Source organism: Janthinobacterium sp. UMAB-56 (genome assembly GCF_900095265.1).
Lineage (GTDB): Bacteria > Pseudomonadota > Gammaproteobacteria > Burkholderiales > Burkholderiaceae_D > Janthinobacterium.
In genome coordinates, this window is the sequence record NZ_LT607670.1 from 1 (window position 1) to 57,671 (window position 57,671).

Below are 57,671 nucleotides of genomic sequence, written 5' to 3' on the forward strand. Positions count from 1 at the left end.
GTGGATCGAACACGTGGCCTCTCCCTTACCAAGGGAGTGCTCTACCACTGAGCTACAAGGGCTGTAATTTGTTGCATGCGATGCATCAAGCATCTGAACGGAAACTGGAGCGGGTGAAGGGAATCGAACCCTCGTCGTAAGCTTGGAAGGCTTCTGCTCTACCATTGAGCTACACCCGCGAGGTATCGTTCACTTTATCTTCACTTACTTTTGCTACTACCCAGTTTTCCTTGCAAAAACTTGGTGGAGGGGGCTGGATTCGAACCAGCGTACTCATAGAGAACAGATTTACAGTCTGTCGCCTTTAACCACTCGGCCACCCCTCCGCGGGAACCGCAGAGTATGAAGCATCTACTCACAACTGTCAACCTTATTTACTGATGCCTGACTGCTGCATTTGCGTATAAAGAAGAAGTTGGCTGCTTCGGGGCGTGATTATAAGCTCCCGATTTGAGAATGTGCAAGGGTTGGCGCGAAAAAGTCGTCTTTTTTCGCATTTTTTTTATCCCCCCTGCCCACAAGCCGCATTTTCCCGTCATTCGCCCTGCATTTCCCCTGCTTACCGGGCGTCAGGCGGGTGCATCCAGGAGTTGCCCAAGGGCTTATATTTACGCAATAGTTGCTGATGCAGGCCCGACAGCACGGGCAATTTGGGGTTGCGCGGGTCCAGGCGGCGCACGCCGGCAATAAACGTCAGGGCTTGCTGCCCCATGCGTTCATCCCAGCCTTCGTGTTCCAGGCATTTCAGCACGGCCACGGCCGCATTGAAGACCACTTGCGGATTGTCGGGCAGGCGCGTGACGGCCTCACCCATCAGATCGACGGCGCCGCGGAAATCGCCCTCGCCCGCCCTGGCCGCACCGGCCGCCACCATGTCGGCCACTTCCTGGCGGCTTTGCCGCGCCAGCGCCTTGGCCAGTTCTTCGCGCCCCGCCTGCTCGAAGACGGCCATGGCGCGCGTCATGGCCGCGCTATCGGGCGCATTGCGCATGACTTCACGCATCACCTCGGCAGCACCATCCTCGCGCCCGTGGGCCAGGCAGTGGCGTGCCAGTTCGGTTTTCAGCATGGTCGAGCCGCCCACGCTGTGGCGGTTGGCGGCCAGGGCCGCGTCCAGCGATTGCTGCAGCCGCTCCTCGTTACCCGTATGCGCATGCAGCATGGCGCTGCACAGGGCGCTGCACAGTTCCGTATTCTTTTGCCCACCCATCGACTTGTCGAGGTCGCGGATTACGGCGCCTACCTGCAAGGGATCGTCCTTGCGCACCAGGGTCTGCACCAGGCGCACATGGTCTTCCGGATCGCGGAATTCCGAATACTTGGCCTTGCTGACCACCAGTTTCAAGGCCTTTTCCGCCATCCCGATATCGTCGGCCGCCAGGGCCGCCTCGCCCAGGCGGCGCAAGCGGCGCACGGCGTGCGGCGACAGGGCCACCGCTTCGCTCAAGGCCGATTGCGCCAGCTCAGGCTTGCCTTGCGCCAGGTGCGTGCGCGCCAGCCAGTCATACGCGTCGAGAAAACGCTTGTTATTTTCCAGCAACCCTTCCAGCGTGCCCTGCGCCGCGGCGTACTCGCCCAGCAGGAACTGTGTCTTCGCCTGTCCCAGGCGCGCCCAACCGATGGCCTTGGCGTCATACAGGGCTGCGTAGATCGGCTCGGCGTCGGCCGCCTCGCCCAGCAGCAAATGCAATTCCGCGCGCAGGCGCAGGAAATCCGTGGCGTAACGGGGATACAGGCTGGCGCCCTCGGCACAGGCAGCAATCGCCGCGCGCTCATTACCCACGTCGATCAGTTCGTACACGGGCACGAAGGCATTGCGCTTGTCCAGCGCGCGACCGATGCGCTCGAGCATGTTGTCTGCGGTAAACGGCTTGAGGATGTAATCGGTGGGCAACAGTTCGACGGCGCTGACCACCTTGGCGAAGCTGCCTTCGCCCGTGACCATGAAGAACATGGTCGACGCGTGCATCAATTTGTGGTGACGCAAGTCTTCCAGCATCTGCTGGCCATCCTGGCCGCCATCGAGATCGTATTCGCACAGGATCAAATCATACGCTTTGCTGCCCAGCATGCGGATCGCCTGGCCCGAGCTGGCCGCGTCATCGATCTTCGCCAGGCCGCACAGGTTGAGCATATTGTGCAGGCTGGCGCGCATGCCCGGATGCGGCTCGATGATCAGTGCGCTAAGGCCCTTGAGTTCTTTCATGTCGTGATGTCCGAAACCTCTGCGGCGCGCCACACTGGTGCGTGGCGCCAGCCAGCCTGAGGCTGCCGAGTATATGACGGCGCCGCGCGCAAGGGAATGGCGACGGGCCGAAAAATGCCGACGGCGTTGCTACTCAAGCGACGGCGCGCTCCGGATGCCACAGTTCCGGCTCGTGGTCGATCAAGTCCAGCAGCGCCGCCACCACCTCCGGATCGAACTGGCTGCCGCTGCGCTGCTCGATATATTCGCGCACTTGCGGATACGGCCACGGTTCCTTGTAGGGCCGCTCGTGCAGCAAGGCATCGAAGACGTCGACCACGGCAACGATGCGCGCGGCCACGGGAATGTCGCGCCCCTTCAGGCCATTCGGATAACCGGCGCCATCGAAATGCTCGTGGTGGCCGCCCGCGATCTGCGCGCCATACGTCAGGTAGCTGACGCCGTCGACCATGTTGGCGGCCCGCTCGAGGATGGTTCGCCCGACGCCGGCATGCAGCTGCATCTGTGCCCGCTCCGCGTCCGTATGCTTGCCCGGTTTGAGCAGCACGGCGTCCGGCGTGGCCACCTTGCCCACGTCGTGCAAGATGCTGGCCAGGCCTATCATGTCGAGCAGTTGCGGCGTGAGTTCGTCGGCATACACGCCGCGTTGCTGCATGCGCCGGGCGATGGCGTCGGACAAGAGCTGCACCCGGCGCACGTGGCCGCCCGTGTCGCTGTCGCGGAACTCGGCCAGGTCGGCCAGCGCCACCACGGTCGCTTCCTGCGCCTTGCGCAGCTGGCCGAACATATACAGGTTGTCGAAGGCGGCGGCGATGCGCTGGCAAAACACTTCCAGCAAATCGCGCTGGATCTGCGCCAGCGGCCACGGCGGCGTGACGGAGATGGCCAGCTCGCGGTTGCCTTCCGTATGGATGAACAGCACATTGGCCGGATGCTCGAACTGGCTGCGCTTTTCCGCAAACGCCTTGGCGATGGTAGCCGTCAGGGCATGGTCGGCCGGCAGGGCTTCGGCCTCGGCCAGCATGGCATACGTGCCCGTGGCGGCCACCACTTCGGGGTGGCCGCCACCGCCCTGCATCAGGCACAGCACGCCATCTGCACCCACGTCGAGGATGGCGCTGACCTGGTTGAGCACGCCGGAAGCGAATTCGCGCAGGGAATGGATCTGGTACAGATTGGTGGCGCCGGCCAGGATCTTGCCCAGGCCGATGCGGCTGCGCTCGAGCATCATCAGGCTCTCGTAGGCGCGCAGGGCCGAAATGACGGTGGTAAACAGCTTTTGCGTCGTCAGTTCCGTCTTGGCCTTGTAATCGTTGATGTCGTATTCGATGATGACGCGCTGTTCGGGCGCCTGGCCCGGCTGGCCCGTGCGCAGCACGACGCGCACGATGGAGTTGTTCAGGTCGGCGCGGATGCGCCTGGCGAGGATCAGGCCCGCGTCATCCGTTTCCATCACCACGTCGAGCAGCACCAGGGCGATATCGGGCGTGTCGCGCAAGATGTCATACGCTTCGCGGCCGCTGTAGGCGGAAAACAGTTCCAGCTCGCGCCCCTTGAAGCTGACATTGCGCAGCGCCAGCCGCGTGACCGCATGCACATCGACGTCATCATCGACGATCAGGACACGCCACAGGCGCTGGTCGGGCGCGGCCAGCCCGGCAGGACTGGCCACCGGCTCATCTTCGTCGAGCAGCCAGTTCTCATCTGCATCGGCTTTGAGGTCGGTCATGAATACTCCTAATGGATAAGTTCGATGTGGACGCTGCGTTGACGCATATCAAGCATAATCAGATTAGATGCTGCTTACAACAGGATTCTGCGTATCGCCTTCGCCGGCGGACGATGCCGATGCTGACGCCGATGCCGAGGCAGCGCCGTGCGTGCTACCGCCACAATTGTCCTGGCCTGGCCCGACGGCCTGGTAGCGCACTTCATACTTGCCCGCGCTGAGCTGCTCCACCGTCAGCTTGTCATTGGCCAGGATGTACAGGTAGCGCACGTTCGAGCGCCGCTCCTGGTCGTACAGTTTGACGAACACGGGCGCCGCGTTGCTGCTGTTATCGATGGTCAACGCCAGTTCATCGCCCTTGTTACTGATCGGGAAGCCATCGACATAGCCGGACTGCGCCGGCCACGGTTCGCCATTCGGCGCCACCAGCGCTGCGGACTGGCCCACGCCATCGCAGGCAAGCGGGCTGGCTTTCAGGTTCAGCTGGGAAACGGCCAGCACGCGGATCTCGGGCGTCTTCGCTTGCTGCGGTTCCGGTGCATATGGCTTGCCCACCGCCCAGCTGTCGACGGCCACGACCTCGCCTTTCGATGGCGGTGGCGCGGCCGTCTGCGCTACTGACTTCTCGCCATCGCGGGCCAGGCCGCTCCAGGCCGATGCCAGCGCGGCAGGCACGGGCTGGGACGTGTCGAGCATCAGCAAGGCACCCAGCCAGCCCAGCAGCAGGCAGACAAGTAAACTCAACCACCAGCGCCAGTTGCGCCAGATGGGTTGCAAGCCGCGCCGCGGCTTGCCCTTTGGTGGCGGCACATCCTGCGCCCATGTGTGCTCATGCGACTGGGCATGACCTTTCGCGCGGCCATCGCGGCTCCTGCCTTCTTCCTGGTGGGTGCTTTCCAGCCATTCGATTTCCCACTCCTCGGCAGCGATCCACTCGTCGTGTTCCCTGCGGCGTTGCGGATCGGACAAGGTGCCATAGGCGCTGTTGAGGATCGCCATGATGCGGGCGGCCTTTTCATCGCCGGGATTCTTGTCCGGGTGGTATTTCTGGCTGAGGGCTTTGTACGCGGCACGTATGACTTCCTGCGGCGCCAGGCGCGCCACTTTCAGGTTGTCATAGTGTGTATGTATCTTTCCCATCGTTCTATCTTGAAATCGGTGCGCGGCGACGGGTTCTTGCAGGATGGAACCGTGCTGTGTCGGTCATCATAAACGATATGACAAGACAATAACCACCGGTGGACAGGAAATTGCAGGGCGACACTGCCCTGCCTTGATATTGCACGCGCTTACAAACGGTGACTGCGGTCAGCCGACAACAGGGCTTCCGGCAACACCACGCGGTGCCCTACCGCCAGTACCTTGAACAATTCCCCCATCTCGGCCGGCGAGACCAGCTTTTGCACGGCGCTGGCTTGCGGCAGGTAAGTCTTGACGTGTTCCGGATCGGTGCGCAGCAGCAGGTCGCCGATGCCGGCGCCCAGCAGGAAGGACGCCTGGTTCATGTACGCGAGCACATCGAGACCCGCATCCTGCGCCGCCACCGCCATGGCCGTGAAGTCGACGTGGGCCGTGATGTCTTGCAAGCCGGGCAGATAAAACGGCTCCGCGTGGGCATGATGGCGGTAATGGCACATCAGGGTGCCCGTGGCGCGCAAGTCCAGGTAATACTCATGCGCAGGGAAACCATAATCGAACAGCACGGCCGCGCCGCCCTTGCCATTGGTCAGCATGCGCGCCAGCGAGCGCATGAAGCCGCAGGCCACGCCGTGGATCTCGCTGACATAGCCGACCGGCAAGGCTTCGGCGTCCGGCACCTGGGCGCTGATCTGCGCGGCCACGTCGGCACCGGCCGGGCGTTCGACAAAGACGAACTGGCCGTCGGCAATGCTGACATCGAGCTCGCACCAGCCGGCGGGCGTCTTGCTGATCAGGTTGACGGGCATGGCGTCCAGCACTTCATTGCCGAACACGGCGCCCTCGAAACTGTCGGGGAAGCCGTCGAGCCAGACCACTTGCGGGAAGGCGGCCAGGGCCAGCTCCTGGCGCGCACGCAATTCGCCGGACAATTCGACGATCGCATACTGTTCGACAGGGATGCCGGCGCTGGCCGCTTCCGTCAGGATATCAAATGCCAGCTTGCCCGTGCCGGCGCCGAATTCGAGGATGCGCGGAGCCGTTTGCGCCATAATAGCGGCTGCCACTTGGGCCAGAGTGGCGCCGAACAGGGGTGAAATCTCCGGTGCGGTTGTAAAATCGCCATCCTTGCCCAGCTTGGCGGCGCCGCCGCTGTAATAGCCGAGGTCAGGCGCATACAGCGCCAGCTCCATGAAGCGGACAAAGGGAATGGCGCCATCATTGCGCGCGATTTCGGCGGCAATCTGGTGCTGCAAGGCATGGGACGCGGCCAGCGCGTCGCTATCGGGTGCGGGAAGAGACATACCCGCATTGTAGCGAATCGGCGGGCCACGACGCCAGTGTCGGCCAGGAAGGCCATGGCGGCCAGGCGCACTTCACACACAAGCACAGTAAATAAAGACATGACTCCAGCATCGACATTGCCACACAGCACTCCCCGGGTCGCCCTCGTCACGGGCGCGGCGCGGCGCATCGGCCGCGCCATCGCGCTGGGCCTGGCGCGCGACGGCTGGGATATCGCCGTCCATTACCGCGACTCGCGCGAAGAAGCGCTCAGCCTGGTGGCGGAAATCGCCGCGCTGGGGCGCCGTGCGCAAGCGTTCCATTGCGACCTGGCGCAGGAAGAGGCCGTGCGCCAGCTCTTGCCGCAGGCGCAGGCGGCGCTGGGACCGCTTACTTGTGTGGTCAACAACGCATCGTTGTTTGAATACGACAATGCGGGCGATTTTTCCGTCGCCGCGCTCGACGCCCACATGCACGCCAACCTGGCCGCCCCCATCCTGCTGGCGCAAGCGCTGTACCAGGCCACCCCGGCAGGCGGGCAAGCCGTGGTCATCAACTTGCTGGACCAAAAACTGTACAATCTCAATCCTGATTTTTTGTCGTACACCCTGTCCAAGGCGGCGCTGCTGTCGGCGACCACCATGCTGGCCCAGGCGCTGGCGCCGAAAGTGCGCGTGGTGGGCATCGCCCCCGGCATCACCATGGTCTCCGGCGAGCAGACGGAAGCGAACTTTGCCAAGGCGCATGAAAACACGCCGCTAGGCCGCTCCAGCACACCCGAGGATGTGGCCGACAGCGTCTGTTACGTGGCCGGCGCGCGCGCGCTGACGGGCACGACCCTGCTGGTCGATGGCGGCCAGCATTTGATCGGTTTGCCGCGCGACGTCATGTTTTTGACCAAATAATCAGCAGCCATACCAAACAACCAGCATTCCAGCATCCCCTAAAAGGTAAAACTATGTCGTCCGCCCTGTTCCACCCTCGCCTGGCCGATTGCCGCCGCCTGTTCCTGCGCAATTACGAAGTCCTCATCAACATCGGCGTCTACGACTTCGAGAAAAAGGGCGAGCAGCGCGTCCTCATCAACGTCGACCTGTACATTCCCCTGTCCCTGTCGACGCCGAAGGAGGACCAGCTGGAAGAAGTGGTCGACTACGACTTCATGCGCGAAACCATCGCCAGGCGCATGGCCAAAGGCCACGTGCAGCTACAGGAAAGCCTGGTCGACGACGTGCTCGCCGCCATGCTGGCGCACCCGCGCGTGCGCGCCGCGCGCGTCTCGTCGATGAAGCCGGACGTGTATCCCGACTGCGAAGGCGTGGGCGTGGAAGTATTCAAGATCAAGGATGAAGCATGAGCAACATGAACGATACCGCAGTGATGGAACCGGCGACGACGGCCGTGGAATTCCCGGCCAACGTGGAAGCGCAGAAACTGGCGCGCAAGAAGGCGGAAAAGATTGCCCTGGAAAACAACAAGCTGCACAAGCGCCTGTGCCGCCTGGTGGGCCAGGCCATCGGCGATTTTAATATGATCGAAGACGGCGACAAGGTGATGGTGTGCCTGTCCGGCGGCAAGGATAGCTACGCGCTGCTGGACATCCTGATGACCTTGCGCGAGCGCGCGCCCATCCATTTTGATATCGTTGCCGTCAACCTGGACCAGAAACAGCCGAACTTCCCGCCGGAAATCCTGCCCGCCTACCTGACGGAACTGGGCGTGGCCTTCCACATCGAAAACCAGGATACCTACAGCATCGTCAAGCGCCTGATCCCGGAAGGCAAGACGACTTGCTCGCTGTGCTCGCGCCTGCGCCGCGGCATCCTGTACCGCGTGGCCGACGAGCTGGGCGCCAACAAGATCGCCCTGGGCCACCATCGCGACGACATCCTGGAAACGTTCTTCCTGAATATGTTCTTCGGCGGAAAACTGAAAGGCATGCCGGCCAAGCTGCAATCGGACGACGGCAAGCACATCGTCATCCGTCCGATGGCGTATGTCAAAGAAGAAGACACGCAGCGCTATGCGGAAGTCAAGGGCTTCCCCATCATCCCGTGCGACCTGTGCGGTTCGCAGGAAAACCTGCAGCGCAAGCAGATCAAGGGACTGATGCGCGAATGGGACAAGAAATTCCCCGGTCGCGTGGAAAGCATCTTCTCGGCCCTGTCGAACGTGGCGCCATCGCATTTGATGGACCCGAAACTGTTCGGCTTCAAAGACTTGAAGGCGGACGGCGTGGCCAGCCCCATGGGCGACATCGCCTTCGATGAAGAGCCGTGCTCGACGCCGACCACATTCGGCACGATCCCGCTGCAACCATTGTAAGCTCCTGTTGTTTCGCCGCCACCGCCCAGGTGGCGGCATCCTGCCTCTTTCCCCCCGCATCCATTTGATGTACCGTAGTCAGCTCTGCCGGTACGCGGTGTGCCACGCGCGCATCCCTGCCCGGCGGTCAGCACGCATTCTTCCGACAACCTCACTGGAATGAACCATGACGCCATCCGCGCTCAAGCGCCCCCTGCTGTTCTCCCTGCTGGCCCTCAGCCTCTCCAGCGCCTACGCCGCACCAGCACCTGCACCCACCGACCGCCAGGCCGACCGCTGGGATTTGACGGCGCTGTATCAAAACGATGCCGCGTTCGACGCCGACGCGAAAAAGCTGTCAGCCCAGCTGCTGCAACTGGGTGCCTGCAAGGGGCAGCTGAAAGCCTCGCCAGCCCGCCTGAAAAGCTGCCTGGACCTGGTCGCCGATGCACGCAAGCGCGTCAACACGCTCACCACCTATGCGGCGCAGTATTACGACCAGGATACGGGCGACAGCAAGGGTAACCAGTTGAACCAGCGCGCCGCCCTGCTCGGCAACGATTTCAGCCAGGCAAGCACCTTCCTGCAGCCGGAAATCCTCGCCCTGGGCAGCAAGCGCATCGATGCCATGCTGGCGAAAGACCAGGGCTTACAACTGTATCGCTTTCAATTGAGCAACATGCTGCGCAGCGCGCCGCATACGCTGGACGCGGCCGGCGAACAGCTGGTGGCGCAGTTCGGCCTGGCCACGGGTTCGGCCGCCAGCATCTACCGCACCCTGGCCAATGCGGAAATCCCCTGGCCCAGCGTCACACTGTCGGACGGCACGCAAGTGCGCCTCGACCAGGCGGCGTATACCAAATACCGGGGCGACGACAAGCGCGCCGACCGCAAGCTGGTGTTCGACGCCTTCTTCGGCAAATGGAAAGAGTATGAGCGCACGTTCGGCGAAACCCTGTACGGCCAGCTGAAAACGGATGCCGCGTATGCCAAGGTGCGCCACTATGCCAACTCGCAAAGTGCGGCGCTCGACGCCGACAATTTGCCGCCGGCCGTCTACCAGACCCTGATTGCGCAAACCAATGCCAACCTGCCCACCTTGCACCGCTACTTCAAGCTGCGCGCGCGCATGCTGGGCATCAAGGACCTGGCCTACTACGACATCTATGCGCCGCTGCTGAAAAGCGACCGCAGCTTCCCGCTGGCCGAGGGCAAGCAAATGATGCTCGATTCCGTCGCGCCGCTGGGCCCCGACTACGTCAAGGCGCTCACGTCGGCCGTGGAGGCGCGCTGGATGGATGTGTACCCGCGTCCACGCAAGGTGGCGGGCGCCTACATGAATGGCGAGGCGTACGACGTGCATCCCTTCGTGCTGCTCAACTACACGGACAATTACGAAGCCGTCAGCACCCTGGCGCACGAATGGGGCCACGCCATGCACTCGGTGCTGGCCAACAAGGCGCAGCCATCGATCTACGCGCCCTACAGCATCTTTGTCGCGGAAATCGCCTCGACGACGAACGAGGCGCTGCTGCTCGATGCGCGCCTGAAGCAGGCCAAGGATGACGACGAGCGCCTGCTGTACCTGGGCGCAGCGCTGGAAAACCTGCGCGGCACCTACTTCCGCCAGGCCATGTTCGCCGAATTCGAAGCGGCCATCCACGGCAAGGTGGATAAGGGGGAATCGCTGACGGGCGAAGAGATGACGGCCATCTATGCCGGCATCCTCAAGCGCTACCACGGCGAGGCGCAAGGCGTCATGAGCATCGACCCCGCCTACGCGCTGGAATGGGCTTACGTGCCGCATTTTTATCACGGCTTCTATGTGTTCCAGTACGCCACCTCGATCGCGGCGGCGCAGGATTTCGCGCAACGCATCCTCGACAAGGAACCGGGCGCGCTGGCCGCCTACCTGAAAATGCTCGGCGCGGGCGGCTCGGCCTACCCCTATGATCTCGTGAAGGCGGCAGGCGTCGACCTGGCCTCGCCGAAACCGTACCAGGCGCTGGCGGCGCGCATGAATGGCATCATGGACCAGATCGAGGCGATTGAAAGCCGCCGGGGCAAGTAATGCCGGGATCAGACCCGGGGGTCTGATCCCGGTGTTTCCGCCGCCGCAAACGCCGCCGCATCGCTCTCGAACATGTCTTCCAGCTCCTCGCGCGCCTGGCGCGTGAGGGACATGACTTTTTGCTGGTCCTGGAAGTGTGGCGCCACTTCCAGCAAGGTTTTGAGGTTATGCCGGCCAAAGATACCGGCAGCGCGCTGCGCCCGCTCCGCGCTGAACCCCACCTGCTGCAAGGTCTGTTCGCCCAGCTGCAGCGCTGCGGCAAACGTCTCGCGCTCGATCAAGGTCACGCCGCGCTTCATCAATTCATAGTAATGCGTGACGTTGCGCGCGCGCGCCAGAATCGTCAGTTCGGGCAGGCGCAGTCGCACGGCGTCGACCAGGGCCAGGCTGTCGTCCACGTTGTCGATGGCGATCACCAGCGCCCTGGCCTTTTCGATGCCGGCCGCCACCAGCAGGTCCACGCGCGTGGCGTCGCCATAAAACACCTTGAAACCGAACTTGCGCAGCAACTCGATCTGGTCCGGATCGTGGTCTAGCACCGTCACGCCGATCTTGTTGGCCGCCAGCAGGCGGCCGATGATCTGGCCGAAGCGGCCAAAACCGGCGATGACGATGGGATTGTCCTGCGCCTCGATATGGTCGTCGGGGCGGCGCTTCTTCTCGCCTTGCAGGCGCGGCGCGACAAATTTATCGTGCGCCAGCAGCAGCAAGGGCGTGGCCACCATCGACAGGGTCACCACCACGACCAGCAGCGCGGCCGTCTGCGGCGAAAACACGTGCGCGGCCGCAGCTGCGGCAAACACGACGAAGGCGAATTCGCCCCCTTGCGACAGCAGCAGCGCAAAGAACAGCTGCTGGCCGCGTGGAATATCAAAAAACTTCGACAGCAGGTACAGCAAGGCGATCTTCACCGCCAGCAGGCCCGCCACCAGCGCCAGGATCAACAGGGGCTGGGCGCGCAGCACGCCGAAATCGACAGACATGCCGACGGCGATGAAGAACAGTCCCAGCAGCAGCCCCTTGAACGGCTCCAGGTCGCTGATCAATTCATGCCGGTATTCGGAATCGGCCAGCAGCACGCCCGCCATGAAGGTCCCCAGCGCCATCGACAGGCCCACCGAATCCATCAGCACGCAGATGGCGATCACCAGCAGCAGGGCAAAGGCCGTGAAAATTTCACGCAAGTCTGTTTTGGCGATGAAACGCAGGATGGGGTTGACGAGGAAGCGCCCGCCGATCACCAGCGCCGCCAGCACGGCGGCCAGCTTGGCCACGCGCAGCCAGCCCGGCTCGCCGCTGTGCGTGACCAGCCCGCCCAGGAGCGGAACCAGCGCGATCATGGGAATGGCGGCTATATCCTGGAACAGCAGGATGGAAAAGCCGGCGGAGCCGGCCGGCGTGCTCATCAGCTTGCGTTCGCCCAGGGTGGCCAGCACGATGGCCGTCGACGACAGCGATAGCCCCAGCGCGCCCACCAGCGCCGTGCGCCAGTCCACGCCACAGGCCATGGCCACGGCGCACAGTCCCGCGCTGACGACGCCTACCTGCGCCCCGCCCCAGCCAAAAATGGGGCGGCGCAGCAGCCACAATCGTTTTGGTTCAAGCTCCAGGCCGATCAGGAACAGCAACAGCACCACGCCGAATTCGGAAAAGCTGAGGATCACCTCGACATTCTTGATCAGGCCCAGCCCCCAGGGACCGATGACGACGCCGGCCACCAGGTAACCCAGCACGGCGCCCATGCCCAGGCGCTTGGCCAGCGGCACCATGATGATGGCGGCCACCAGGTAAAACAGTATGTTGATGAGAAAGCTGTGGTGTTCCATGCGGATTCCGGACAAAGGTGTGGATGAAACGACATCATGCCTGAAGTGGCTGCGGGCGACAGAATTTGCAGAATCAGGCAATCTTCGCACAGCATTGGTCTACCGCCTGGCGCACCGCCGGGAGCAAGATGGAGTCCTGAATTGACTGAGCTGACCTTATTCACCTGAAGCGGAGCAACCATGCAGAACATCCATCACATCTATATCAACGGCCAATTCGTCACGCCGCATGGCACGCAAGTGCAGGAATTGATCAATCCCACCACCGGACAGCCACGCGCCAGCGTGGTACTCGGCGATGAAACCGACGTCCATGCCGCCGTCGCCGCCGCCAAGGCGGCCTACCCTGCATATTCGCGCACCAGCAAGCAGGAACGCATGGCCATCCTGCAGCGTATGCACGACGCCGTGGCCGCCCGAAGCGAAGAGCTGGTGCAGGTGATGGTGGAGGAATATGGCGGTACCCTGCCGTTTTGCCGCGCCAGCGTACAGCGCGCGGCGAACAGTTTTCTGCACACCATGCAACTGCTGGAAACCTTCGACTTCGTGCGCACGGCAGGTTCGGCCCGGGTCGTGCTCGAGCCGCTGGGCGTGGTCGGCATCATCACGCCGTGGAACTCCAGCTACGGTTTCATTTGCAGCAAGCTGGCCACCGCGCTGGCCGCCGGCAGCACGGCCGTCATCAAACCCAGTGAACTGAGCGCGGCCCAGACGCAGATCCTCACCGAATGCCTGCACGCGGCGCAAATTGCGCCCGGCCTGTTCAATATCGTCAATGGCAGCGGCGACACGGTCGGTGCCGCCATCACGGCGCATCGCGATATCGCCAAGATTTCGTTTACAGGCTCGACCGCCGTGGGCAAGCAAATCGCGCGCGGCGCCGTCGAGACCATGAAGCGCGTGACCCTCGAGCTGGGCGGCAAATCGCCGAACGTGCTGTTGGAGGATGCGGACCTGGACCTCGCCATTCCCACCGCCGTGGCAGCCTTCACCTTCAACAGCGGCCAGGCCTGCCTGGCGGGCACGCGCCTGATCGTGCCGGCCAGCCGCCTGGACGAAATCCAGCAGCGCATCAAAGTGGCCGTCGACGCCCTGATAGTGGGGGCCCCCGCCGACGCCGGCACGCAGATCGGGCCCCTGGTCAACGCTGCGCAGCATGCGCGGGTACAGCGCTACATCGCCCTGGGCACGCAGGAAGGCGCGACCTTGCTGACGGGCGGCACCGGCCATCCGCCAGGAATGGAGAACGGTTATTTCGTCAAGCCGACCGTTTTCGTCAACGTGCGCAACGACATGGCCATCGCGCAGGAAGAAATCTTCGGCCCCGTGCTGTCCATCATCGCCTACGACAGCGAAGAAGAAGCCATCGCGATCGCCAACGACACCCGCTATGGCTTGCAGGCGTATGTCAGCTCACGCGACCAGGCGCGCGCGAACCGAGTGGCGGCGCAACTGGTGGCCGGCCGCGTGTTCATCAACGGCCTGTACGACGAACCGCTGGCGCCCTTTGGCGGCTTCAAGCAGTCGGGCATCGGGCGCGAATTTGGCACGTATGGGCTCGAAGCATATCTTGAGCCGAAGGCGATGATGGGCTACTCTACCAGCCATGAAAGCCCTTGATCCTGCCGTACCCCACACTTGCGCCACGCTGGCACAGCTGCGCGAGGAAGCGTTCGCGCTGTTCCAGGGCCTGCCCCAGGAGCAGCGTGACCTGCCGACGGCGCTGCCCTATCTATCCCTCATCCGTTTCACGCAGACGACGGAACTCCATCGCGGCATGCTGGAGCCGTCGATGTGCCTGGTGCTGCAGGGTGCAAAGACCATCCTGATTGGCAAGGAGATCACCAGTTACGGCGCTGGCAGCTATGTCGTGTCGGCGATCGACTTGCCGGTCTCCGGCCAGGTGACGCAGGCGTCGCGGCAGACGCCCTACCTCGGCCTGCGCATCGCCCTCGATGCGCGCGAACTGGCGGCGCTGGTGATAGACATGCAACTGGCCGTGCCGGACAGCCGGCGCAAGCAGCCTGCCGCCTATGTCGAGCAAGCCGATACGCATGTGCAGGACGCCTTGTTGCGGCTGCTGCGCATGCTGGACAAGCCGCGCGACCTGGCCGCGCTCGGCCCCTTGCTCAAGCAGGAAATCCTGTACCGGCTGCTGACGGCACGCGGCGGAGCGGCGCTGTACGAAAGCGTCACGGCGCACGCGCAAGAGAAAGGCGTCAGCGAAGCCATGCTATGGATCAAACATCATTACAACCAACCTTTGAACATCGGCCAACTGGCCAAGTCGGTCAGCATGAGCGTATCGAGCCTGCACCACCGCTTCAAGGCGCTCGCCGTAATGAGTCCCCTGCAATATCAAAAACAGATACGTTTGCTCGAAGCGCGCAAGCTGCTCCTGACAGGCAAGCTCGAAGCGGCCAGCGTGGCGTTCCAGGTCGGCTATGAAAGCCCATCGCAGTTCAGCCGCGAATACCGGCGCCTGTTCGGCGCCCCGCCGCTACAGGATATGGAATACCTGAAGCATCACGAACCGTCCTTGTAGGCCGCCGGCGCCACGTCGACGCGCATGACCGGATACAGGTTCAAGCGCTCATCCCACGAGGCGTGGCGGCGGGCGAAGAATTCCAGGCGCGCAGCCGGGCTATTGGCAAACGCGGGATCGCTGGCCAGCTTCTGCCGGAACTGCGCCGCCAGCGCCGGATCGGCCGCCAGCTGCGCGCGCGCCACATCCTCGGCCACATAGGCTTCCATGTATTCCTTGCGCTCGAACGCCGTGTTGAAGCTGCCCCAGGCCAGCAGCGAATCGGGCGCGCGCGGTTCGAGCAGGGCCACCACCAGGCGTGCCTTCGGCTGGTTGACGGGCACGTACAGCACGCCCGCGTCGACCAGGCGCTCTTCCTTCTGCCATGCGCCCTGTACCGCCAGCGTCTGGCGTCCTTCGAACGACTGCGCGCCAAACTTCACTTGCGTGGCGCGGAAGACTTCCACATTCTGCCGGGCGAAAATGCTGCGCATTTCCTGGTAGGCGATGCCGTGCTGGCGCAGCTTGGCGCCCACCATGGCCGCCTGCGCGCGCGGCACCAGGTAGCCGGCCTTCGGCGCAGCCACTAGCAGGTCGGGCACGATCTCGTCGCGTAGCGGCACGTTCCAGATTTGCGGCGTCTTTTCGTCATAGCGCGTCATCAAGGCGCCCGAGACCTCGGACGGCGTGCGCGTATAGGCATAGCCGCGAAACGCGATCATGCGGCTTGCCTCCGTGGTCTTGTAGCTGAGAGGCAGCGCACTGCCGGCCAGCTGCAGCGCGCGCTGGTCTGCTTCCATCGCGCTCTGCCGCCATGCGGCGCCGTGTTGCGCCACTTGCTCCAGCAGCGAGACGATGGTGTTGCGGGTGATGCGCACGCGGGTCGGGTAGTCTTTCCACGAATGGGTTTCCACCAACACGCCGAAACGGTTACGCAGCAAAAAATAACCGTGCGAAAAGCGTGGGTTCGGCGTCGCATCGACAAAACCCGACTGCGGCTTGTCTTCTTCGGCAAATGACATGTAGAACGGCTTCGGATCGGAACCCTGCTTTGCCAGGTCGGCCAGCACGCTATCGCGCAGTGCCGTCCCCGCCACGCGCAAGGCAGCATCGCCCGCATGCACGGGTTCGACCTGGATCGAGATATCGGGTTCGAACTGGGCGCCGTCCGTCACGTGCAAGTCCACGTAAGCCAGCGGATCCCAGGCATTGACCAGCGCCAGCATGTGCTGCATCTCGGGAGAGTCGGCCTTCATGTAGTCGCGGTTCAAATTGAAATTCTGTGCCGTGCTGCGCCAACCCATTTCCACAGGGCCACGCTGGTTCGGACGGTTCCACTGGCCGAAGCGCTCATGGCCATCGACATTAAACACGGGCACGAACAGCACCACCTGCTTGTCCAGCGCGCCGGACGCCGCCCGGTCCTCCAATACTTCGCGCAGCGCCAGGAAGCCCGCATCCTTGCCGTCGATTTCACCCGCATGGATGCCGCCTTGCACCAGCAGTACCGGTATCTTGCGCAGCTTGGCCGCCTCCGGCGTCAGCGCACCCGTATTGGAAACGGCCAGCGCCAGCATGGGGCGGTTTTCCGGCGTGCGGCCAAATTCAAGGCAGCGCACCTGTTTTGGATAGTGGTCCTGGAAGCGCTGGCACAAGGCTTCCACCTCCTCGTAACGGCCCGTCTGCTGGAAACCCGAGTACTCGGCCACCGTCTTCAGGGAAAACTGCCGCATGTCGCGCGCGGCATGCGCGTTGACGGCAAACAGGGAAAACACGGTGGCAAACAGCAGGGTATGGCGACGCATCGGATTAGCTCCATCGTGAGGGACAAGCGGGCAATTATAGAGTGGCGTTCAGATAAAAACGCAGTGGCAAATAAAAAAGCCGGAACAGCGTCAGCTACTCCGGCCTTGCTCTGGCAAGCGTGAATTACGAGCCAAAATGGTAGTTGAACTCGATCCACCCCTGGCGGCCTTGCGGGCTGAAATTGCCGATCGGGTAGTACGGCCAGCCATTGCTGGTATCGCGCTTGATTCTGTCGAACACGTTGTTGACGATCAGTGACAGCGTGGCGCGTTCGCTGATGCGGTACACGGTGCTGATATTGGCCAACACCGTCGGCGTCAGGTAGCCCGTGCCGGCGGCATTCGGCACCTTGCCGTAGCGGCTGACGAGCAAGGTATTCGACCAGTCGCCCGCAGCCCAGTTGACGCTCAGGTTCAGCTTGTCGGGCCAATCCTTGTTGGTCATCGATTTGGTTTCGTCGGTCACCTCATCACCGACAAATTGCTGCGATTTCTTGCTCAGCACCCTGGCGTAGTTGGCCTTGAAGGCGAAGCGGCCATAATCCGTCGTGCGCAGCAAGTACTTCAGGCTGACGTCAATGCCGCTGCTGCTTTGCTTGGCCGCGTTGATCGGGTTGACGGTGATGGTCTTGATCTCGCCCGCCTTGTTCAACGCATTGGCCGCGTAACGCTCGATGCGGCCCACGGTATCGATACAGGTCGGCGAGCTGATGTCGGCCTTGCCCAGGCGGCAGTCGGATTCGTCGCGCAGCAGCTTGTCGGCGCTCAGATTCGTCACCAGGTCATCGATCTTGATACTCCAGTAGTCGACCGAGACGTCGAAATTGGAACTCGGCGACCAGACGGCGCCCACGCCGAAGGACTTGCCCTTTTCCGACTGCAGGTCGCGGCTGCCGTTCTGCACATAGTCGGCGCCAGGCGACTTGTTGGCATATTCGCAGCCTTCGATGGCCTGTCCGGCGGCGTCGCAACGATAGTAATCGGTGGTGCTCGAATAATAGCCTTTGCCGCGGGCCTGGTAGATATAGTTCATGTCTGGCGCGCGGAAGCTGGTGGCGTAGTTGGCGCGGAACAGCAGCTCGGGCGCGGGACGCAATTCCAGACCGCCGTTGTAGGTGAACTTGCCTTCCTTGCGGCCGGCAAAGCTGTAGCGGTCATAACGGCCGGCCAGGGTGCCGGTCAGCTTTTCATGCAAGGGCACATTCAATTCCGCGCCCAGCGCATAGCGCGAACGGGTGCCGGCGGTGACGCCCGAACCGGTGGCGATATTGAAATAGCCCTGGTCGATGCGCGCGTCGGGTTCGTTGCTGAAGCCCTGCTTGCTCGCTTCGGCAATCGTGGCGATTTTCACCGTGCCGGCAGGCAGCTGGAACAGGTCGCCATTCGTGGCCAAGCTCAGCGTATTCGTCCAGGCCTTGTCCTTGCTATCGCTGTAGCCGGCGATGCTGTCAAATTCGGCAGCCGTCAGGCGGCGCGACAGGCGCGCCGCATCCGGTGCGTAGATGGCCACGCCCTTGGCATCCGTGCCCAGCTTGGGTCCCAGGAAGAAGTTGTCGATGTTCGACAACATGCGCGGCGTGTGGCCTTCGCTCTTGTAGATGGACGCGTTGTAGTTGGCTTCATACTGCCAGGCGGTGCCAGGAATGCGGCCCTTGGCGCCCAGCGAGATGGCCGTGGCCACGTCATCCCAGCTGCGCTTGTAGCGCTGCACGCCGCCGATTTCCTCGGGCGACATGAAGCGGGTCCACTCTTCGTAGGTGCCGCTGTTCTGGTTCAGGAAGTAGCCATTGCCCAGCGAGGCCGAGGTCCACGATGGGCCGCGCGTCGTGTTCACGGTCTTGTTCTTGCCAAGCAGGAAGTCGGCAAACAAGGTCGTATCGGCATCGAGCTCGTAATTAGCGCTGCCAAACACGTTCTGGCTGCTATTTTTGGTCTGCGTGGTCCAGTAGGTGGGACGGGCTTTCGGGCTGGCGCAATAGGTGCCGTTCTTGGCCTGGTACTTGACGACGCTGCCGCCGAACAGGTCGCCAAACTGGCTGCAAGTATCGCCCAGGTCCACATAGCGGCCGGACGTGCCTGACGCCATCACGCGGCGCGAAGCGATCGTGGTCGGCACGCCCGAGCGGCTGCTCATGAAGTCGCGGTCCATGCTCCACAGCGGGTCGCGCTCGCTCAATTCCACGCTGAACAAGGTATGCAGCTTGTCGAAATTGCCGCCGCCCGTCAGCTGCACGCGCTGGTTGCCGGCGCCGCCGCGCGAGGTGCCGCCCAGCTTGACGTTGATATCGAAGCCTTCCGCCTGTTTTTTCAGGATCACGTTGACCACGCCGGCGATCGCGTCCGAGCCATAGATGGCCGAGGCGCCGCCGTTGAGTATCTCGATGCGATCGACAATGCTGGCCGGGATATTCGCCAGGTTGGTGAAGTTGACGGCGCCGTCATAGGCGATGGGGAAATCGGCCAGGCGGCGGCCATTCAGCAGGATCAAGGTATGGTTCGGACCCAGGCCGCGCAGGCTGATGGTATTGGCCGATGGCGTGAAGGTATTGCCGTAATCTTCGCCTTGCGTAAAGCCACTGTTCTGCACCTGGCTAGTCAGCGCGTCGAAGACGTTCTTGTAGCCCTGCTTGGTGATTTCATCGCCGGTCAGGATGGTGACGGAAGACGGGCCTTCCAGGCTGGCGCGGGGAATGCGCGAACCGGTGACCACGACGGCTGGCGGGGTGGCCGCTGGCTGCTGAACCGCTGCGGGCGCTTGCGTTTGCGCGTGCGCCTGCCATGCGGTACCGCCCAGGATGGCCAGTACGGCAACGGTGAGCGGTGGTAACTTGAATTGTATAGGCATCTTTGCGCGTCTCAAGGTTAGGGAGAAGGCGAAAGATATCAAGATGCCAGCAATTACAGAACGAATCGATTCGTCTTTCTATATACCATAATTGTTATATAGAAATATTTACGGGAAGAAACTTGCCGCTGCTCCCAACGCGCAGGAAAACAGAAGCACGCTTTATCGTTTCATTACAGCAATTTCCTTGTAGGCCGGCCGCAGCAGTCGCAGGGCCGTGTCGGCCGGACTCTGCATCGAGCTCAAGAGCCTGCTCGCGCCGGTGACCGGGACGCAGCTGCCGCTGCTGCGGTAGCGCAGCGCCGCTGCCAGCATGCCTTCCGCCGCATCGCCCAGCTGATGCTGGTAATCGTCCGCCACGTCGCAGGTCGGCGCCATGCCATCGGCGAAGTCGCCAAAGCCCTTGGCGTTGACACCCTGGAACTGCACGGCAAAATACGTGGTGCCGCAATTGGGCGCAGGATAAAAACCGTAGGGCTTGCCGCACGTCGTGCCGCCGATCAGGTTGACTTGCACGTCCACGCCGCGCAAGCCGTTGATGATGGCTTCGCTGGCCGAGCAGGTATTGCCCGTTGTCAGCAAGGTCACCCGTTTGAGGCCCAGGGAGGGCAAGGGCGTGCCCTTGGGGAGGGGATTCGGGCCGGCGAAGCCCTGGCTTTGCGCATGGAATGGCACGGGCGCTCCCGGCCGCGTCTTGTCATTGAAGAGCGTCTGCTCGAAGGTCTTGCCGGTGGTGACTTGTGGACCGGCAATCATGTAGGCGAGCTCGCTGGCGACATCCAGATAGCCGCCGCCGTTGTAGCGCACATCGAGCACCAGGTCGCTGATGCCGGCCGCCTGGAAGCGGCGCATGGTCTCGACCAGTTGGCGCTCGGCGACATTATTGTGGCTGTTGAAGGTCAGATAGCCCACCTTGCCCGTGGGCGTGTCGATGATGCGCTCGTTCTGCACGGCGCTGGTGCTCACGTCCACCGCCGTCAGGTTCACGCTCATGGCCACCCCGTTGCGGCTCAATCCCAGCGTGTGCGTGCCTTGCGCCTTGGGAAACAGGCCGGCGTTGATAATCTTCGCGCTGGCCGGGTCCGCAGCATAGACGAAGTCGACGCCATCGATGGCTTGCAGCACATCGCCGCGCTGCAAGCCCGCCAGTCCCGCCGGCGAACCCGGCTCGACGATCGTGACAACGGCACTGCGTGGTGGCGTGGTCCGCGTCAAGGCCAGCAGCATGCCATAACCGAGTTCCACGCCGTTGAGCGAAGCTTCCCATTCGGCCGTCGTATACGTGAAATGAAACTGGTCCTTGGGCTTGCCTGACGCTGTCGTGGCCGTTGTTTTCAGCACATCGAAATACGCGATGGGCGTGCTGAAGCTCTGCGGCTGGTACGTGCTCGGCACTTCGCGGTACCACAGATACGTTTCATCGATCCAGCTGCGCACCCACGTCAGTTCATCGAGCAAGGCCCCCTGCTTGTCGATGCTGCTGCCGCTGCGCGGCGCCTCGCAGCGGTTCGCCACCGTGGAGGCTGCGACCAGCGCCGTCGGACCCGTCGGCGTCACGGGAGGAGCAACTGGCGCACCGCCGCCTCCGCCGCCGCAGGCACTCAACAACAATACGAGGGGAATGGCCAGGGAGGAGCGCAGGGAATACATGAGAAACTTTCCGAAAAGAAATTATCGAAAAATTATAATGCGTTTTACAAACAGGCGTTGTTTTCTTTGATACAAAAAATGGCGCCCGCAGGCGCCATTGCTACAACGTTGTGCTCAGCCCATCACGCCACGGTGGCCGCCACGGGTGCTGCCACGATGGGCGGCAGCGGCGTCGGCGCATTGAAGGCGATCAGGAGACTCGCTTCCTTCTCTTTCGCCGCCTTCAGATGACGTTCCTTCACATGGCCATAGCCGCGGATATCTTCCGGAATGCTGGCTATCGCCACGGCTTGCGCCAGCTTGGCCGTCGTCAGTTTCGGCAGCAAGCCACCCACCGTCGCGCGGTATTCGCCGATCAGCGCGCGTTCCATCTTGCGCTCGGCCGTATGGCCGAACACATCGAAGGCCGTGCCGCGCAAGCCCTTGAACCTGGCCAGCACGCCGAAGGCCTTCAGCATCCACGGGCCATATTCCTTCTTGATCAGATGGCCCTGGCCATCCGTTTTCGCCATGATAGGTGGCGCCAGGTGGAACTTGAGCTTGATGTCGCCTTCGAACATGGCGGCGATCTTCGCCTGGAAGGCACCGTCCGTGTACAGGCGCGCCACTTCGTACTCGTCCTTGTAAGCCATCAGCTTGTAGAAGTAACGGGCCACGGCTTCCGTCAGGCGCAAGTGCGGGCCGTTCAAGGCGCTTTCGGCGGCGCGCACCTGCCCGACGAAGTCCAGGTACTGCTGCGCATACGCGCGGTCCTGGTAGGCCGTCAGCAGGGCGACTCTTTTTTCGATGATGTCGTCGAGCGTGTCGATGCGCTTGAATTCCACCACTTTCGCTGGCGTGGTCATGCGCACCAGGCTGGCCGCATCGTGGGCGCCGGCGCGGCCCCAGTTGAAGGCGGCCTTGTTGAACGCCACCGAGACGTTATTCAAGTCGATGGCCTTCATGATCGACGCTTCGGTGAGCGGCACTTTGCCCTTTTGCCAGGCATAACCGAGCATGAACATGTTCGTGGCGATGGAGTCGCCCATCAGTGCCGTGGCGATCTGGCCCGCGTCGATGAAGTCCACGTGGTCGCTGCCGCAAGCCTTTTCGATTTCCATGCGCGCGGAAGCGCCGGGGAATTGCCAGTCCGGGTTTTTCACGAAGGCGGCCGTCGACGAGCTGGTCGAGTTGATCATGGCCCAGCTGCGTCCTTCTCCCATGCGCGACAGGGCGTCGCGGCTGGCCGTGACGATCAAGTCGCAGCCGATCACCAGATCGGCCGCACCGGTGCCGACGCGGGTCGAATGGATGTCTTCCTGGCGGTCGGCCAGGCGCACGTGCGACATCACGGGGCCGCCTTTTTGCGCCAGGCCGCTCATGTCGAGCACGGAACAGCCCTTGCCTTCCACGTGGGCCGCCATGGCCAGGATCTGGCCGACGGTGACCACGCCCGTGCCACCGATGCCGGTCACTAAAATGCCGAATGGTTCCGCCGTCGAGGGAATGACTGGTGTCGGCAAGGCCGGTACGGCTGGCGCAGCCTTGTCGGCGGCAGCTGCCTTCTTCGGTTTTTTCAAGCCGCCGCCTTCCACCGTGACAAAACTGGGGCAGAAGCCCGTCGTGCACGAGAAATCCTTGTTGCAGGACGACTGGTTGATCTGGCGCTTGCGCCCCAGTTCCGTTTCCAGCGGTTCCACCGACAGGCAGTTCGATTGCACGGAACAGTCGCCGCAGCCTTCGCAGACGGCTTCGTTGATGACGGCGCGCTTGGCCGGATCCGGGTATTCATTGCGTTTCCGGCGGCGGCGTTTTTCCGAGGCGCAGGTCTGGTCGTAAATCATGGCCGATACGCCAGGCATGTCACGTAGTTCGCGCTGCACGTCCATCAGTTCCGAACGGTGGCGCACGGTGACGCCTTCCGCCCAGGCGTAATCGTCCGGGTATTTTTCCGGTTCATCGGTGACGACGATGATGGGACCGACGCCTTCGGCGGCGATCTGGCGCGAAATGATGGCCGGAGACAAAGGCCCGTCGAATTCCTGGCCGCCCGTCATGGCCACCGCATCGTTGAACAGGATTTTATAGGTGATGTTCACCTTGGCCGAGACGGCCGCGCGGATGGCCAGGATGCCCGAGTGGAAATACGTGCCGTCACCAAGATTGGTAAACACGTGCTTTTCATTCGTGAACGGCGCCTGCCCAACCCAGGTGACGCCTTCGGCGCCCATGTGGGTAAACGTCGACGTTTCGCGGTCCATCCACAGCACCATGTAGTGGCAGCCGATGCCGGCCAGCGCGCGCGAGCCTTCCGGCACTTTGGTCGAGGTATTGTGCGGGCAGCCGGAGCAGAAGAACGGCGTGCGGTCCTTTTGCGGATCGGGTTTCGCGCTGATCGCCTTGAGGACGTTTTCCTTCGCTTCCAGATAGGCGATGCGCTCCTTCACGCGCTGCTCGACGGGATGACCGGCGTAATAGCGCGAAATGCGGCTGGCGATGGCACGGGCGATCATGGCCGGGTTCAGTTCATACGTGGCCGGCAGCAGCCAGTCGCCGTGGCCCGTGCCCTTCTGGTTGCTCCATTCGCCCGTGTCGTCGAATTTGCCGACCACGCGCGGACGCTCGCCATCCTTCAGGTTGTAGAGTTCTTCCTTCAAGGCATATTCGAGAATCTGGCGCTTTTCTTCCACCACGAGGATTTCATCGAGACCCTTGGCAAATTCGTGCACGCCGTCCGCTTCCAGCGGCCAGGTCATGCCGATCTTGTACAAGCGGATGCCGATATCGGACGCCGTCTGTTCGTCAATGCCCAGGTCGGCCAGCGCCTGGCGCGTGTCCAGGTAGGATTTGCCGGCCGTGATGATGCCGATGCGCGCCTTCGGGCTGTCCCAGATGATTTTATTGAGCTTGTTGGCACGCGCATAGGCCAGCGCCGCATACCATTTGTAGCTGTTCATGCGTACTTCTTGTTCCAGCACCGTATCGGGCCAGCGGATGTTCAAGCCACCGGCCGGCATCTCGAAGTCAAGCGGCAAGGTGATCTGCACGCGGTCCGGGTCGAAATCGACGGCGGCGCCCGACTCGATGATGTCGGTCACGCATTTCATCGATACCCACAGTCCCGTGTAGCGGCTCATGGCCCAAGCGTGCAAGCCATAGTCGATATATTCCTGTACCGAAGAAGGGTACAGCACGGGGATGCCGCAGGCGTTCAGGATATGGTCGGACTGGTGCGCCGTGGAAGACGACTTGGCCGCATGGTCGTCGCCGGCCAGTACCAGCACGCCGCCGTGCTTGGCGGAACCGGCGTTATTGGCGTGCTTGAACACGTCGCCGCAGCGGTCGACGCCGGGGCCCTTGCCGTACCACATGCCGAACACGCCATCGTATTTCGCGTCTTCGAACAGATTCGTTTGCTGCGTGCCCCAGACGGCCGTGGCGGCCAGGTCTTCGTTCAGGCCCGGGTGGAATTTGACGTGGTGTTCATCGAGGTATTTCTTGGCCTTGATCGCCGTCATGTCGACGGACGTCACAGGCGAACCGCGGTAACCGGTGATGTAGCCGGCCGTATTCAGGCCAGCCTTCAGATCGCGCTCGCGCTGCAGCATGGGCAGGCGGATCAGCGCTTGCGTGCCCGTCATGAAGGCGCGGCCCCGCTCTAGCGTGTATTTATCGTTCAGGGAAATTTCGGACGCGTGCGCGCCCGGCTCAAGACTCGAGCCCTTGATTGGTGCATTCATTACTTGTCTCCATTATTCTCTGTGCTACGCGTGCAGGTCGGTTGAACTCACACGTACCGGCTGCGCTTTGTGAGCATGCCGGTGCGGAAAAATGACTTGTTTGTCGTAGACTACCACAGGAAGGCGCGCAGTTCTTTGCTGCGCTGCACTCCCGCGTTTTTACCTTTTTGCTGCTGTTTTTTCTACTATTTTCTACAAAGCAACATTACGCCGCGTTCGTATCTTTCAGCACGCCGCGCTTGATCTGGTCCAGTTCGATCGATTCGAACAGGGCGCGGAAATTGCCTTCGCCGAAGCCCTGATCACCCTTGCGCTGGATGATCTCGAAGAAGATCGGACCGATCACCGTCTGCGTGAAGATTTGCAGCAGCAGTTCGCGTTCCGTTTCCGTGCTGTGGCCATCGATCAGGATACGCAGGCGGCGCAATTCTTCCAGCTGCTCGCCGTGGTTCGGCAGGCGGCGGTTGACCAGCTCATAGTACGTTTCTATCGTGTCCTGGAAATCGATACTCGTGTCGCGCATACCTTGCACGGAGGCATAGATATTGTCCGTGCCCAGGGCGATATGCTGGATGCCTTCGCCATGGTACTGGTCCAGGTATTCGGCGATCTGCGACTTGTCGTCCGACGATTCATTGATGGGAATGCGAATCTTGCCGCACGGCGAAGTCATGGCCTTCGATTTGAGACCCGTCAGCTTGCCTTCGATGTCGAAATAGCGCACTTCGCGGAAGTTGAACAGGCTTTCATAGAAGCTCGCCCACTCCTTCATGCGGCCACGATGCACATTGTGCGTCAGGTGGTCGATATACGTCAGGCCATGGCCGACGGGATTGGCGACGGCGCCGGGAATGGCGACGAAATCGACGTCATAGATGCTGATGTCGCCGATGCCGCCCGGTGCAGCCGCGTTTGGCTTGTCGGCGCCCTTGCCGCGCCAGCGGTCGACGAAGTACAGCAGGGAATCGCCCACGCCCTTGATGGCGGGGATATTGAGCTCCATCGGCCCCGTTTTATTGTCGAAACCCCAGGCGCCCAGTTCCAGCGCGCGGCGGTACACAAAGGCCGCGTCGTCGACGCGGATGGCGATGGCGCACACGGACGGGCCATGATGGCGAGCAAAACGCTGCGCGAACGAATCCTGTTCGGCATTGATGATGAAATTGATGTCGCCCTGACGATACAGGGTCACATCCTTGTGGCGGTGGCGCGCGATGGCCGTGAAGCCCATGTTCTCGAACAGCTTGCCCAATGCTTTTGGGTCTGGTGCTGCATACTCGACGAACTCGAAACCATCGGTACCCATCGGGTTATCCCAAGGCTGAAATTGCATGATGTCTCCTCCAAGAAGTAGCGCACAGTATAGGCGTGGGTCGCGGGCATTAAATGCCAAAGATCTCCCGAACAAGCATGATTTGCGCAATAATATTGCGTGAAACGAGAACCACCGGAGGAAGCATGAGCAAAATTACGCTGGATAAAACGGACCGCAAGATCCTTGCCGTCCTGCAGGCCGACGGGCGCCTGTCGAACCAGGACGTGGCTGAACAGGTCAGTCTGTCGCCATCGCCATGCTTGCGCCGCGTCAAACGGCTGGAAGAAGCGGGCGTCATCCGCCAGTACGTGGCCTTGCTGGACCCGGAAAAGATCGGCCTGGGCTTGCTGGCTTACGTGAATGTGCGGCTGGAAAAGCACAGCGACGCCACGGCGCACAGCACGGCACGCGTGCTGGCGCCCAACCTTGTGACGAATACCTCGCCGCGCGCCGACTTTGCCGTCGCCGTGGCGCAATGGCCGGAAGTGGTGGCCTGCTATGCGATGACGGGCGAAATGGATTATTTATTGCGCGTGCACGTGGAAGACATGGAGCACTTTTCGCGCTTCATGATGGCGACCCTGCTGCGCCATCCGGCCGTGCTAGACGTCAAATCGAGCTTTGCCCTGCAGCGTATCAAGGATACGACGGCGCTGCCCTTACTGTGACGGTGGCTCGGGCTTCTTCTTGCGCCCCGGCAAGCGATCCCACAGTTTGAATGCGGCGCGCGCGTTCGCCTTGAACGTGTAGTCGAACATGGCAAACTGCTCCTGCACGGCTTCCTGCAGCATGCTCGACGGGTTTGGCGGCAACAGTTTCAGGTATGCATCGGCTTCGCCATAGTCGCGCTGAATTTCCATGCCCGCCTTCTTGGCGATATGCATCATCGTCTTGTTCGACGACAAACAATGCATGTACAGGGTATCGACATCGTTGTTACGGCAATGTATCGCCGCCCGCTCGAACAGTTTCGAACCGACGCCCATGCCGCGCATGGATTTCGACACGGATACGCCAAACTCGGCCACCTGCTCCTTCTCCGTCACGACACTTTTCGCCGGCGACTTATCCTTCGGCGCGAACGCCAGATGCCCCACGCCCACCAGCTTGAACAGGCTGTTGTAGACGCCGTAAATCATATCGCGCGAGAAATCCATCTTCTGCACGTACTGGGCCACCAGTTCATCGGGCAAGGCGCTGCCGAAGCGCAGCAGGCGGTCGCTTTTCTCGAGCGACAGGAAATGCTTCATCATGCGACGCCGGTCGCGCTCATGCAACTGCTTGACGAGCACGCTCGGACGCCCGCCGCCGCTACGACTGAGCCAGCGGCGAAACGGGTTTTGAAACAGCTTGGGTAAGGTCACGACGACTCCTGGAAGCGGTGCTGCGGCACGTCAGGCCGATATTGTGCAGTGCAACATCATGCCGCCATTGTAGCCTATTCCCGTCCTTCAAGCCTGGGCCAGGAATGCCTGCACGGCCGCCACCCGCGCCGCGTGGATGACTTCAGGGATGCGTTTCGGCTCCACGCAGCCTTGCGCCAGCGCCCCCGCATTCACGCCGCGGGCCGCATCGAGGCCGCCCTGCAGCCGCGCCGCCGGCGCAAAGTCAGCCGCCACCAGCCCATCGCACGCCACCGCTTGCAGCAGTTGCGTAAAGCGCTGCGGCTTGCGCAAGCCATCGCAGCGTTCGCACAGGGCGACGATGGCTTCGGCGCCCAAGTCCAGCGCGCCGTTGATATGCTCCCGTTCACGCGCCGCCATGACGGCCAGCTCGCGGCACTCGTTGGGCACGCGCAAGCGCTCGCTCAGCTGCTCGATGGCAGCCTTGCTCAGTTGCAGCATCAAGGCGGCAAAGCGCACGGGCAAATCTACACCTTGCACGGCGGCATGGTCGACAGCCTGCAGCAAATGTGCGCCGAGCATGATTTCTGGCATGATGCGCGCCAGCGCGCCACACTCGTGCAATACCGTCAGCATGCGTGAAGGATGGCTTTCCATCAGCCCCTTGGCCACTTCCTGCCACACGCGCTCGGCCACCAGGGCATCGACTTCGCCGTCGTGCACCATGCGGCGCATCAGGGCCAGTGTAGCGGGCGCAACAGTGAAAGTATTAAAGCGGGCGGCAAAACGGGCCAGGCGCAAGATGCGCACGGGGTCTTCGCCAAACGCGTCGGAGACGTGACGGAAGATTTTGTTGCGGATATCCGCGATGCCGCCGAACGGGTCGGTCAAGGTACCGTCCTCGGCTTGCGCGATGGCGTTGATGGTGAGATCGCGCCGCACCAGGTCGTCTTCCAGCGTGACGTCGGGCGCCGTGTGGAAGACAAAGCCCCGGTAGCCGGGCGCCGTCTTGCGCTCGGTGCGGGCCAAGGCATATTCTTCCTGCGTCTTCGGGTGCAAAAACACGGGGAAATCCTTGCCGACAGGGCGAAAACCCTGGCGCAGCATGTCTTCCGGCGTGGCGCCCACGACGACGTGATCGTGGTCTTTCACGGGCAAACCCAGCAGTTGGTCGCGCACCGCGCCACCGACCGTGTATATCTTCATCATCAACGTCTCTTTAATCGGGTAATTCCGCGTCGTGCCTGGCAGCGACTTCCGTTTCTGCCAGCGCTTCCGTGATCCAGCGGGCCACGGCCGGGTGCGCCTGCACGCGCTCGCAGTACGCGTTCAAGGCCGGCGCCAGGCGCACGCCATACGTGCGGAAACGCATGACGACGGGGGCGAAATACGCATCGGCAATGGAAAAGTCGCCAAACAGGAACTGGTGGTGGCCAAAGCGCGACAGACACTCTTCCCATATTTCGCTGATGCGGCCGATATCGGCCTGGGCGGCGGCCGTGCGGCCCCGGCCCGGCAACTTGGCCTTGATATTCATCGACATATCCGTGCGCAAGCCGGCGAAACCGGAATGCATTTCCGCGCAGACACAACGCGCCATGGCGCGCGCGGCCACGTCTTGCGGCCACAGATGCTTGTCAGGAAACTGCTCGGCCAGGTATTCGCAGATGGCCAGGCTGTCCCAGATCGTTATTTCTCCCGCCAGCAGCACGGGTACCCTGCCGCAGGCCGAATACTCGGCGATTTTGGTGGCCGTGTCACTCTGGTCGAGCAGCACGCGTACTTCCTGGAACGGGATGCCGAACGCCGTCATGGCCACCCATGGGCGCATCGACCACGATGAGTAATTCTTGTTGCCGATGATGAGGGTCAGGCCCGGCTCGCGGGCAGCGGCCAGGGTTTGCGTCAGGCTGGGGTCAAGGATGGTCGTTTGCATGGTCAGTGATCAACAATATGGGTCAAGGCAAATCGGCCGCGATAGCGCTGTTTTTCGGCCCCACGGTGCCCAGGCGCGCTTTCAGCGATTGCGGGCTCTTCTCGAACAGGGCCGCGTAATATGTGGCGTTGGCCATCACGTTTTTCACGTAGCCGCGCGTTTCCGTATACGGAATTGATTCGGCGAAGACGGCGCCTTCCAGCGGCCGCGTCATGGTGGCGCGCCAGATGCGCAGGCGTCCCGGCCCCGCGTTGTAGGCGGCGCTGGCCAGCACTTGCGAACGGTCAAGGCCACCGAGCACCATGTTCAGGTAATTCGTGCCCAGCAAGACGTTGGTGCGCACGTCGCTCAAGGCTTCCGTGACGAAATCGGTGAGGCCGATCTTCTTGGCGACATAACGGGCCGTCGACGGCATGACCTGCATCAGGCCGGATGCGCCCACGTGCGACTGCGCATCCATGATGAAGCGCGATTCCTGGCGGATCAAGCCATACACCCAGGCTTTATCGAGGCCCAGGGTTTGCGTGGCCGGATGCATGACGTCGTCGTGCGGCGTCGGATAGCGCTGCGTGTAATCGACTTCCAGGCGCGTGCGGTCCGAGGTGTTGACCATGCGGTCGAGCACATTGTTCTGGCGCGCAAATTCGGCGGCTGCCAGATGTTGCCTATCCGTCATCGAACGCAATTCCCAGTTCCACTCGCGCGTGCCTTCGAAGCGCAGGCGCATGTTGAAAAATTTCAGCGCCCGCTGCAAGCCCGGATTGGCAGCCATGGCGGCAATTTCCGTCGGCATGATGGGCTGGCCAGGCGGCGGCAAGACCAGGTGGTTGCCCAGCTCTTCATTGGCCAGCAAGCCATAGAAATTCGACTGGTCCGCAATCGTGCGGTACAGGGTATCGGCTTGCACATTCGGGCGGCCCGGCGTTTCCGCCTGCTGCGCGCGTGCCAGCCAGTACACCCAGGTGGGGTCGGCGCGCAGCGAGGCGGGCATGGCCTGGATAGACGCCTTCACCACGGGCCAGTTGCCTTCACGCAAGGCAATGCGCGTTTTCCACTGCATCTGCTCCTGGGTCAATGGCGCGCCATTCGATTTTTGCCAATAGTCGAACGCTTCCGGCGCCAGCGAGTACGACGCTTGCAGGGCCAGGTTGGCCCAGCCGATGGCTTGCTCTTGCGCCGTCAGTTGCGAACTCGCCTTTTGCAGCGCCACCACGCCCAGCTTCAGGGTGCTTTTCGCCATGCGGCCGATGGCCACCAGGTACATCTCGTGGTCGGCGCGACTTGGCCCCGGCCCCTTGGCCAGCATCAGCGCCGGCAAGTCGATGGCTTGCGCCATCTTCGCGTCGGACGCGCCCAGCAGCAGCGCGATGCGGCGCGCCGGGCCCGTCGCATTCGTCTGGCCCGCCAGGCGGATCTGCGCCCACAGGTCATTCGCGTCGAACTGGCCATTTTGCGCCAATGCCGCGATCAGGCTGCCGCACGCTTCGCCATAACCGGGCGGCGAGACGAGCAGGTTGCGCGCCTCGGGTGCCACGTTCTGGCCCTTGGCGGCGCGCGACATCAGCGCATAGCACTTGAGCTGGGTGTCGTCATCGAGGGCGAATTGCGGATATTGCTCATCAAACACGACCCAGTCGCGCTTGCGGCCCAGCTCCAGCAACCAGTCGTTGCGGAAGCGGTCGGCGATGGCGCTACCCTTGTAGCGGTTCAGGTAATCGCGAAATTGCGCTTCCGTCAGCTGTTTGATGCGCGGTTTCAGCCGATAATAGTCAACATACGAGGGAATCTGGTAATTCGTCAGGCGCCCCGCATAAAAGTCGGCTTTTTCGGCGTCATCCTTGCGCGCGGCGTCGCGCAGCAGCAGGAAGGCATCGTCCTCGCTGCGCGTGTCGGGTGCGGCTGGGGATACGCTGGTCGATACCTGGGCCAGGGCGGCCAGGGGAGACAAGGCCGATGCAACACACAGCATCGTGCCGGCAATCCATTTCAGTGGGGAAATCAATGTACGACTCTCAATCTTAACTTGATGGTGATATGAATAGCGACCCTAGAATAACATGCGATCCGGCTACACGGCCACCCATTGCGCCACAGGACAAAGCCGGCTTGCGCAAGGCGCTGCTGGCGGCCCGGCGCGCCCTGCCCGATGCCACGCGCACAGAATGGGATGCAGCCATCGCGCAGCGCCTGCTGGACTGGTGCGCGCAGGAAAACGTCAAGGAACTGGGCGTGTACTGGCCCCTGCATGGCGAGCCGGACTTGCACGGCGCGTACGCGCAGCTGGCCGCGCGCGGCGTGCAATTAAGCTTGCCGGTGGTGCTGGAGAAGCATGCGCCGCTGGCATTTTCCGACTGGACGCCCGGCGTAGCGATGGTGAAAGATGGCATGGGCGTGGCCGTGCCGGCCCAGTTGCGCCTGCGCCCGGCCCCTGCCACCCTGCTGGTGCCCTGCCTGGGTTTTAGCATGCAACGGTTCCGCCTCGGCTATGGCGGCGGCTATTACGACCGCACCCTGGCGCAAACGCCGCGTCCGCGCACCCTGGGCATCGCCTATGCCTGCCTGGCCGCCAGTTTTCCGAACGGCGAATACGACATCGCCCTCGATCACATTATGACCGAGGGCGATCTTTACTGAGAGCACCGAACATTACCTACTGCGCGTCGCGATTTGCGGCTTCCGATGCTCACTGCCTCGGCGGCCCCGTGCTTAGCACAGCTCCGCTTCTCAGCCACAACTCGCATCCGCTCGCTACGGTTCTGTTAGGCGCTATAACCCCGAAGAATTACTTGACCAGGCGCTGCCACAGTGCGGTAGTGGGCGCCGCCTGGTTCATGCTGTAGAAATGCAAGCCGGGCGCGCCGCCTTCCAGCAAGCGTTCGCACAAACCCGTCACGACGTCCAGGCCAAAGGCCTTGATGGACGCGCTGTCGTCGCCGAAGCTGGACAGTTTCAAGCGCACCCAGCGGGGTATTTCCGCGCCGCACATGTCCGAAAAGCGCATCAATTGCGTGTAGTTCGTGATCGGCATGATGCCGGCCACGATGGGCACGTTGATGCCCATCTTCTGCGTCTGCTCGACAAACTGGAAATACGCGTCGGCATTGTAGAAGTACTGGGTGATGGCGGCATCGGCGCCGGCCTGCACCTTGCGCGCAAACGCCTGCAAGTCGTCTTGCGGCGACCGGGCTTGCGGATGCACTTCCGGGTAGGCGGCCACTTCGATATGAAAATGATCGCCCGTCTCGGCGCGGATGAACTCCACCAGTTCGTTGGCATAGCGGAACTCGCCCGAGGCGCCGTAGCCGCTCGGCAAGTCGCCGCGCAAGGCGACGATGCGGCGCACGCCGGCCGCCTTGAAGTCGGCCAGCACGGCGCGGATCGATGTGCGCGAACCACCGACGCACGACAGATGGGGCGCGGCCTGTTCGCCGGCCGCGAGGATCTCGCGCACGGTGTCCAGGGTACCTTGCTGCGTGGTGCCGCCGGCGCCAAAGGTCACCGAGAAATACTTCGGATTCAATTCGGACAACTTGACACGCGTGGCGCGCAGCTTTTCCGCCCCTTCCGGGGTTTTCGGCGGGAAAAACTCAATACTGAAATTATGCTTTTCCATCGTCATTACTCAAAAGTAAGGTCGACAGGGCCCAGGAAATGACGCTGTACAGCAATGCACCACCGACGGCCGACCAGAAACTGGCGACATGGAAACCGTCGATCACTTGCGCCACCAGCCAGAACATGAAGCCATTGATGACCAGGATGAACAGGCCCAGCGACAAAAACGTCACAGGCAAGGTCAGCAAGATCAACAGAGGGCGGATCAGCGCATTGACCAGCCCCAGCACGGCAGCGGCCAGCAACGCGGTCCAGCCGCTGCTCATCGTCACCGAGTGCATCAAATACGGGACGGCAAACAGGGCTGCCGCATTGATAAACCAAATCAGTAGCAAGCGCATTTCTCTAGCCTGTCAAAAGTAGGGTCAGGCCGGCGGCAAGCGCCGGCCCTCAGAGGGGGAGTGACAGCCCCGGACTACCGATTAATAACGGTAGTGCTCTGGCTTATAAGGGCCTTCTTGACGCACGCCGATGTAGTCGGCTTGCTCTTGCGTCAGTTCCGTCAGCTGCGCATTCAACTTTTTGAGTTGCAAACGAGCGACTTTTTCGTCCAGGTGTTTTGGCAGGGTGTACACGCCGACCGGGTAGTTGGCCGTGTTCGCATACAGTTCGATCTGGGCGATCGTCTGGTTGGCGAACGAGGAGCTCATCACGTACGACGGGTGGCCCGTGCCGCAACCGAGGTTGACCAAACGGCCTTCGGCCAGCAAGATGATGCGGCGGCCCGACGGGAAGATGATGTGGTCAACTTGCGGCTTGATGTTTTCCCACTCGTATTGTTTCAACGAAGCGACGTCGATTTCATTGTCGAAGTGACCAATGTTGCAGACGATGGCCTGGTCTTTCATGCGCGTCAGGTGATCGTGCGTGAGGATATGGTAGTTGCCGGTGCAGGTCACGAAGATGTCGCCGTGTTCGCAGGCGTAATCCATGGTCACCACGCGGTAGCCTTCCATCGCCGCCTGCAGTGCGCAGATCGGATCGACTTCCGTCACCCACACTTGCGCCGACAGGGCGCGCATGGCTTGTGCCGAACCCTTGCCGACATCACCGTAACCGGCGATGACGGCCACTTTACCGGCGATCATCACGTCGGTGGCGCGCTTGATGCCGTCGACCAGCGACTCGCGGCAGCCATACAGGTTGTCGAATTTCGACTTCGTGACGGAATCGTTCACGTTGATCGCAGGGAAAGCCAGCTTGCCTTCCTTGTGCATTTGATACAAACGGTGCACGCCGGTGGTGGTTTCTTCCGTCACGCCGAGGATTTCCGGCAAACGCTTCGAATACCAGGTCGGGTCGGCCAGCAAGTGTTTCTTGATCGAGTTGAACAGGCAGATTTCTTCGTCCGAACCCGGATTGGCCAGCACCGACAGATCGGTTTCCGCGCGCACGCCCAGGTGCAGCAACAGGGTGGCGTCGCCGCCATCGTCGAGGATCATGTTCGAGTAGACGGCCTTGCCATCCACGTTCGGCCATTCGAAGATGCGGTGCGTGTATTCCCAGTAGTCGTCGAGCGATTCGCCCTTGACGGCGAACACAGGCGTACCGGCGGCAGCGATGGCGGCAGCAGCGTGGTCTTGCGTGGAGTAAATGTTGCAAGATGCCCAACGCACTTGCGCACCGAGTGCTTCCAGGGTCTGGATCAGTACGGCGGTCTGGATGGTCATGTGGATGGAACCGGTGATGCGCGCGCCTTTCAAGGGCTGCGCAGCCGCGAATTCTTCGCGGATGGCCATCAGGCCAGGCATTTCCGTTTCAGCAATCTTGATTTCTTTGTCGCCCCATGCGGCCAAGGTGATATCGGCGATGGTGTAGTCGTGTTGCGATTTGAGTACGGCGTTCATCACGCCCTCCTTTCAGTTGAAAAAGGTACGTGAGCGCAGTTGCAGGATATTCCGAGCCTGGCGAATTTCTTCGTCGCAACGCTCCTCGGACGATGGATTTTAACAGCGCCAAGGCCGCTGCGCCAGCCAAATTCGCCATACTTGCTACGTTACAACATCCCGCCCGCCATGAAAAAAGCGCCCGCAGCCAGCTGGCCGGGGCGCTTGCATGACAAAGTGACTAGATTACTTCAGGCCGGCAGCGTCGCGCAGCAGGGCAACCTTGTCGGTGCGCTCCCACGTGAATTCCGGCTCTTCGCGGCCAAAGTGGCCGTAGGCGGCGCTCTTCTGGTAGATCGGGCGCAGCAGGTCGAGCATTTGCACGATGCCTTTTGGACGCAAATCAAAGTGCGCCAGCACCAGCTTGGCGATTTCCGCGTCGGGAATCACGCCCGTGCCTTCCGTGTAGACGGTGATGTTGATCGGCCTGGCCACGCCGATGGCGTAGCTGACCTGCACCTGGCATTGGCGCGCCAGACCGGCCGCGACGATGTTTTTCGCCACGTAGCGTGCCGCATACGCTGCCGAACGGTCGACTTTCGAAGGGTCCTTGCCCGAGAACGCGCCGCCGCCGTGCGGGGCTGCGCCACCGTAGGTGTCGACGATGATCTTGCGCCCGGTCAAGCCGCAATCGCCTTGCGGACCACCGATGACGAAACGGCCGGTCGGGTTGACGAGGAATTTGGTCTCCGTCAGCCATTCGCGCGGCAGGATGGGCTTGATGATTTCTTCGATGACGGCTTCTTCGATTTGCTTGTGCGAGATTTCCGGCGCATGCTGTGTCGACAGCACGACCGTGTGCACGCCGACGGGGCGGCCATCGACGTAACGCAGGGTCACTTGCGATTTCGCATCCGGACGCAGCCACGGCAAACGGCCATCCTTGCGCAGTTGCGACTGGCGCTCGACCAGGCGGTGCGCGTAGTGGATGGCGGCAGGCATCAGCTCGGCAGTTTCATCGCAGGCGTAGCCGAACATCAGGCCCTGGTCGCCAGCGCCTTGATCCAGGTCAATGCCCGCACCTTCATCGACGCCTTGCGCGATGTCAGGCGACTGCTTGTCATAGGCCACCAGCACGGCGCAACCCTTGTAGTCGATGCCGTATTCCGTGTTGTCGTAGCCGATGCGTTTGATGGTTTCGCGCGCAACTTGAATATAATCCACATTGGCGTGCGTGGTAATCTCGCCAGCCAGCACCACCAGGCCGGTATTGCACAGGGTTTCGGCAGCCACGCGGGCGGCTGGATCCTGGGTCAGGATGGCGTCAAGGATGGCGTCGGAAATTTGATCGGCAACCTTGTCGGGATGGCCTTCCGAAACGGATTCGGAAGTGAAGAGATAGTCGTTTGACATTGCAAGCTCCTGATTACTATGTGAATGTTCTGTCGCAGTAAAGAGGATTTTGCCTGCGACGCTTTAGCGATATTTATATTCCGCTTCGCAAGTTGTCTATTAACTCAGCGGTTACTGCATACGTGGTATTTTACGCTTCTTAAAAAATTTTGGCACAGCAACACGCCATTCCTGGAAACCGCTTATTCATGTTAGTCCCAATTTTCCGCTTCTTATCCCTCTTTCCCCTGCCCGTCCTGCATGGCCTGGGCGCTGTGCTCGGCTGGGTGATTTACGCCATTTCTCCCTCCTACCGTCGCCGCATGCGCGAGAACATGCAGGGTGCGGGGTTTTCGCAACACTTGCACACGGCCGTGGCCGAAGCGGGCAAGAGCGTACTGGAACTGCCCTTCATCTGGTGCGCGCCGGCCGCGCGCGTGGCGCGCCATGCGACGGTGGAAAACTGGGAACTGGTGGAAAAAGCGCTGCAGCACGGCCGCGGCATCGTCTTCCTGACGCCGCACCTGGGCTGCTTTGAAATCGTCGCCCAGCAAATCGCGCTGCGCACGCCGCTCACCGTGATGTATCGCCCGCCCAAGCGCGCCGCCCTGAAACCGCTGATCGAGGGTGCCCGCGCGCGCGAAAACCTGATGCTGGCGCCGGCCAATATGTCGGGCGTGCGCATCTTTGCCAAATGCCTGAAAAAAGGCCAGCCCATCGGCTTGCTGCCCGACCAGGTGCCGCAGGAGGGCGAAGGCGTGTGGGCCGATTTCTTCGGTCGTCCCGCCTACACCATGACCCTGCCGGCCAAGCTGGCGCAGATGGGCGGCGCCGAAGTCATCATCACCTACGCCGAGCGCCTGCCTGGCGGGCGTGGCTACGTCGTGCATTTCGTGCCATTTACCGAGTCGCTAGCCATCACCTCGGCCGAACAGGCGCGCACTATCAATGCCGCCATGGAACAATTGATCGCCCGCAGTCCCGCGCAATACCTGTGGAGCTACAACCGCTATAAAGTACCGCGCGGCGCGCCGCCGCCCACGCCAGCGATGCCGGATGCCGCCAAGGAGCAGGCATGAGACTGCTGATCGCTTTCATGTGGCTGCTGCACTGGCTGCCCTTGCCCATCCTCGGCCGCTTCGGCGTGGCCGTCGGCAGCCTGCTGTTCCTCGCCATGCCGACGCGACGCAAGATCGCCCTGACGAATCTGCGCCTGTGCATGCCGGAACTGACGGAACGGCAACGCGTGGCCCTGGCGCGCCAGCATTTCCAGGCCTATTCGCGCAGCGTGTGGGAGCGCAGCATCCTGTGGTGGTCGTCGGAAGCGCGCCTGAACCGCCTGATCCGGAAGGTGCCCGCCTTCCCGGGCCAGCAGATCGCTGCCAAGCCCACCATTTTGCTGTGTCCGCACTTCGTCTGCCTCGACGTGGCCGGCGCCGCCACGGCGATGGAAATTTCCGCCTCGTCCATGTATGTGCAGCAAAAGAATGCCGCCTTCGACCAGGCCTTGCGCAACGGCCGTTCGCGCTTCAAGCCGCCCAAGCTGTTCACGCGCCAGGATGGCATCAAGACGATTTTGCGCGCGCTGCGCGACGGCTTGCCGTATTTCATGCTGCCGGACATGGATTTCGGCGAGAAGGATGCGCAATTCGTGCCCTTCTTCGGCGTACCCGCCGCCACCCTGACGGCCACGGCGCGCCTGGCGCTGGCCGCCAAGGCGCAAGTCATTCCCGTCATCGCCACCTTCCTGCCCAATTACCAGGGCTGGCAAGTGACCTACTATCCTGCGTGGGACGATTATCCGGGCGACGACATCACGGCCGCCACGCTGCGCATGAATGCATTCATCGAAGAACGCGTGCGCGAAGCGCCGGCCGAGTATTTCTGGACGCATAAACGCTTCAAGACGCGTCCGGAAGGCGAAGCGTCGTTCTATAACCAACACGAGTGATACGGCAGAACATGAAACTCCAATTTACCAAAATGCATGGCGCCGGCAATGACTTCATCGTCATCGATGCCATCCATCAAGATATCGACTTCACGCCGGCCCAGTGGCAGCGCCTTGCCGACCGCCGTTTCGGCATCGGCGCCGATCAGATCCTCGTAGTGGAAAAGCCGCGCCTGCCCGGCTGCGACTTCCGCTACCGCATCTATAACAACGATGGCGGCGAAGTCGAGCAATGCGGCAACGGCGCGCGCGCCTTCGTCAAATTCGTCAGCGAAAAAGGCTTATCAAGCAAGGACAGCATCCGCGTGGAAACCATGGCCGGCATCATCGCGCCGCGCCTGGAGCGCGACGGCAACATCACGGTCGACATGGGCGCGCCCGTGCTGGACGCGGCGCTGGTGCCGTTCGATGCAAACGGCCTGGACGGCGTGGCCGAGGGTGACGACATCTTGTGGCCGCTGGACCTGGCGCTGCCGGGCAACACGACCAACGTGCTGGTGTCCGTCGTCTCGATGGGCAACCCGCATGCCGTGCAAGTGGTCGACGATGTCGATGCGCAAGACCTGGAACAATCGGGCCCGCGCATCGAGCATCACCCGCGCTTTCCCCGCAGGGTCAACGCCGGCTACATGCAGATCGTCGACCGCCATCACGTGAAACTGCGCGTGTTTGAACGTGGCGCGGGTGAAACGCTGGCGTGCGGCACGGGCGCCTGCGCCGCCGCCGTGGCCGGCATCCTGCGCGGCCGGCTCGATTCCCCCGTGCGCATCAGCGCGCGCGGCGGCGAACTGTCGATCGCCTGGCAAGGCCCCGGCCATCCCGTCCTGATGACGGGCCCGGCCGTAACCGTCTTCGAAGGCACGATCGAGCTGTAAGCGAATAAGCGTCAGGCGGCCAGGAACTGCTGTTCCTGCGCGACACCGGGTTCGGCCAGGTAGCACTTCAAGCGGTACAAACGCTGCCGGTAATTGCCTTCCGGCCCGGTCACGCCGCAATCGACGCGTTCGAACAAGCGCACCACCTGATCGAGCAACTGGCGCTCCTGCGCCGTGCGGATCAGCACCAGGCGCCGCTTGCCGCGCCCATGCGTGGCGCTGATATCGATCAGCAGGCAATGCCCCTGGTCGGCCGCATGAATGTCGAGCAGCAAGGCCTCGGCACGCGACAGATGAAAACAGCGCGCCAGCGCCAGCCGCGCCGCCAGCAGGGGGTGGCTCTGGCCCAATAGCCGCAAGTGCCCGTCGGCCTGCAGGGCGGCGCACTGGCCCCAGTCACCGGGGTCGCCTCGCGGCGCAATCTTCGCCAGTGCCGCCTCCGCTTCACGGCTGCCTTGCGCCTGCGCCTGCAGCAGCCAATACGCGGCACGCACATCGTTGTTGACACCGTCGCGGCGATTGCGCCAGGCATGCATGCCGCACTCGAGCTGGGCCGGGCCATGTCCGAGGTCGGCGGCACGCTCCAGGCAGGAATGGGCTTCAACCACATTGCGCTGGGAAAATTCCGGTTTTGTATAGATACGCGACAGCACGAACCAGGCTTCGGCCAGGCCCTGCTCGCCAGCCTGCGTCAGCCAGCGTACGGCCCGCTTGAAATTGGCCGCGCCATTGCGCGTGGCCAGCCGCTGTCCCTGCGCATCCATGCGCGCATAGCCGAGTCCCAGCTCCAGCTGCGCCGTGCGGTCGCCGCCATGCGCTGCCAGCTCGCAACATTGCCACCCCTCGGCATCGCCGCCTGGCGCCAGTGCCTGGGCGCAACGCGACAGCAACAGCACCTGCTGCGCGTCCAGCGCGATCGTGCGCCCTCCGGCAACCGCCTGGCGCTGTAACAGCTCGCGCGCCAGCGGCAAGCCCTGCGACAGGAAGCCGGCATGGTTGCCCTGACTCCAGGCCTGTTCCAGCCAGGCGTGCAGCGGCGTGTTGCCATCGGAGGCAGGTTCGCCAGCGACACCGGTATCGGCTATGCCGGCCGCAGACAATCCTTCTTGCATGGATAACAACCATTGCGCATTGGGCAAGCCGGCGCGCACGGCGGCGTCCAGCGCCACGCGCGCCTTGGCGCACAAGGCTTCGCCGCTGCTGGCGGCGTTGCCCAGCACCAGTTGCGCCAGCACCAGGCCCGCCTGTACCAGGCCCGCATCGAAGGCCTGCGCGTAATACGGAATCAGCGTCCTGGCTGACGGTTGCGCCACTTCGAAAGGCACGTGCGCGCCAATCAGCAAGCATGCTTCCTCGCTATCCTCCTGGGCCGCCCGCGCCAGCCAGTGCAAGGCGGTCGGCAGGCTCTGCGGCACACCCTGTCCGAACAGATACACCCGTCCCAACGCCAGCTGGCAAGCCACATCGCCAGCACGTGCGCCCTTGATCAATCCTAATGTTTCGCGATTTGCCATCGATTCTCGATATTGAGTCAATGATTCTAATAATAGTGCGTCGTCTCCGGACCCATCAGTGCAGGCCGTCCCTTAGTGTAACGTCCTTGTGTCATAAATCCGCTAAAGCCGGCTTAAGAACTTGATTCAACGCAACAATGTTCTGGCCAGAACACGCCAATATGGCAAGGCGCCGCCATGGTGGCGATGGGGGGAACGCTGGCCATCGGCGCAGGATGGGGCGAAAGCGCGCGTTACAAAAATACAACAGGGCCGTACATTTATGACGCTTTTCACCAATTTTTTCACGCATATTTGACCAATCCCGCACGTCTTGCGCGCCGACGAATTAAGGTTCATTCATCGAAACGCGGCAGTCAACGCATTTCAATCTGCTCGGATCTCGGACGGAACTCACTTTTAATAGGGAATAAGACATGAAAAAATCACTCGTTGCCCTCGCACTCTTCGGCGCCTTTGCCGCAACCGCACAAGCACAGTCGTCCGTCCAAATCTACGGCACGATCGATGCTGGCCTGGGCAAAGCAACTGGTTCGACCACCGCCGTCACCAAGCGCGACAACAACAAACTGGGCTTCAAGGGCACGGAAGATCTGGGCAATGGCTTGAAAGCTATTTTCCAACTGGAAATTCGCTATGAATCCGATACGGGCACGCTGGAAAGCAATGGCGCCCGTCCGTTGTTCCAGGGTCAAAGCCGCGTCGGCCTGCAAGGCGACTTCGGTACCGTGCGCCTGGGCCGTGGCCTGACCGCGTACCAAGAAGTGAGCACCATGTTCGAACCATGGTCGGGCATGCCGACGCAAGCCGGTTTCCAGACCGATCTGACCGTGGCCGCCTACACCAGCGATCCACTGAGCCCGGCTGGCAACTCGCGTAACCGCTTCTCGAACGCCTTGTTCTACAACTCGCCAGTGTTCAATGGCTTCCAGTTCAACGCCACCGTGGCCGCCAAGGAAGCAAATACAAATGGCGGCGTTGGCGCCACCGTAGCCAACGCGACGACGAATGCTTCCGGTAACTTCGCCGTGGCAGCCAATGTGGCGCCAGCATCGAACCCGTACTCGATGTCGGCCACGTACAACAATGGTCAGTTCGCCGCCATGGCTGCCTACGAGCGCAATGGCCTGCAAGCGAAGCTGTGGTCGGTTGCAGCATCGTTCAATCCGGTAGCGGAACTGAAACTGATGGCCTCGTACCAGCACCAGGATGACGGCAATTTCAAAATCATCAATACCGACACCAAATCGTGGGTGCTGGGCGCCAACTATGACGTCGGCCCAGGCAAGATCCGCGCTGGCTACGGTCAAAAAACGCCGGACGGCGTCGCCAAGACCAAGCAGGCATCGCTGGGCTACGACTACAATCTGTCGAAACGTACCTACCTGTACGCAGATATTTCGAACAAAAAGGCAGCCAGCACCCTCAACTACAACAACACCACCTCGGTCAACTACATCGGCCTGGGCTTGCATCACAACTTTTAATGGCCCGCAACGCACCCACCACGGGTGATTGCTGACCAGGAATGCAAAGCGGCATGGGCAACCATGCCGCTTTTTTCATGGGCGCGCGGAAAATGCACGGGTGCCTTTGCCTTTGCGCCTATGCCGGCGCACTCTCGGTTAGAATGAAGCGTTCATCCTTCACTGACAGATATTTTCAATGACCGCCACACTCGATTCCAGCACCGTCGCCCAATACCTGAGCGAGCATCCGTCTTTCTTCGAAGAGCATACCGCTCTGCTCGGCGAAGTCAAGCTGAGCAGCCCGCTGACGGGACGCACCATCTCGCTGCAGGAACGGCAGATGGAAGTGATGCGCGACAAATACAAGGCGCTCGAACTGCGCATGTCCAAGCTGAGCCGACTGGCCGAGGAAAATGGCGACATCGCCAGCAAATTCCACGGCTGGAACCAGGCCATGCTGCAGGTGCGCAGCGATGCCGCCATGCCACGCGTACTGGTCGACGCCTTGCAAAGCAATTTCGACGTGCCCTATGTCAGCCTGCGCCTGTGGCAAGTGTTGCCTGAACACGCCAACGGCTGGTTCACGGAAGATGTGACGGCCGATGTACGCATGTTCGCCAACAGCCTGCAAACGCCGTATTGCGGCAGCAACCGCGATTTCGAAGCCGTGCACTGGCTGCAGGCCGATAAAATCGCATCGACCGTCATGATCGCCCTGCGCGCCCCCGGCACAACCGGCACCTTCGGCTTGCTGGTGCTCGGTTCGCCCGACAGCGAACGCTTTACCTCGAGCATGGGCACCGACTTCCTCGTGCATATCGGCGCCACGGCCAGCGCCGCCCTGGCCGCGCTGCGCGCCTGAGAACGCCATGCATGCGGCACGCAGCAAGGCCGAGTGGCTAGCCGCCTACCTGGCGCAGCTGGCCACGCAGCGCAAGCTGTCGCCGCATACGCTGGACGCCTACGGGCGCGACCTGCGCGCCTTGCTGGAACTGAGCGGCAATACGCCCTGGACGGCACTGGCGCACAACGAAGTGCGCCGCTACACGGCCAAGCTGCATGCCGGCGGCCTCGACCCACGTTCGATCGCGCGCAAGCTGTCGTCGTGGCGGGGCTTTTTCAACTGGCTCAGCGGTGAAACGGCACTCGACGCCAATCCCGTCGACGGCATCCGCGCCCCCAAGCGGGCCAAAACCTTGCCCAAAGCCCTGTCGGTGGACGATGCCGTGCGCCTCGTGGCGCCAGCGCAACACCAGCACGGTAGCGCCGAACCGGAACAACGGTGCAACCGCGCCATGTTCGAGCTGTTGTATTCAAGCGGCTTGCGCGTCTCCGAACTGACCAGCCTGGATACCCACTACTGCAAGGCTGACGGCGGCCAGCCCGCCTCGCTGGGCTGGCTCGACATGGCCAGCTTTGAAGTCATCGTCACTGGCAAGGGCAGCAAGATGCGCAAGGTGCCCGTCGGCAAGGCCGCCCTCGTGGCCCTGACTGCCTGGCTGGCCGTACGCCCGCCAGCGGCCGATGGCAGCGCCGCCTTGTTTTTAAGCACGCGCGGCACGCGCATCTCGCCGCGCGTACTGCAGCTGCGCCTGAAGGCGCACGCGCTGGCGACGGAAATTCCCGCAAACGTGCACCCGCACGTGCTGCGCCACTCGTTCGCTTCGCACGTGCTGCAATCATCGGGCGACTTGCGCGCCGTGCAGGAAATGCTGGGCCATTCCAGCATCACCTCGACCCAGGTCTACACGGCCCTCGATTTCCAGCATCTGGCGCACGTGTATGACCAGGCGCACCCGCGCGCCAAGCTCAAGTAGGCAGCCGCGCCCGTTGAGCAGCCTGATCCATATCAAGTGGATGGGCGCGCATTTGCAAGCCTTTGCAAAATTCCGGCATAATCGTCCGCATTCTTCCGCTTGCGCGGCGGCACCACCGATTACAGCATAGGCATCCTTCATGGCACTGATTCCAACCACCATCCTCACCGGTTTCCTCGGCGCAGGCAAAACCACCTTGCTCAACCGCATACTGCAGGAAGACCATGGCATGCGCATCGCCGTGATCGAAAACGAGTTTGGCCAGGAAAACATCGACAATGAAATCCTGGTCCAGGATAGCAATGAGCACATCATCGAGATGAACAACGGCTGCATCTGCTGCACCGTGCGCGGCGACCTGATCGTGGGCCTGACGGAACTGGCGCGCAAGCGCGACGCCGGCCTGCTGGCGTTTGACCGTGTCGTTATCGAAACGACGGGCCTGGCCAATCCCGGCCCCGTGGCGCAAACCTTCTTTGTCGATGAAGAAGTGGGCAGTCACTACATGCTCGACGCCATTATCACGGTGGTCGACGCCCGTCATGCCATGAAGCAACTCGATGAATACGAGGAAGCCCAGCGGCAAGTGGGCTTTGCCGACAAGCTGCTGCTGTCAAAAACCGACCTCGTCAGTGAAGAGGACGTGGCCACGCTGACGCGCCGGCTGAAGCGCATCAATCCCCGTGCGCCCATCGCCAAGGTCGATTTCGGCCGCGCGCCGCTGGCCGAAGTGCTCGACATCCGCGGTTTCAACTTGAATGAAAAGCTGGAACTGGACCCGGATTTCCTGGCCACGGAAACGGCGCATGTGCATGACCATGAGCAAGCGCATGCGCACCTAGATGAGCATGCGCACGGCCACGCACACAAGCATGAGCACAGCGACGCGTGCGCCACCGATTGCGGCCATGCGGACCACCACCATGCGCAGCACAGCGACGATATCGCCGCCTTTGTTTTCAAGAGCACGCAGCCGTTCGACAGCGCCAAGCTCGACGAGTTCCTCGGCGGCCTGGTGCAAGTGTATGGCCCACGCATGCTGCGCTACAAGGGCGTGCTGCTGATGCAGGGCGCCGAACGCAAGGTAGTCTTCCAGGGCGTGCATCAGTTGATGGGCAGCGACCTGGGCGCCAAATGGGGCGAGGACGAAGTGCGCGGCAGCAAAATGGTGTTTATTGGCAAAAATCTACCAAAAGACATTTTTATTCGCGGACTCGAACAATGTTTGGTATAAACTAGCCGGGTTTTGCACAGCATCCGTTGCAAAGCAGGAACAAAAGGGAAAGTTAAACACGCTTTCCCGCTGTCGGACACGCATCTTGCTGGTATAAACCAACAGGTGGCCGTCTCTGATCGGCTCGTCAACAAATCGGGATGGCAATATAAGGCAAAGCGTGCCAAAATCAGCGACGAAAACGGCCCATGTCGTTCGCCTGTCATGAAATGCTGGCAAACTGCCGCTGGCCGCATGCCAGGCATGCAACCGATCCACCCAACACGCCCGTTGACGCGCGCCTAGCGCGACTGGCATAGAGCGGTAAAAAGTTATCAACATGACACTATAGCCTGCCGGTAATCCTGGCTTTCGCCGGCAAGCCAAGGTCGCACGCAGTACAGCGGGACAGCAATGCCAAGCGGAACCTGTACAGTTGCTCGGTATCGCCGCATCAACTGATCAATTTGAAAACTCTGTCGTATCGAAGGTAAGCGAAGTTATGACCAAAACTAATAAATCGACCCCGGCCGCCAACCAAGACATCCCTCTCATCAGCGAAGACCAAATTCGCGCCATGAGCGAAGATGACTACATGAATCCGGCACAACTGGCATTCTTCAAGGCCCGCCTGCAGCAGCTCGAAAAAGACTTGCTGAAAAACGCCGGCGAAACCACGGAACACTTGCGTGAAACCGTGCTCGTACCGGACCCTGCCGACCGCGCCACCATCGAGGAAGAGCATGCGTTGGAATTGCGCACGCGCGACCGCGAACGCAAATTGCTGAAGAAAGTACAGCAATCGATCGCCAGTATCGATACCGGCGACTATGGCTGGTGCGAAGAAACGGGCGAGCCTATCGGCATTCCGCGCCTGATCGCCCGTCCGACCGCCACCTTGTCGCTGGAAGCCCAGCAACGGCGCGAACTGAAACAAAAGCTCTACGGCGACTGATCGCCCCTCCCCTTGCGCGGTCGCCCCGGCGGCCCCGCGATGGCGGTAAAAAAAGCACGCAACTTCGGTTGCGTGCTTTTTTTTCGTCCCGCGCCGACTACACTGAAGCAAGCACGGCAGCGGCAAGTGCCGCTTGCAATTGCCTTTTCCATCCCCATTTTTGAGCCATGGGCGCGCACCGCGTGACGCTGCACGCATCGGCACGAATTTTTTAAGGTCACTATGGAACAATTTCACGGCACCACCATCCTCTGCGTCCGGCGCGGCAAGCAAGTCGCCCTGGGCGGCGACGGCCAGGTAACGCTCGGCAACATCGTCATGAAGGGCACGGCCCGGAAAGTGCGTAAGTTGTATCAGGGCAAAGTCCTGGTCGGCTTTGCCGGCGGCACCGCCGACGCCTTCACCCTGCTCGACCGCTTTGAAGGCAAGCTGGAAAAGCATCAGGGCAATCTGCTGCGCGCTTCCGTCGAACTGGCCAAGGACTGGCGCACCGACCGCGTGCTGCGCCGCCTGGAAGCGATGCTGCTGGTGGCCGACAGCGAATCGACTCTGGTCATCACGGGCAATGGCGACGTGCTGGAACCGGAAGACGGCATCGGTGCCATCGGCTCGGGCGGCACATTCGCCCAGTCCGCCGCCAAGGCGCTGCAGGAAAACACGGACTTGTCGCCGGCCGAAGTGGTCAAGAAAGCGCTGACCATCGCCGCCGAGCTGTGCATCTATACCAATATGTCGCACATCATCGAGACGCTGGACTAAACGTCCCCGAGCTCAGAATACAGAAAGCCATTATGATCATGAACATGACCCCGTCGGAAATCGTTACCGAACTCGACAAACACGTGGTGGGCCAGGCCAAGGCCAAGCGCGCCGTTGCCATCGCCCTGCGCAACCGCTGGCGCCGCCAGCAGGTGGCCGAGCCCCTGCGCCATGAAATCACGCCCAAGAATATCCTCATGATCGGCCCCACGGGCGTCGGCAAGACGGAAATCGCGCGCCGCCTGGCCAAGCTGGCCGAGGCGCCGTTCATCAAGATCGAAGCGACCAAGTTCACGGAAGTGGGCTATGTAGGGCGCGACGTCGACACCATCATCCGCGACCTGATCGACATCGGCATCAAGCAGACGCGGGCGCTGGAAATGAAGAAGGTGCGCGCACGCGCCGAAGATGCAGCCGAAGACCGCGTGATCGACATCCTCGTGCCGCCGGCGCGCGACTTCGGCTTCACGCCGAATACGGCGGCGGCAGTGGACAGCGGCAGCGGCGACAGCACGCGCCAGACCTTCCGCAAGCGATTGCGCCAGGGCGAGCTCGATGACAAGGAAATCGAGATCGAGCTGGCCGAAGCGGGACCGCAGATGGAAATCATGGCGCCACCCGGCATGGAAGAAATGACAGAGCAGATCAAGTCCATGTTCTCGGGCGTGGGCGGGCAGCGCAAGAAGGCCCGCAAGGTCAAGATCCGCGAAGCATTAAAACTGCTGCTCGAGGAAGAAGCGGCCAAGCTGGTCAACGAAGATGAGCTGAAACAGAAGGCCATCCAGAACGTCGAGCAGAACGGCATCGTGTTTCTGGATGAAATCGACAAGATCGCCTCGCGCTCGGAATCGGGCGGTGCCGACATCTCGCGCGCCGGCGTGCAACGCGACCTGCTGCCGCTGGTCGAAGGCACGACCGTCAACACCAAGTACGGCATGATACGCACGGACCACATTCTGTTCATCGCCTCGGGCGCTTTCCACCTGTCGAAACCATCAGACCTGATCCCGGAACTGCAGGGACGCTTTCCCATCCGCGTAGAGCTGGAATCGCTGTCGATCTCGGACTTCGAGCGCATTTTGACCAGCACAGACGCCTGCCTGACGATGCAGTACGAAGCCTTGCTGGCGACGGAAAACCTGACCTTGAAATTCGCCCCGGAAGGCATCACGCGCCTGGCGGAAATCGCTTATTCGGTGAACGAGCGCACGGAAAACATCGGCGCGCGCCGGCTGCACACGGTGATGGAAAAACTGCTGGAAGAAGTGTCGTTTACGGCCAGCGAAGGCAGCAGCAACACGGAAAACCTGCTGCTGATCGATGCCGCGTATGTCAATGAACGCCTGGAAGCGCTGTCGGTCAACGAGGACCTGTCACGCTACGTGCTGTAAGCAGGAAGGGGGAGACCGATGGCAAACAAGGCCTTGGCGACGCGGCAGAAAATGCAGTTCCGCGTCGAACCCTCGCAAAAACCGCGCAATCCGGTCGCCACTGCCGCCCTGCAGCGCGCCGCCGGGGCGCACGTGAAAACCGTGTCTGGCCAGCGCCAGCAGGAAAAACGCCTGCTGGCGAAACTGCTGTTGAAGGTCGCAACGGACAAATAGGCCGCCCGCGGACACCCCAATCGGGGCGTCCGCCATCAGGCCACTCTCTGCTGCAGCAGCATCCCGTTAAAATCGGTAGGACGCGCCCAGCGAAAACATGTCGACCTTGGTCGTTTGCTTGTCGTTGTACTTGACCGGCACGCGGTCCCAATCGAGGTGCAGCGACCAGTTCTGGTTCAGTGCATATGCCGTGCCGATGCCGTAGATCAGGCCTGCCTTGTTCTTCTTGTCCGAGCCGCCGCCCAGATAATCGACCTTGCCCTGCGTGTAGGCCACGCCGGCGCGCCCGCTCAGGGTGAAGGCGTCGAACTGGTAGCCGAGCACGCCCTGCACGCCGAGGCCGCTGAACTTGCCGCGGCCGGCAACCTTGCCGGCGCCCGTCTCGAAACCGGACTTGACCTCGCCGCCTGTGTACCCCACCAGCTCAAGCGAAGGCAGGGCCACGCCGCCCTGAAACGGCAGCGCGTCGAAACTGTAACCCACGTAGGCTTTGCCATTGCGCTTGCTGCTTTTGTCGCAATCGCCTTGTCCTGGCACGCAATCGAGGCCGGTATTGGCGCGAAAGCCATAGCTGGCGCCCGCATAGACGGGACCCGGTGCGGGCTCGGCTGCCGCCGCCACGGCATGCAGGGGAGCGATGCTGGCCAGCGCCAGCAGCGCTGCGGGGAAACGGAAAGATGGGAACATGGATAACCTCTACAAGTGGATGGATTGCCTGGTTGTAGCGCGCTGCGCGAGCCACAAGCGGGAGTGTCATCTCTTTTGCCGCGAAGTACTATCACCTTGTGCAAAGTGCCATTAGCGGCTACATTCGGTAGCGTCATCCGCTACCAAACTTGTAAAAAAGGATATCTCGTGAGCTCACCTGAACTGGTTTTGCGCGTGCTGCGCACGCAATTGCGCGCCGCCGGCATCACCTATAAAGTACTGGCCGAACGCATCGCCATGAGCGAGTCGAGCGTCAAGCGCATGTTTGGCCAGCACGACATGTCGCTGTCGCGCCTGGCCCTGATCTGCAAGGCTTCCGGCATCGCCATGGAAGACGTGCTGCGCGGCGCGGCCGACATCACGCCGCATGCCGACACGCTCACGCTCATACAGGAAAAGTCGCTGGTGGCGCATCCGCGCCTGCTGCTGGTGGCAATCTGCTGCCTGGGCCACTGGAGCCTGGAGCAGGTGGTGGAAACGTATGCGCTGACGCAGGCCGAATGCATCGGCTGCCTGGCCGAGCTGGACCGGCTGGGCTTGATCGAACTCAAACCGCTGAACCGCTACAGCCTGCGCGTCTCGAACGCCTTCCACTGGCTGGCCGACGGCCCTGTGCAGCAGTACTTCCGCGAACACGTGGTGGCCGATTATTTCAGCGGGCATTTCGATGGCGCCGGCGAAACCCTGATGTGCATCCCGGCGCGCCTGTCCTTGTCGAGCGCGCAAGAGCTGGTGCAGAAGATCCGCCAGTTGGCCGAGGAACTGGCGCGGCTGCACCAGAATGACCGGCGCCTGGCGCCCGCCGAGCGCGATGGCTTTACCCTGCTGCTGGGGTTTCGCTCATGGGAATTTGCCGCCTTCACGGCCTTGCGCCGCAGTTCCGCCGCCGCCCTGCCCGCTGCGCCGGCCGCCAGCTACCAGACGGGTCCCAGGAACAGATAGAAGGTGCTCTCGCCGCCCTTCGACGCGCCCGAGGCCACGTACACGGGGCCGAAACGCGTATCGACGGAGATGAAGGCGCTGCTGGCCTGCGTGAACTTGCTGCTCTTCCAGCGGTCATTCTGATCGAAGCCGCCGCCCATTTCCAGCGAAAAGCCGGCCCGCACGGCGCCGCCCAGGGTACTGGGCAGGGAAGCGATGCGGCGCGCCATCACGACGCGCGCCAGGGCGATGCTGCGCCCGCTCACCGATTCAAAGTCCGTGCCGGACAGGCGCAGGAAGCCGCCCAGGCTGAGCGGCGCCTCGCCGCGCTGCGCGCGCGCCCATTCGCCATACACGTGGCCAGCCCAGTTGCCATAACCGAAAGCCTTCAATGCCGTCAGCGAAGAGCGGCCCAGCGCCGCTTCGCCCGAACCCGTGGTCGAAGCGCGCGTCCAGGTGGCGTCGAGCAGCGCACCGCGCGTGGGGAAGCCGGGCGAATCGAGCGTATCGACGCGGAACTGGACGAACTGCGTGGTGCCCAGCGCACGCGACTCGGGCAGCGTGGGATCGGCCGGTATCGCCAGCTTGCCCTTGATCTCCGTGCGCGAGACACCGAACTGCAGATCGCCCCAGGTACCGAACTCGCGTCCCAGCACCAGCGCCGCCGTCTGGCCGTTATACGTCAGGCGTGCGCTGCGCCGGCCTTGGTCGAAGACATCCATCGCCGACGAGGTGTATTGCAGTTGCGGCGCGATATACCATGGGTTGCCGGCGCCCAGCGGCTGCCAGAACTGCACGCCATAACCGCGCGCATTGCCGATCTGCGCCGTGCTGCGCAACTCGCCGCCCCAGCTGTTCAGGTTCGAATGCACATGCAGCAGCTTCAAGGCGAAGCTGTTGCTATCCCTGAAATCGCTGGACAGCTCCAGGCCCACGCGCAGGCGGTTGCTGGCCCACGGCGCCTCGACGGCCTTGATGCTGACCGTGCGCTGGTCGCCCGCGTCCACCACTTCGCTCTCCACGCGCGCCACGTCGCCGCGGCCATACAGCTTGCCGGCAGCCTTGATCACGTCTTCCTGGGTGACGAGCTGGCCTTCCACCAGCCCGGACTGGGCTTGCAGGATGCGCGGGTTGATATCGCCTTCGCTCTCCACGGCCAGGCGCGTGAGCGGCAAGGCAACGTCCAGCAAGGCCGGCGCGGCCAGGCGCAGCTGCTCGCGCGCCGCGTACTGCTCCGGCGGCAGTGCCAGCGGCGCCAGGCGGGCGGCCAGGGCCTGCGCCGCCTGTTCGCCGGCGCGCATGGCGCGCGCATAGTTTTCAAAGTCGAGGAAACTCACGCCCGTCAGGTCGGGCGCCACGAGAATATCCTGCGGACGCAATTCCTTGAGCGAGCGCTGCACATTTTGCTCCGTGAGAATCTGCAGCATCTGCTGCGCCACGCCGATGGCGCTGCCCAGCTCTTTTTCCGGCGCCAGCGGCGTGCCCACATTGACGGCGATGATGATGTCGGCACCCATGGCGCGCGCCATGTCGACCGGCAGGTTGCGCACCAGGCCGCCATCGACCACCAGGCGGTTATTCACGCGCACGGGGGAGAACACGCCCGGCACGGCCAGCGAGGCGCGCATCGACAGGAACAGCGGCGTGTCGACCAGCTCCACCAGTTCTCCATTGACCAGGTCCGATGCCACGGAACGGAAGGGCAGCGGCAACTGGCTGGCGGGACGGTCGCGCATGCCAGCGGGCAGCAGCCGGTTCAAGGCTAGTTCCAGCGCCGCATTGCTGGCCGCCGCCGGCGGCGTGGAAATGCCGTTACGGCTGAGGCCAAACTCGATGCGCGACGGCAGCAATAAATCTTCCTCGCGGCGGCGGAACGCCAGTTCGTCGCGCGGCGGCCGGTCGGCCACCACGCGCGCCCAGTTGGTCTCGCGCGCCATCTTTTCCAGGTCGGCCACGGAAGCGCCGGCCGCATAGGCGCCGCCCACCACGCCACCCATGCTGGTGCCGACCACCATGTCGATCGGCACATGCAGCTCCTGCAGCACTTTCAATACGCCGATATGCGCCAGGCCGCGCGCGCCGCCGCCCGACAGCACCAGGGCGATGCGCGGACGCGCCGATACGGGCGCAGCGACGGCAGGCGGGGAAACGGGGGCAGAGGTAGTGGCAGCTGTGGCGGCGGGGAGGTCGGCTGCGGCAGCTGGCGGCAAGGCGCACAGCGCCAGCACGCAGCCCGCCAGGACGGCACGGATCGAGAACATGAAGACTCCTGTGGCGATGGCGGCATGGCGCCATCGGCAAAATACGATAAAAACAGCGCTAGTTTGACGGCGGCGGCACGCTGCTGCTCACTTGCGGCGCCGGCATCATGGTCGCCGGCCGCTGCTGCTCCATCGGCAGCGGCGGCGGCACCAGGTTCGTGACCGGCGCAGGGGCCGCAGCCGGCGTCGGGGTGGCCGACACTTGCCCCGGCAAGGTCAGCGCCTTGTCGTCCGCTACCAGGTCGATGCGCTTGCTCACGCCGCCATCGCGCAGCAGCACATGGCGCGCATGCACTTCCAGCACCGTCACGCCGGGTACCACCTCGGCGCCTTCCGGCAGGGCCACGGATGGCTTGCCATCGGTCGCAATAATGGCCACGCTGCCGCGGCCATTGCTGGCGGCGACCACGCCCTTGAGCTGGTAGTTGCTGGCAGTGGCCACGCTGACCTGGCCGCCGAACAGCGAGGCGCCCGCCTCCACGCTGGCATCCTGCACCACCGGCACGGCGGGTGGATTGATGGGGCGTTGCGGTGCCTTGAACAGCTGCATGGCCCAGTAGGCCAGCGACACGGACAGCGCCACGACGGCGAGCAAACTTGTAAATTGAGGCAAACGCTTCATGGCTTCCTTGAGTTTCTTATCTGACGAGCTGATTGATTTCGATAATCGGCATCAGCACGGCCAGCACGATCAGCAGCACCACCACGCCCATGGCCAGGATCAGGGCCGGCTCCAGCAGGCCGGCAATGGTCAGGGTGCGGCGTTCCAGATCCTGCTCCTGCGCGCTGGCGGCGCGTTCCAGCATGGCCGGCAGCTCGCCCGTGATTTCGCCCGCGCGTATCATGTGTATCAACATGGGCGGAAAATGCTTTTGCGCCGACAGCGCGCGCGCCAGGCTGACGCCCTCGCGCACGGCGCCGCTGGCCTCGGCCACCAGTTCCTGCATCGCCACGTTGGTGAGCGTGTCGCGGCTGGTGTCGAGCGCGCGCAAGATCGGCACGCCGGAGCCCGTGGTAATGGCCAGGGTGCTGGCGAAACGCGCCGTATTCAGGCTGCGTTCAAACTTGCCGTACAGGGGCGCCGTCAGCAGCCAGGTATGCCAGCGCCGCTTCAGTGCCGGTTGCTGCAGCGCGCGGCGCCAGGCCACCCAGGCACCGACGAGGGCAATCGCCACGACGATGCCGTAGTGGCGCACGAAATCCGACAGCGCCAGCATGATCACCGTCAGCATGGGCAGCTTCTGCTTGGTATTGGCGAATACGGAAACGATCTGCGGCACCACGTAGGTGAGCAGGAAAATGACGATGGAAAACGCCACCACCGTGACGATGGCCGGATAGGTGAACGCCAGCTTGACCTTCTGCACCAGCGCATTGCGCCGCTCGATATAGTCGGCCAGGCGCGACAGCACGCGCGACAAATGGCCGATCTGCTCGCCCGAGGCCACCAGCGCCCGGTAAATTTCCGCGAAATCGCGCGGATGGCGCGCCAGCACGTCGGAAAACGCGGCACCGCCAATCACTTCCGAACGGATCGAGGCGATCAGGTCGCGCAGGTAGGGCCGCTCGGCCTGTTCCAGCAAGGCGGAAAACGCTTGCTCCAGCGGCAGGCCCGCTTCCAGCAAACTGGCCAGCTGGCGCGTAAACAGGGCCAGCTCGGTGCTGGACAAACGCTCGCCGAAGCCGCGCCGGCGGGTCACGCCAGCGGCATCGACCTGTGCGGCGATCGGCTCGACGGCCAGCGGTACCAGGCCTTGCACGCGCAGCTCGGCGCGCGCGGAACGGGGACTGTCGGCATTGAGCACGCCCTTGCGGGTGGCGCCCTGGGCGTCGACGGCTTCATAGCGGAATGCGGGCATGGTGGCGGGCCTAGTCTTTGGTCACGCGCAGCAATTCAGCCTGCGTGGTAGTGCCGTCGCGCAGCCAGCGTTCGCCGTCGTCGCGCATGCTCGTCATGCCGTCCTGCAGGGCGACGGCGCGCACGTCCGCTTCCGAAGCGCGGTTGTGGATCTGCGCGCGGATCTGCTCCGTCGTGCGCAGCAGTTCGTACACGCCGACGCGGCCCTGGTAACCCGTCTGGCCGCAATGCTCGCAGCCGACCGCCTGCCAGTATTCGCCATCGTAAGTCTTGCAGGCGCCGCACAATTTGCGCACCAGGCGCTGCGCCAGCACGCCCAGCAGGGACGACGACAGCAGGAACGGTTCGATACCCATGTCGAGCAAGCGCGTGACGGCCGCCGAAGCGTCGTTGGTGTGCAGGGTCGCCAGCACCAGGTGGCCCGTCAGCGACGCCTGCACGGCGATCTGCGCCGTTTCCAGGTCGCGGATCTCGCCGATCATGATCACATCGGGATCTTGTCGCAAAATCGCCCGCAGCGCCTTGGCAAAGGTCATGTCGATGCGCGGGTTGACCTGCGTCTGGCCCACGCCGGCCAGGTCGTACTCGATCGGGTCTTCCACCGTGAGGATGTTCGTGGTGGTGGCGTTGAGCATCGACAGCGCCGCGTACAGGGTGGTGGTCTTGCCCGAGCCGGTGGGGCCCGTGACGAGCACGATGCCGTGCGGCTGCGTGATCAGGCCATCGAACTGCGCCAGCATGGGCGCGCTCATGCCCAGGTGCTGCAAGTCGAGGCGCCCCGCTTCCTTGTCCAGCAAGCGCAATACGGCCCGTTCGCCATGCCCCGTGGGCAAGGTCGAAACGCGCACGTCGACCGGCTTGCCACCGACGCGCAGGGTGATGCGGCCATCCTGCGGCAAGCGTTTTTCAGCGATGTCGAGCTGCGCCATGATCTTGATGCGCGAAATCAGCGAGCCGTGGATGGCCTTGCGCGGGCGCACCACGTCGCGCAGGCTGCCGTCGATGCGGAAGCGCACGACGGACGTCTGCTCAAAAGGCTCGATGTGGATATCGGAAGCGCCTTCGCGCAGCGCCTGCGTCAGCAGCGCGTTGATCATGCGGATGACGGGCGCATCGTCGGACGATTCGAGCAAGTCCTCAATGGCCGGCACATCCTGCAGCAGCTTGGTCAAATCCAGGTCGGCGTCGAATTCATCGGCCATCTGCGACGCGTCGCCGCCGCCGCCCGCATAGGCGCCGGCAATCGCCGCATCGAGTTCGCCGCGCGGCAGCACCGTCAATTGAATCTGGCCGAAGCGGCGCGACACTTCGGCAATGGCCGCCGGCGCCGTCGATGCCGCCACCAGCACCTCGACGGGGCTGCCATCGACGGCGCCAGGCCGGGCCAGCAAGCCGAAATCGCGCGCGTAGGCGTAGGGAAGCAGATTACTCATGGCTATCCCGTCACTTCTGCGGCTGCGGCTGCGGCTGCTGCTGGTATTGCTGCAGCAGGGACTGCGGTGGCGTGGCCGCGTTGGCCGGCGCGCCTGGCGGCGGCGTCGGTGCCGGCGGCACGGGGCGCGTCACCATGTTGCCGCCCACCGGCTGGCCATCCTGCAGGGCCGGCAAGACGGGTGTGCCCAGGTCTTTCAGCATCAGATTGCCCGTGGCAGGCACGGCGGCCGTCTCGGCCGAGCGCATGTAATCGTAGCGGTCGGCCGCCAGGCTGCCACTTTGCTCCTTGTTGCGCACAATCACAGGGCGCAGGAAAATCATCAGATTGGTTTTCTTGCGCTCGCGCGTCTGGTACTTGAACAGGTTGCCGATCAGGGGAATGTCGCCAAGGCCGCGCACTTTTTCCGCATTGTCGCCCGTGCTGTCTTCGATCAGGCCACCGAGCACGATGATCTGGCCATCGTCGGCCAGCACATTGTTTTCGATCACGCGGTTGTTGATGGTGATGCCGCTGACAGCCGTCGACGTGGATTTGTCCACGCTCGACGTCTCGTGATAGATGCCCAGCTTGATCGTGCCGCCTTCCGAAATCTGCGGGCGCACCTTCAGCGTCAGGCCCACTTCCTTGCGGTCGATGGTCTGGAAGGGATTCGTGTTGGTGCCGGCCGTGCTGGTGTACTGGCCCGTCAGGATAGGCACGTTCTGGCCCACCTTGATGGTCGCCAGTTCATTGTCCAGGGTGATCAGGTTTGGCGTCGACAGGATATTGGCGTTGCCGTCCGATTCCAGCGCATGCGCCACGGCGCCCAGGCCCAGCGCGCCGTTGATCTGCTTGAAGATGCCGACCGTCAGGCCGCCCGTCGGCAAGACCTTGCCGCCGCCCGTGGCGATGGAGGCGATGTTGTTGGTGGTGCCGGAAGCGAAGGACTGCAGCGCTCCAACGCGGTAATTGCTGGAACTGTCGCCCGACAGGCCCAGCCACTGCACGCCGAACTCGGACGCCTTGGACGACGTCACTTCGACGATCAGCGCCTCGATGTAGACCTGGGCGCGGCGCACGTCGAGCTGGTCGATCACGGCGCGCAGATTGCGGTAAACGGCCTCGTTGCAGGTCAGGATCAGGGTATTCGTCGAGGCGTCGGCCTGGATGAAGCCGGCCGCGCCGCCGGAGGACAGCTGCTGCGGCCCGTTGTTCAGCGAAGCGCCGCCCGAGCTGCCATTTTGCGTATTGCCACCCAGGCCGCTGCTATTCATGCCGCTGTTGTTCTGGCTGATCGGGTTGTTCGTGGCGAGGTTGCTGGTGCCCTGCTGCGCCGTGGCGGCAGAGCCGTCCGACGTCACCACCGAGCGCAGGGTCTGCGCCAGCTTGGTGGCGTCCGCATTCTTCAGGTACACCACGTGCACATTGCCCAGCTGCGTGGTGGGCTGGTCCAGCTTCGAGATCAGCGACTTGGCCAGGTTGGCGCGCGCCGCCGACGGTGCGCGCAGCACCAGCGAATTGGTGCGCGGATCGGCCAGCACGGAGACCTTGCCCGTATCGGCTGCCGCGCCGGCGCCCGCATTGCCGCCTTCCATCAGCTTGTTGACCATCGAAGCCAGGTCGGAAGCGATGGCATAACGCACGGGGATCACATCGAGGTCCGTCGAGGCGGGCACGTCGAGCGCGGCGATGATCTTCGCCAGGCGCTTGAGGTTATCCGCGTAATCGGTGATGACCAGCGAGTTGTTGCCCGGGTTGGCGTTAATCGTGTTGTTCGGCGAGATCAGGGGGCGCAGCACGGCCAGCAGGTTGGCCGATGATTCGT

General features: G+C 62.6%; 45 protein-coding genes, 2 tRNA genes and 1 riboswitch (1 of these 48 running past the window's edge). Of the genes, 20 read left to right on the forward strand and 27 right to left on the reverse strand.

The annotated features are described in order from the left end of the window. Window positions 1–105: 105 nt before the first annotated feature. From K0F85_RS24650 to K0F85_RS24675, 6 genes are all read right to left on the reverse strand, one after another. Window positions 106–179, reverse strand: a tRNA-Gly gene (locus K0F85_RS24650). A 62-nt stretch (window positions 180–241) separates the two neighbouring features. Continuing rightward, window positions 242–326: transfer RNA gene (locus K0F85_RS24655), tRNA-Tyr, on the reverse strand. A 233-nt stretch (window positions 327–559) separates the two neighbouring features. Next, window positions 560–2,206: a tetratricopeptide repeat-containing response regulator gene (locus tag K0F85_RS24660; RefSeq protein WP_219118505.1), complete on the reverse strand. Its 1,647-nt coding sequence runs from the start codon at window positions 2,204–2,206 to the stop codon at window positions 560–562. 133 nt (window positions 2,207–2,339) lie between these two features. Then, window positions 2,340–3,935, reverse strand: a complete 1,596-nt coding sequence (locus K0F85_RS24665; RefSeq protein WP_219118506.1) for a DUF3369 domain-containing protein — start codon at window positions 3,933–3,935, stop codon at window positions 2,340–2,342. Window positions 3,936–3,998: 63 nt separating this feature from the next. Continuing rightward, complete coding sequence (locus K0F85_RS24670; RefSeq protein WP_219118507.1) at window positions 3,999–5,075, reverse strand: J domain-containing protein; 1,077 nt, start codon at window positions 5,073–5,075, stop codon at window positions 3,999–4,001. Between the two features lie 149 nt (window positions 5,076–5,224). Then, window positions 5,225–6,376 carry a class I SAM-dependent methyltransferase gene (locus tag K0F85_RS24675; protein ID WP_219118508.1) on the reverse strand — a complete coding sequence of 384 codons (1,152 nt, stop codon included), beginning with the start codon at window positions 6,374–6,376 and terminating at the stop codon, window positions 5,225–5,227. 99 nt (window positions 6,377–6,475) lie between these two features. Here K0F85_RS24675 and K0F85_RS24680 point away from each other — a divergent pair, with 99 nt between their 5' ends. The 4 genes from K0F85_RS24680 to pepF all read left to right on the forward strand — a co-directional run bounded on the left by K0F85_RS24680 (window position 6,476) and on the right by pepF (window position 10,731). Continuing rightward, entirely contained in the window at window positions 6,476–7,261 is a 786-nt protein-coding gene (locus K0F85_RS24680) for an SDR family oxidoreductase (protein WP_219118509.1), read from the forward strand. A 53-nt stretch (window positions 7,262–7,314) separates the two neighbouring features. Further along, window positions 7,315–7,713, forward strand: coding sequence for a dihydroneopterin aldolase (locus K0F85_RS24685; RefSeq protein ID WP_219118510.1), 399 nt, complete (start codon window positions 7,315–7,317; stop codon window positions 7,711–7,713). Window positions 7,714–7,718: 5 nt separating this feature from the next. Beyond that, the gene (ttcA, locus tag K0F85_RS24690; protein WP_219118511.1) at window positions 7,719–8,681 is read left to right on the forward strand and encodes a tRNA 2-thiocytidine(32) synthetase TtcA; all 963 of its coding nucleotides are present in this window, start codon (window positions 7,719–7,721) and stop codon (window positions 8,679–8,681) included. 166 nt (window positions 8,682–8,847) lie between these two features. Further along, entirely contained in the window at window positions 8,848–10,731 is a 1,884-nt protein-coding gene (pepF, locus tag K0F85_RS24695) for an oligoendopeptidase F (protein ID WP_219118512.1), read from the forward strand. A gap of 8 nt (window positions 10,732–10,739) precedes the next feature. Here the strand turns inward: pepF and kefC are convergent, their stop codons facing one another. Next, window positions 10,740–12,557, reverse strand: a complete 1,818-nt coding sequence (gene kefC / locus K0F85_RS24700; protein WP_219118513.1) for a glutathione-regulated potassium-efflux system protein KefC — start codon at window positions 12,555–12,557, stop codon at window positions 10,740–10,742. A gap of 180 nt (window positions 12,558–12,737) precedes the next feature. Between kefC and K0F85_RS24705 the strand changes: the two genes are divergently transcribed. After that, window positions 12,738–14,177: an aldehyde dehydrogenase family protein gene (locus K0F85_RS24705; RefSeq protein WP_219118514.1), complete on the forward strand. Its 1,440-nt coding sequence runs from the start codon at window positions 12,738–12,740 to the stop codon at window positions 14,175–14,177. Continuing rightward, complete coding sequence (locus tag K0F85_RS24710) at window positions 14,164–15,102, forward strand: AraC family transcriptional regulator (protein ID WP_219118515.1); 939 nt, start codon at window positions 14,164–14,166, stop codon at window positions 15,100–15,102. Before K0F85_RS24705 ends, K0F85_RS24710 begins: the two co-directional genes overlap by 14 nt. Here the strand turns inward: K0F85_RS24710 and K0F85_RS24715 are convergent. From K0F85_RS24715 to hppD, 5 genes are all read right to left on the reverse strand, one after another. Next, complete coding sequence (locus K0F85_RS24715) at window positions 15,084–16,886, reverse strand: M14 family metallopeptidase (RefSeq protein WP_219118516.1); 1,803 nt, start codon at window positions 16,884–16,886, stop codon at window positions 15,084–15,086. The two genes, K0F85_RS24710 and K0F85_RS24715, sit on opposite strands and share 19 nt — an antisense overlap. Window positions 16,887–17,010: 124 nt before the next feature. Further along, window positions 17,011–19,731 (reverse strand): TonB-dependent siderophore receptor, encoded by a 2,721-nt coding sequence (locus K0F85_RS24720; protein WP_219118517.1) that lies wholly within the window; start codon window positions 19,729–19,731, stop codon window positions 17,011–17,013. A 162-nt stretch (window positions 19,732–19,893) separates the two neighbouring features. Further along, window positions 19,894–21,381, reverse strand: coding sequence for a S41 family peptidase (locus K0F85_RS24725; RefSeq protein WP_219118518.1), 1,488 nt, complete (start codon window positions 21,379–21,381; stop codon window positions 19,894–19,896). Between the two features lie 122 nt (window positions 21,382–21,503). Then, complete coding sequence (locus K0F85_RS24730) at window positions 21,504–25,100, reverse strand: indolepyruvate ferredoxin oxidoreductase family protein (protein ID WP_219118519.1); 3,597 nt, start codon at window positions 25,098–25,100, stop codon at window positions 21,504–21,506. Window positions 25,101–25,305: 205 nt separating this feature from the next. Next, window positions 25,306–26,433 carry a 4-hydroxyphenylpyruvate dioxygenase gene (gene hppD, locus K0F85_RS24735; RefSeq protein ID WP_219118520.1) on the reverse strand — a complete coding sequence of 376 codons (1,128 nt, stop codon included), beginning with the start codon at window positions 26,431–26,433 and terminating at the stop codon, window positions 25,306–25,308. A 125-nt stretch (window positions 26,434–26,558) separates the two neighbouring features. Between hppD and K0F85_RS24740 the strand changes: the two genes are divergently transcribed. After that, the gene (locus K0F85_RS24740) at window positions 26,559–27,083 is read left to right on the forward strand and encodes an Lrp/AsnC family transcriptional regulator (protein WP_034753092.1); all 525 of its coding nucleotides are present in this window, start codon (window positions 26,559–26,561) and stop codon (window positions 27,081–27,083) included. Here K0F85_RS24740 and K0F85_RS24745 read toward each other — a convergent pair. The 4 genes from K0F85_RS24745 to K0F85_RS24760 all read right to left on the reverse strand — a co-directional run bounded on the left by K0F85_RS24745 (window position 27,075) and on the right by K0F85_RS24760 (window position 31,663). Further along, complete coding sequence (locus tag K0F85_RS24745) at window positions 27,075–27,779, reverse strand: GNAT family N-acetyltransferase (protein ID WP_219118521.1); 705 nt, start codon at window positions 27,777–27,779, stop codon at window positions 27,075–27,077. The genes K0F85_RS24740 and K0F85_RS24745 overlap by 9 nt on opposite strands. Window positions 27,780–27,866: 87 nt before the next feature. Further along, a complete protein-coding gene (locus K0F85_RS24750; RefSeq protein ID WP_219118688.1) occupies window positions 27,867–28,964 on the reverse strand; it encodes a multifunctional CCA tRNA nucleotidyl transferase/2'3'-cyclic phosphodiesterase/2'nucleotidase/phosphatase in 1,098 nt (365 codons plus the stop codon). Window positions 28,965–28,977: 13 nt separating this feature from the next. After that, window positions 28,978–29,694, reverse strand: coding sequence for a glutathione S-transferase family protein (locus K0F85_RS24755; protein WP_219118522.1), 717 nt, complete (start codon window positions 29,692–29,694; stop codon window positions 28,978–28,980). A gap of 22 nt (window positions 29,695–29,716) precedes the next feature. Further along, on the reverse strand, window positions 29,717–31,663 hold the full coding sequence (locus tag K0F85_RS24760) for a lytic transglycosylase domain-containing protein (protein WP_257638155.1): 1,947 nt from the start codon (window positions 31,661–31,663) through the stop codon (window positions 29,717–29,719). 137 nt (window positions 31,664–31,800) lie between these two features. Between K0F85_RS24760 and K0F85_RS24765 the strand changes: the two genes are divergently transcribed. Then, complete coding sequence (locus K0F85_RS24765) at window positions 31,801–32,328, forward strand: 5-formyltetrahydrofolate cyclo-ligase (protein WP_257638156.1); 528 nt, start codon at window positions 31,801–31,803, stop codon at window positions 32,326–32,328. 148 nt (window positions 32,329–32,476) lie between these two features. On the opposite strand, the gene metF is transcribed toward K0F85_RS24765, so the two are convergent. From metF to metK, 4 genes are all read right to left on the reverse strand, one after another. Continuing rightward, a complete protein-coding gene (metF, locus tag K0F85_RS24770; protein WP_219118525.1) occupies window positions 32,477–33,307 on the reverse strand; it encodes a methylenetetrahydrofolate reductase [NAD(P)H] in 831 nt (276 codons plus the stop codon). Then, complete coding sequence (locus tag K0F85_RS24775) at window positions 33,294–33,650, reverse strand: phage holin family protein (RefSeq protein WP_219118526.1); 357 nt, start codon at window positions 33,648–33,650, stop codon at window positions 33,294–33,296. The genes metF and K0F85_RS24775 overlap by 14 nt, the downstream gene beginning before the upstream one ends. Before the next feature lie 81 nt (window positions 33,651–33,731). Continuing rightward, complete coding sequence (ahcY, locus tag K0F85_RS24780) at window positions 33,732–35,156, reverse strand: adenosylhomocysteinase (RefSeq protein WP_102297498.1); 1,425 nt, start codon at window positions 35,154–35,156, stop codon at window positions 33,732–33,734. 24 nt (window positions 35,157–35,180) lie between these two features. After that, window positions 35,181–35,248, reverse strand: a riboswitch (S-adenosyl-L-homocysteine riboswitch). Between the two features lie 133 nt (window positions 35,249–35,381). Then, window positions 35,382–36,548: a methionine adenosyltransferase gene (gene metK, locus K0F85_RS24785; protein ID WP_219118527.1), complete on the reverse strand. Its 1,167-nt coding sequence runs from the start codon at window positions 36,546–36,548 to the stop codon at window positions 35,382–35,384. Between the two features lie 188 nt (window positions 36,549–36,736). On the opposite strand from metK, the gene K0F85_RS24790 reads away from it, so the two are divergent. From K0F85_RS24790 to dapF, 3 genes are read left to right on the forward strand one after another with little or no spacing between them, the layout of a single operon-like run. Then, window positions 36,737–37,606 (forward strand): lysophospholipid acyltransferase family protein, encoded by an 870-nt coding sequence (locus tag K0F85_RS24790; RefSeq protein ID WP_219118528.1) that lies wholly within the window; start codon window positions 36,737–36,739, stop codon window positions 37,604–37,606. Beyond that, the gene (locus K0F85_RS24795; RefSeq protein WP_219118529.1) at window positions 37,603–38,478 is read left to right on the forward strand and encodes a lipid A biosynthesis acyltransferase; all 876 of its coding nucleotides are present in this window, start codon (window positions 37,603–37,605) and stop codon (window positions 38,476–38,478) included. The genes K0F85_RS24790 and K0F85_RS24795 overlap by 4 nt, the downstream gene beginning before the upstream one ends. A gap of 11 nt (window positions 38,479–38,489) precedes the next feature. After that, a complete protein-coding gene (gene dapF, locus K0F85_RS24800) occupies window positions 38,490–39,353 on the forward strand; it encodes a diaminopimelate epimerase (RefSeq protein WP_219118530.1) in 864 nt (287 codons plus the stop codon). 11 nt (window positions 39,354–39,364) lie between these two features. On the opposite strand, the gene K0F85_RS24805 is transcribed toward dapF, so the two are convergent. Further along, window positions 39,365–40,867 carry an SEL1-like repeat protein gene (locus K0F85_RS24805; protein WP_219118531.1) on the reverse strand — a complete coding sequence of 501 codons (1,503 nt, stop codon included), beginning with the start codon at window positions 40,865–40,867 and terminating at the stop codon, window positions 39,365–39,367. A 416-nt stretch (window positions 40,868–41,283) separates the two neighbouring features. Here K0F85_RS24805 and K0F85_RS24810 point away from each other — a divergent pair, with 416 nt between their 5' ends. The 8 genes from K0F85_RS24810 (at window position 41,284) to K0F85_RS24845 (ending at window position 48,684) form a co-directional block, all read left to right on the forward strand. Next, a complete protein-coding gene (locus K0F85_RS24810; RefSeq protein ID WP_219118532.1) occupies window positions 41,284–42,354 on the forward strand; it encodes a porin in 1,071 nt (356 codons plus the stop codon). 178 nt (window positions 42,355–42,532) lie between these two features. Beyond that, the gene (locus K0F85_RS24815; protein ID WP_219118533.1) at window positions 42,533–43,198 is read left to right on the forward strand and encodes a DUF484 family protein; all 666 of its coding nucleotides are present in this window, start codon (window positions 42,533–42,535) and stop codon (window positions 43,196–43,198) included. A 7-nt stretch (window positions 43,199–43,205) separates the two neighbouring features. Further along, window positions 43,206–44,153 carry a tyrosine recombinase XerC gene (locus K0F85_RS24820; RefSeq protein WP_219118534.1) on the forward strand — a complete coding sequence of 316 codons (948 nt, stop codon included), beginning with the start codon at window positions 43,206–43,208 and terminating at the stop codon, window positions 44,151–44,153. 139 nt (window positions 44,154–44,292) lie between these two features. Beyond that, the gene (locus K0F85_RS24825) at window positions 44,293–45,387 is read left to right on the forward strand and encodes a GTP-binding protein (RefSeq protein WP_219118535.1); all 1,095 of its coding nucleotides are present in this window, start codon (window positions 44,293–44,295) and stop codon (window positions 45,385–45,387) included. A gap of 481 nt (window positions 45,388–45,868) precedes the next feature. Next, complete coding sequence (dksA, locus tag K0F85_RS24830; RefSeq protein ID WP_219118536.1) at window positions 45,869–46,321, forward strand: RNA polymerase-binding protein DksA; 453 nt, start codon at window positions 45,869–45,871, stop codon at window positions 46,319–46,321. Between the two features lie 222 nt (window positions 46,322–46,543). Further along, window positions 46,544–47,080: an ATP-dependent protease subunit HslV gene (gene hslV / locus K0F85_RS24835; RefSeq protein WP_219118537.1), complete on the forward strand. Its 537-nt coding sequence runs from the start codon at window positions 46,544–46,546 to the stop codon at window positions 47,078–47,080. Between the two features lie 38 nt (window positions 47,081–47,118). Next, a complete protein-coding gene (gene hslU / locus K0F85_RS24840; protein ID WP_306986017.1) occupies window positions 47,119–48,471 on the forward strand; it encodes an ATP-dependent protease ATPase subunit HslU in 1,353 nt (450 codons plus the stop codon). Between the two features lie 18 nt (window positions 48,472–48,489). After that, complete coding sequence (locus K0F85_RS24845; RefSeq protein ID WP_219118539.1) at window positions 48,490–48,684, forward strand: hypothetical protein; 195 nt, start codon at window positions 48,490–48,492, stop codon at window positions 48,682–48,684. 66 nt (window positions 48,685–48,750) lie between these two features. Here the strand turns inward: K0F85_RS24845 and K0F85_RS24850 are convergent, their stop codons facing one another. Next, complete coding sequence (locus K0F85_RS24850; protein ID WP_219118540.1) at window positions 48,751–49,371, reverse strand: outer membrane protein; 621 nt, start codon at window positions 49,369–49,371, stop codon at window positions 48,751–48,753. Window positions 49,372–49,539: 168 nt separating this feature from the next. Between K0F85_RS24850 and K0F85_RS24855 the strand changes: the two genes are divergently transcribed. Then, complete coding sequence (locus tag K0F85_RS24855; protein ID WP_219118541.1) at window positions 49,540–50,334, forward strand: helix-turn-helix transcriptional regulator; 795 nt, start codon at window positions 49,540–49,542, stop codon at window positions 50,332–50,334. Here K0F85_RS24855 and K0F85_RS24860 read toward each other — a convergent pair. The 5 genes in view from K0F85_RS24860 to gspD are tightly spaced (at most 58 nt apart) and all read right to left on the reverse strand, a layout consistent with a single transcriptional unit that may run on beyond the window. Continuing rightward, window positions 50,307–52,574 carry a patatin-like phospholipase family protein gene (locus K0F85_RS24860; RefSeq protein WP_219118542.1) on the reverse strand — a complete coding sequence of 756 codons (2,268 nt, stop codon included), beginning with the start codon at window positions 52,572–52,574 and terminating at the stop codon, window positions 50,307–50,309. The two genes, K0F85_RS24855 and K0F85_RS24860, sit on opposite strands and share 28 nt — an antisense overlap. A gap of 58 nt (window positions 52,575–52,632) precedes the next feature. Continuing rightward, window positions 52,633–53,196 carry a type II secretion system protein N gene (locus K0F85_RS24865; protein ID WP_219118543.1) on the reverse strand — a complete coding sequence of 188 codons (564 nt, stop codon included), beginning with the start codon at window positions 53,194–53,196 and terminating at the stop codon, window positions 52,633–52,635. Between the two features lie 16 nt (window positions 53,197–53,212). Then, window positions 53,213–54,433, reverse strand: coding sequence for a type II secretion system inner membrane protein GspF (gene gspF / locus K0F85_RS24870; protein WP_219118544.1), 1,221 nt, complete (start codon window positions 54,431–54,433; stop codon window positions 53,213–53,215). Window positions 54,434–54,443: 10 nt separating this feature from the next. Then, window positions 54,444–55,865: a type II secretion system ATPase GspE gene (gene gspE, locus K0F85_RS24875; RefSeq protein ID WP_219118545.1), complete on the reverse strand. Its 1,422-nt coding sequence runs from the start codon at window positions 55,863–55,865 to the stop codon at window positions 54,444–54,446. A gap of 10 nt (window positions 55,866–55,875) precedes the next feature. After that, window positions 55,876–57,671, reverse strand: partial view of a type II secretion system secretin GspD gene (gene gspD / locus K0F85_RS24880; protein ID WP_219118546.1) — the 3' portion only. 448 nt of this gene lie beyond the right edge of the window; the window shows 1,796 of its 2,244 coding nt (coding positions 449–2,244); the start codon falls outside the window, past its right edge; the stop codon is at window positions 55,876–55,878.

What these genes read in the sequence shown, in the direction of transcription:
- K0F85_RS24660 (WP_219118505.1), bottom strand. Translation starts at nt 2,206, where the DNA reads ATGAAAGAACTCAAGGGCCTTAGCGCACTGATCATCGAGCCGCATCCG.
- K0F85_RS24665 (WP_219118506.1), bottom strand. Translation starts at nt 3,935, where the DNA reads ATGACCGACCTCAAAGCCGATGCAGATGAGAACTGGCTGCTCGACGAA.
- K0F85_RS24670 (WP_219118507.1), bottom strand. Translation starts at nt 5,075, where the DNA reads ATGGGAAAGATACATACACACTATGACAACCTGAAAGTGGCGCGCCTG.
- K0F85_RS24675 (WP_219118508.1), bottom strand. Translation starts at nt 6,376, where the DNA reads ATGTCTCTTCCCGCACCCGATAGCGACGCGCTGGCCGCGTCCCATGCC.
- K0F85_RS24680 (WP_219118509.1), top strand. Translation starts at nt 6,476, where the DNA reads ATGACTCCAGCATCGACATTGCCACACAGCACTCCCCGGGTCGCCCTC.
- K0F85_RS24685 (WP_219118510.1), top strand. Translation starts at nt 7,315, where the DNA reads ATGTCGTCCGCCCTGTTCCACCCTCGCCTGGCCGATTGCCGCCGCCTG.
- ttcA (WP_219118511.1), top strand. Translation starts at nt 7,719, where the DNA reads ATGAACGATACCGCAGTGATGGAACCGGCGACGACGGCCGTGGAATTC.
- pepF (WP_219118512.1), top strand. Translation starts at nt 8,848, where the DNA reads ATGACGCCATCCGCGCTCAAGCGCCCCCTGCTGTTCTCCCTGCTGGCC.
- kefC (WP_219118513.1), bottom strand. Translation starts at nt 12,557, where the DNA reads ATGGAACACCACAGCTTTCTCATCAACATACTGTTTTACCTGGTGGCC.
- K0F85_RS24705 (WP_219118514.1), top strand. Translation starts at nt 12,738, where the DNA reads ATGCAGAACATCCATCACATCTATATCAACGGCCAATTCGTCACGCCG.
- K0F85_RS24710 (WP_219118515.1), top strand. Translation starts at nt 14,164, where the DNA reads ATGAAAGCCCTTGATCCTGCCGTACCCCACACTTGCGCCACGCTGGCA.
- K0F85_RS24715 (WP_219118516.1), bottom strand. Translation starts at nt 16,886, where the DNA reads ATGCGTCGCCATACCCTGCTGTTTGCCACCGTGTTTTCCCTGTTTGCC.
- K0F85_RS24720 (WP_219118517.1), bottom strand. Translation starts at nt 19,731, where the DNA reads ATGCCTATACAATTCAAGTTACCACCGCTCACCGTTGCCGTACTGGCC.
- K0F85_RS24725 (WP_219118518.1), bottom strand. Translation starts at nt 21,381, where the DNA reads ATGTATTCCCTGCGCTCCTCCCTGGCCATTCCCCTCGTATTGTTGTTG.
- K0F85_RS24730 (WP_219118519.1), bottom strand. Translation starts at nt 25,100, where the DNA reads ATGAATGCACCAATCAAGGGCTCGAGTCTTGAGCCGGGCGCGCACGCG.
- hppD (WP_219118520.1), bottom strand. Translation starts at nt 26,433, where the DNA reads ATGCAATTTCAGCCTTGGGATAACCCGATGGGTACCGATGGTTTCGAG.
- K0F85_RS24740 (WP_034753092.1), top strand. Translation starts at nt 26,559, where the DNA reads ATGAGCAAAATTACGCTGGATAAAACGGACCGCAAGATCCTTGCCGTC.
- K0F85_RS24750 (WP_219118688.1), bottom strand. Translation starts at nt 28,964, where the DNA reads ATGAAGATATACACGGTCGGTGGCGCGGTGCGCGACCAACTGCTGGGT.
- K0F85_RS24755 (WP_219118522.1), bottom strand. Translation starts at nt 29,694, where the DNA reads ATGCAAACGACCATCCTTGACCCCAGCCTGACGCAAACCCTGGCCGCT.
- K0F85_RS24760 (WP_257638155.1), bottom strand. Translation starts at nt 31,663, where the DNA reads ATGCTGTGTGTTGCATCGGCCTTGTCTCCCCTGGCCGCCCTGGCCCAG.
- metF (WP_219118525.1), bottom strand. Translation starts at nt 33,307, where the DNA reads ATGGAAAAGCATAATTTCAGTATTGAGTTTTTCCCGCCGAAAACCCCG.
- K0F85_RS24775 (WP_219118526.1), bottom strand. Translation starts at nt 33,650, where the DNA reads ATGCGCTTGCTACTGATTTGGTTTATCAATGCGGCAGCCCTGTTTGCC.
- ahcY (WP_102297498.1), bottom strand. Translation starts at nt 35,156, where the DNA reads ATGAACGCCGTACTCAAATCGCAACACGACTACACCATCGCCGATATC.
- metK (WP_219118527.1), bottom strand. Translation starts at nt 36,548, where the DNA reads ATGTCAAACGACTATCTCTTCACTTCCGAATCCGTTTCGGAAGGCCAT.
- K0F85_RS24790 (WP_219118528.1), top strand. Translation starts at nt 36,737, where the DNA reads ATGTTAGTCCCAATTTTCCGCTTCTTATCCCTCTTTCCCCTGCCCGTC.
- K0F85_RS24795 (WP_219118529.1), top strand. Translation starts at nt 37,603, where the DNA reads ATGAGACTGCTGATCGCTTTCATGTGGCTGCTGCACTGGCTGCCCTTG.
- dapF (WP_219118530.1), top strand. Translation starts at nt 38,490, where the DNA reads ATGAAACTCCAATTTACCAAAATGCATGGCGCCGGCAATGACTTCATC.
- K0F85_RS24805 (WP_219118531.1), bottom strand. Translation starts at nt 40,867, where the DNA reads ATGGCAAATCGCGAAACATTAGGATTGATCAAGGGCGCACGTGCTGGC.
- K0F85_RS24810 (WP_219118532.1), top strand. Translation starts at nt 41,284, where the DNA reads ATGAAAAAATCACTCGTTGCCCTCGCACTCTTCGGCGCCTTTGCCGCA.
- K0F85_RS24815 (WP_219118533.1), top strand. Translation starts at nt 42,533, where the DNA reads ATGACCGCCACACTCGATTCCAGCACCGTCGCCCAATACCTGAGCGAG.
- K0F85_RS24820 (WP_219118534.1), top strand. Translation starts at nt 43,206, where the DNA reads ATGCATGCGGCACGCAGCAAGGCCGAGTGGCTAGCCGCCTACCTGGCG.
- K0F85_RS24825 (WP_219118535.1), top strand. Translation starts at nt 44,293, where the DNA reads ATGGCACTGATTCCAACCACCATCCTCACCGGTTTCCTCGGCGCAGGC.
- dksA (WP_219118536.1), top strand. Translation starts at nt 45,869, where the DNA reads ATGACCAAAACTAATAAATCGACCCCGGCCGCCAACCAAGACATCCCT.
- hslV (WP_219118537.1), top strand. Translation starts at nt 46,544, where the DNA reads ATGGAACAATTTCACGGCACCACCATCCTCTGCGTCCGGCGCGGCAAG.
- hslU (WP_306986017.1), top strand. Translation starts at nt 47,119, where the DNA reads ATGAACATGACCCCGTCGGAAATCGTTACCGAACTCGACAAACACGTG.
- K0F85_RS24845 (WP_219118539.1), top strand. Translation starts at nt 48,490, where the DNA reads ATGGCAAACAAGGCCTTGGCGACGCGGCAGAAAATGCAGTTCCGCGTC.
- K0F85_RS24850 (WP_219118540.1), bottom strand. Translation starts at nt 49,371, where the DNA reads ATGTTCCCATCTTTCCGTTTCCCCGCAGCGCTGCTGGCGCTGGCCAGC.
- K0F85_RS24860 (WP_219118542.1), bottom strand. Translation starts at nt 52,574, where the DNA reads ATGTTCTCGATCCGTGCCGTCCTGGCGGGCTGCGTGCTGGCGCTGTGC.
- K0F85_RS24865 (WP_219118543.1), bottom strand. Translation starts at nt 53,196, where the DNA reads ATGAAGCGTTTGCCTCAATTTACAAGTTTGCTCGCCGTCGTGGCGCTG.
- gspF (WP_219118544.1), bottom strand. Translation starts at nt 54,433, where the DNA reads ATGCCCGCATTCCGCTATGAAGCCGTCGACGCCCAGGGCGCCACCCGC.
- gspE (WP_219118545.1), bottom strand. Translation starts at nt 55,865, where the DNA reads ATGAGTAATCTGCTTCCCTACGCCTACGCGCGCGATTTCGGCTTGCTG.